This window comes from Asanoa ferruginea, from assembly GCF_003387075.1.
Lineage (GTDB): Bacteria > Actinomycetota > Actinomycetes > Mycobacteriales > Micromonosporaceae > Asanoa > Asanoa ferruginea.
The window spans coordinates 3,979,880-4,035,663 of the sequence record NZ_QUMQ01000001.1 but is presented as its reverse complement, the minus strand read 5'-3'; the positions used below and the strand labels follow the sequence as shown (position 1 = coordinate 4,035,663).

Below are 55,784 nucleotides of genomic sequence, written 5' to 3'. Positions count from 1 at the left end.
TGCAGGAACGCGGCGAGCAGCAGCAGGTCAGGCCGGTCGACCTCGCGGGTGAAGCCGGTCGCCTCGGCCGCCGCCTGCACCAGGTGACGGTCCAAAGTGAACTTGTGCACCGGGTTGTGCTGCGGCAGGCTGCGCATCCGGGCCCACTCCGGCAGCCAGCCGTCGACCAGCCCGTATCGGTCGCAGGTTTCCCAGACCGGCACCAGACCGGGTCCGGAGCCGAGCAGGGTGATCAGGGCGGCCCGCGCGGCCGGCGGCCAGGGCGCGGGCAGCGGTGGGCAGTAGGCCGCGAGCCACTCGCAGGTCGCCCGGGAGATCGGCAGCCGGGTGGTCGCGGCGGCCGCGGCGACCCGCAGTGACAGGGCCGGGTCGGGGCGGGCGCCGATCGCGGTGCGGGCCAGCACGAGCTCGCCGTCCTGCTCGACCACGTCACGGGCGACCGGGCGGCGGACCGGCTTGCCGTCGGCGCCGCGCCGGCGGATCACCCGGACCCGGTCGGCGGCCCGCCAGGCGTCGTCGAGGGCGTTGGCGACCGTACGCGCGTCGCTGGCCACCCGCCGCAACAGCGCGTCACCGTCGTCGAGGCCCAACAACCGGGCCACGGCCGCGCGCTCCTGCGCCACCAACCGGTCGACCCGCCGGCCGACCGTGACGTGCAGGGCGTCGCGGGTGTCGAGCAGCCGCAGGTGTGCGGCCCGGACGGCCGGGCGCAGCGCGTCGGTGACGCCGGAGCGCGCGATGCCGCGCAGCACGCCGACGTCGCGCAGCCCGCCGGCCGCCTCCTTGAGGTCGCCTTCCAGCAGGAACGCCAGCTCGCCGTGTGCCTCCCAGCGGGCCGTGGTGACCGCCCGCAGCGCCGGCAACTGGCGGATCGCCGTGCGCCGCCACTGGTCGGCCGCGGCATCGGCGAGTTGAGCGGCCAGGGCCGGGTCGCCGGCCACGTGCCGGGCGTCGAGCAGGCCGAGCGCGACCTTGACGTCGTCGTGCGCGACCGACAGCGCCTCGGGCAGGGTGCGCACCGAGTGGTCGAGGCCGAGCCGGGCATCCCAGATCGGATACCAGAGCGAGGCGGCCAACTCGTCCATGCCCGGCACGCCGGCGTGCAGCAGCACCAGGTCGAGATCGCCGAAGGGAGCGCACTCGCGCCGGCCGAGCCCGCCGACCGCGACCAACGCCACCCCCGAGGTGCCACTCGGGAACAGCGAGCGCAGCCACGCGTCGAGCGTGTCGGCCCGCGCCGCCCGGAAAGGCCCGCCGATGCCTTCCCGAACGGCGACCGGAACGACCAGAGGATCGGCGCCGGCGGCGTCCGCCCGCGTCGATCCCCTGGTCATCGTCTTACTCTCAGAGCGCGTCGAGGCCGCGCTCGCCGGTGCGGACCCGGACGACGTCTTCGACCGGCGTCACCCAGACCTTGCCGTCACCGATCTTGCCCGTGCGTGCCGCCGTGACCACCGCGTCGACCACCTTGTCGACGTCGATCTCGTCGGTCAGCACCTCGATCCGGATCTTCGGAAGGAACTCCACCGTGTATTCGGCACCCCGGTAGACCTCGGTGTGCCCCTTCTGCCTGCCGTAGCCCTGCACCTCGCTCACGGTCAGCCCGGCCACGCCAAGGGCGTGCAGGGCTTCCTTGACCGCATCCAGCTGGTAGGGCTTGATGACCGCGGTCACCAGCTTCATATCCAACCCCTCCATCGCTAGATAACTTAGCCAGAGACCTTTTCGCTGACAGGTTTCTCATCTGGTGCGCTGCTGTCCGACTTCGCCGAGTTGGTGATCCCGGCGAGTTGGAACGCACCGGCGCTGCCACCGGCCGTCGACAGGTCGTAGCCCGACTCGGCGTGCTCGGCAACGTCGATGCCCTCGAGCTCGGCCTCCGGCGAGGTGCGCAGACCGATCGTCTTCTTGACCACCCACGCGATGCCCATGGCGACCACCAGCGAGTAGACCGTCACGATCAGGCTACCGAGGAACTGGCGGCCGAGCTGCGTCGCACCGCCGCCGTAGAAGATGCCCTCGTTGGCGCCGAGCACGTCGCCGATCGCGGAGTTGACCTGCGTGGTGGCGAAGAAGCCGATCGACAGGGAGCCGATCCAACCACCGACGAAGTGAACGCCGACCACGTCGAGCGAGTCGTCGAAGCCCAGCTTGTATTTCAGGCTCACGGCCAGCGCGCAGACCGCACCGGCGATGGCGCCGACGATGACGGCCGGGATCGGCGCGATGAAGCCACAGGCCGGGGTGATCGCGACCAGACCGGCGATGGCACCGGAGGACGCACCGACCAGGGTCGGCTTACCGCCCCGGATCCACTCGACGATGATCCAGCCGAGCACACCGGCCGCCGTGGCGACCTGGGTGTTGAGGAACGCGACGGCGGTCGTGCCGTCGACGGTCAGCTCGGAGCCGGCGTTGAACCCGAACCAGCCGAACCACAGCAGGCCGGCGCCGAGGGCGACCAGCGGCACGTTGTGGGGCTTGGTGCTCTCCCGTGGCCACCCGATCCGCTTTCCGAGGACCAGCACCAGGCCGAGCGCGGCCGCACCGGCGTTGATGTGGACCGCGGTGCCACCGGCGAAGTCGAGCGCGTGGATCTTGGCGCCGATGAAACCGCCACCCCACACCCAGTGGGCGACGGGGATGTAGACCAGCGTGAACCAGGCGCCGGCGAACAGCAGCCAGCCGGCGAACTTCATCCGGTCGGATGCCGCGCCGCTGATCAGCGCCACGGTGATGATGGCGAACATCATCTGGAAGACGAGGAACACGTACACCGGGATCCCGGTCGTGCCCCAGATGTCACCGAGGAAGTTCGTCTCGGTGCCGAGGTACTGGGTGAAGCTGCCGAGGATGTTGTTGACCCCGGAGTTGCCGTTGGATCCGAATGACAGAGTGAAGCCGTAGATGACCCAAAGAACTGAGATGAGCCCGATGGAGCTGAAGCTCATCATCATCATGTTCAGTACGCCCTTGGACCGGTTGAGGCCGCCGTAGAACAGCGCCAAACCCGGTGTCATGAGCAGCACCAGCGCGGACGACAAAAGTAGCCAGGCGGTGTTCCCGGTGTCGATATCCACGCGCTGCCTCCTCTCGGTAGGTTCCTCCCTCCGGCAGGCAGAGCAGCGTCGCCCGATTGCCGGTTGGGCGGAAGCTTCCAAGGCGGCTGTTTCACGAAAGGTCGCGCAGCGGTTACCGGTGCGTGACGGGTTGTTTCGTACGTGTGAAGAAACCCGCACAGTCAACCCATCGGACGGGTGACGGGTACGAACGGGTCAGCGCAGCGCGTACTCCAGAGTGTGACGTTCGTAGTCGAGGAGGCGGAGGTCGCGCATCGGGCGCCGAAGGTGACCCTTGTGCACGATCCGCACGAACGCGGGGTCGCCGGCGGCCGCCATCCGGCGGATGCCCTCCACGTGGTCGACGATCCGCTTGCGGATCGTGCGCACCAGCCGGTGCCGGTCGCGCGGGATCAGCCCGTAGGCGTCGGCGAACATCCGCAGCCGCTGCGGCCGGTTGGGCCGCTTCCAGCCGAGCGTGTAGGAGTCGCGGTCGGAGAACAGCGGCACCCAGGTCCAGGCCGCATAGGCGACGTCGTAGATCCGGGCGCCCGGCGAGGCCAGGTCGAAGTCGATCAACGCCAGGGTGCCGTCGGGCCGCCAGATCACGTTGTGCGGCGCCGCGTCGTGGTGGCAGACCACCTCGGTGTCCGGCGGGGGCGGCCCGAACGAGCGCCAGACGGCGGTCGGCGGGGGCGCGAAGCCGTATTGCGCGTCGTGGAACATCCGCAACATCGTGGCGACGGTGACCAGCGCCTCGTCGGTGACCCAGTGCGGGGCCAGCGGATATTCACCGCACTCGCCTTCGAGGTAGGAGAGCACCTCACGGTTGCGCTCGTCCATCCCGAGCACCCTGGGTGAGCCGGTGAACCCGACATATTCCAGATGGCGCAACAGGGCGTGCACGGACGGCGTCCACGGCCCGGCGTTGCGCCGCACGGTGTCGCCGACACGGACGACCGTGCTGACGTTGCCTCCGCGCAGCGGAACTTCCTGTTGCGTCACGTACGGTCTCCCGAGTCCGGAGGCCTGCGGCTGGTAGGTCACCCGAGGTTACGCGTCCGTGCCAACAAGCGCGTCGACGAACGCCGCCGGTTCGAACGGCGCCAGGTCGTCGGGCCCCTCGCCGAGACCCACGAGCTTGACCGGAATACCCAGTTTCCGCTGTACGGCGATCACGATGCCGCCCTTCGCGGTCCCGTCGAGCTTGGTCAGCACCACACCCGTCACATCGACCACTTCGGTGAACACCCGCGCCTGCTCCAGGCCGTTCTGGCCGGTGGTGGCGTCGAGCACGAGCAGCGTCTCGTCGACCGGGCCGTGCTTCTCCACCACCCGCTTGACCTTGCTGAGTTCGTCCATCAGGCCGACCTTGTTCTGCAGCCGGCCGGCGGTGTCGATCAGCACGGTGTCGACGCCGGTGTCGACGCCCTTCTTGACCGCGTCGAACGCGACGCTGGCCGGGTCGGCGCCCTCGGGGCCGCGGACCACCTCGGCGCCCACCCGGCCCGCCCAGGTGCTCAACTGCTCGGCCGCGGCGGCGCGGAACGTGTCGGCGGCGCCGAGCAGCACCGTGTGCCCATCGGCGATCAGCACCCGGGCGATCTTGCCGCAGGTGGTGGTCTTGCCGGAACCGTTCACGCCGACCACCAGCAGCACCGACGGCTTGCCGGTGACCTTGAGCGAGCGGTCCATGGCCGGGTCGAGCGCCTCGACGAGCTCGGCGGTGAGCAGCCCGCGCAGCTCCGACGGGCTGCGGGTGCCGAGCACCTTGGTGCGCTCGCGGAGCCGGTCGACGATCTCCCGGGTCGCCTCGACGCCGACGTCGGCGCCGATCAGGCTGTCTTCGATCTCTTCCCAGGCATCTTCGTCGAGCCGGTCCCGGGCGAGCACCGCGAGCAGGCCCTTGCCGAACACGTTCTGCGAGCGGGACAGCCGCCCGCGCAGCCGGATCAGCCGCCCGGCGGTGGGCGCCGGCGTCTCGATGACTGGGGTGGGTGGCGCCTCTGCCGGCCGTTCCGGGGCGAGAATCCCTACCCCGGCCTCCTCGCCGGGCTCCTCGGACGGGCCGGTCGGGCGCGGCGGGGCCGGCGGCACGGCCCGGCGGCGGATCCGGGGCACGAGCAGGCCGACCCCAGCCAGCAGCAGCACGCCGGCCAGGACGATTCCGAGGATCACAAATTCCATACCGAAATCCTGACATGCCCGCCGGAGACTCACGCGGCGGCCGGTGTGAGGTGTCGCGCCGGACGACTATGGCGCCGGGCCGCCTGGGTAGAAAGGATGGTCCCGTTCGTTTGCCGTCCTGGAGGTTGAAAACGCATGTCGGGCGCACGTCTGCTGATCGGTCCGGTGCTACGCCGGGTCGTCGACACCCGGGCGACTATCTGGGTCGAGACGGCGGGGCCCGCGGTGGTCACCGTGCGTGCCGAGGGAGGCGCGGAAGGTAAGTCGCGCACCTTCTCCGCGTACGACCATCACTATGCCCTGGTCGTCGTCGAAGGGTTGCCGGCCGACGCGATCACCCCATATGAGGTGTTCGTCGATGACGAGAAGGTCTGGCCCGAGCCCGACTCGGCGTACCCCCGGAGTGTGATCCGCACCCGGCTGAGCGACGACGGCGGCCAGCCGGTCAAGCTGATCTTCGGATCGTGCCGCGAGGCGACGCCGAAGTCGATGGGGCACAAGCTGCCGCCCGACGCGCTCGACGCGTTCGCCCGCCGGCTGATGAACGACGAGGGTGCCCGGCCCGACCTGATGGTGCTGCTCGGCGACCAGGTCTACGCCGACATGACCTCGCAGGAGGTACGCCGGTTCCTGCGCAAGCACCGCAAGCGGCGCAAGGCCAAGCTGACCGACGCCCCGCCGCACCAGGTTGTCTCGTTCCACGAATACACCAAGCTCTACCTGGAGTCGTGGCGCGACCCGGAGATCCGCTGGCTGCTGTCGACCGTGCCCAGTGTGATGATCTTTGATGACCACGAGATCATCGACGACTGGAACTCGTCGGCGTCGTGGCGGGTCGCCGCCAAGGAACAGTCGTGGTGGAGCGAGCGGATCACCAGCGGGCTCGCCTCCTACTGGGTCTACCAGCACCTCGGCAATCTGCACCCCGACGAGCTCGCGGCCGACGCGCTCTACCCGAAGGTGACCGGCGTCGACGACGCGACCGAGATCCTGCGCGAGTTCGGCCAGCGGGTCGACCTCGAGGCCGACGCCGCGCACGACACCGAGCGCTGGCGGGCCACCCAATACCAGTGGTCCTACCGGCTCGACATCGGCCGGACCCGGCTGGTCGTGCTCGACAACCGGTGCAGCCGGGTGCTCGACCCGGCACACCGGGCGATGCTGCCGCCCGGCGAGTGGGCGTGGTTCCTCGACCAGGCGCACGGCGACTACGACCATCTGGTGGTCGGCTCGTCGCTGCCCTGGCTGCTGCCGCACGGCATCCACCACCTCGAGGCGTGGAACGAGCGGCTGGCGGCGTCACCGCGCGGCCCGGTATCCGCTTTCGCCGAGAAGATCCGGCGCGCCGTCGACCTGGAGCACTGGGCGGCGTTCCAGCGCTCGTTCGAAGACCTGGGCACCCTCTTCGCCCGGCTCGGTTCGGGCCCCCGCACCGCCGGCGACGAACGCGTCGGCGCCGGCCCCGCCTACCCCGCTCCGGCGTCGATCAGCGTGCTGTCGGGCGACGTACACCATTCGTATGTGGCTCGGGTGCGCTTCCGCGACCCGGCGGTGACCACACCCGTGCACCAGCTCACCTGCTCACCGATCCACAACGCGGTGCCGGCCGTGATGCGCCCGGTGATGACACTCGGCTGGTGGCGCGGCCCGTCGTCGCTGATCAGGGCGATGGCCAAAGCGGCCGGGGTACGCAAGCCCGGCATCCGCTGGCGCAAGCTGGCCGGCCCCTACTTCGGCAACGCGGTCAGCACGCTGTCGCTGTCGGGCCCGATGGCCGCCGTGGCGATCGAGGGCACCCAGCCCGACGGCACCCTGACCCGGGTCGTCTCGCTCCCGCTGACCGAGCCCGCGGCGGCGGCCCCGCCCACCCCGACCCAGCCGAATCCGGGCGGCGTGCGCGCGACCGAACCGGCATGATGCCGGCATGACCTGGGTTGCACCTGAAATCACACGGCGAAGCGAGCCGTTCGTGGCCGGCGAGCGCGAGATGTTGCAGGGCTGGCTCGACTGGCACCGCGACACCCTGCTCTGGAAGTGCCAGGGCCTGACCGGCGATCAGCTCGTCAAGACCACCGTCGAGCCGGCCACGCTGAGCCTGCTCGGCCTGGTCCGGCACATGGCCGACGTCGAGCGGAGCTGGTCACACCGGGCCGCGGGCATCGCGTTCGAGGGCATCTTCTACACAGACGACAACCGCGACGGCGACCTGCACGACGGGCGGCCCGAGACGGCCGAGGCCGACTTCGCGACGTTCAAGGCCGAGTGCGACAAGGCCGACGCGGTGCTCGCCGACCTGACACTCGACGCCACGTTCATCAGCAGCCGCGGCAACCAGATCAGCGTCCGCTGGGTCTACAACCACATGATCGAGGAATACGCCCGCCACAACGGCCACGCCGACCTGATCCGCGAACGCCTGGACGGCGTAACCGGCGACTGAGCTTTCAGGGGCGGGCGAGCAGCCGCTGGGTGAGAATCGTCAGCACCTCGCCCAGCGCCTCGTGGCTGACCGTGCCCACCTGCTTCAGAAAGAACCGGGTGTCGATGGCGCGTAGCTGCTCGGTCATCACAAAACAGGGCGCACGCAGGCCGTTGCCGGCGTCTGGACGCACGGCGACGTGGTTGGGCACCCCGCGGTCGGTGGTGGTCAACGGGCAGACCAGGGCGAGATTGGGGATGCGCACGAAGTCGTCACCGTGCACGACCAGCACAGGTCGCCGGCCCGCCTGCTCCACGCCGCGCACCGCGGGCACACCGAGATCGGCGACGTAGAGAGTGCCCGCCTTCACCGGTCGTGCACGGTCTGCGGGATGTCATCGACCATGTCCGGTGGCGTGGGGAACGGCCCCGCGGCCGGCAGGTCAGCGTATTCGGGGAACTCTTCCTCGGCCGGCGTCGCGACATGGCCGTGGGCATAGCCAACGGACACCCGCTCCCAGAACTCGTTGCGCTCGGCGATGTCGAGCAGCACGTCGATCTCCTCACCCATCGGTCGACCATGTGCGGCCGCCCATGCGGCCAGCCGGTCGCGGATCCTGGACTCGACGCTGATCGTTGTCTTGCCCATAGCGGCAAGCATAGCGAAGAGCATGCCCACGGGCATGCCCGATCGCATGAGGGTCAGAGGCCGAGCGCGGCCCGGATGTAGGGGAGGTCGTCGGGGCCGGTCCAGCGGTAGGCCGCCATACCTACCGCGCGGGCGCCGCGGACGAAGCGTTCGCTGTCGTCGACGAACAGCACCCGCTCGGGTTGGGTGTCCAGGGCCAGACAGGCCGCGCCGAAGTATTCGGGGGCCGGCTTCGGGATGTGCAGGACCGACGAGTTGATCACGGCGTCGAACTCGTCGGTCAGGCCCAGCGTGCGTAGATCGGCCGGGAGCAGGTCGGTGCCGTTGGTCGCCAGGCCGACCTTGACGCCGGCGGCGCGGGCGTCGCGGATCAGGTCGAGCAGGCCCTGCTCGACGCTGCCGCGGTAGCTCTCCCACTCTTTGACGGCGGCCCGGGCGCGTTCCTCGTCGCCGGTCTGGTCGGTCAGGTCGGCGATGATCACTTCGGCCCACTCGTCGTGGGTGAGGTCGCCGATGATCACCGGCATCAACCGGGACCAGTCGATCGCCGCGGCGTGCAGCGTGCCGGGCTGGAGGCCATGGGTGACCTCGATGCCGTGGATCACGGCCGGGTCCCAGCGGCGCAGGGTGCCGTCGAGGTCGACCAGCAGGGCGGTGGGCTTCGGGCGCATCAGTCTTCCTCGCTGCCGAGCCGCTGGCTGATCACTTCGGTGACGCCGTTGCGCATGGTCACGCCGTAGAGCGCGTCGGCGACCTCCATCGTGCGCTTCTGGTGCGTGATGATGATCAGCTGGCTCTTCTCCCGGAGCTGGGCCATCAGCGTGATGAGCCGGCCGAGGTTGACGTCGTCGAGCGCCGCCTCGACCTCGTCCATGATGTAGAACGGGCTGGGGCGGGCGCGGAAGATCGCGACCAGCATCGCCACCGCGGTCAGCGAGCGCTCGCCGCCGGAGAGCAGCGAGAGCCGCTTGATCTTCTTGCCCGGCGGGCGGGCCTCGACCTCGACGCCGGTGGTGAGCATGTCTTCCGGGTCGGTGAGCACCAGGCGACCCTCGCCGCCCGGGAACAGCACGGTGAAGACCTTCTCGAACTCGCGCGCCGTGTCGTGGTAGGCGCTCGCGAACACCTCGAGGATCCGGTCGTCGACGTCCTTGACCACGGTGAGCAGGTCACGCCGGGTGTTCTTCAGGTCTTCGAGCTGGTCGGAAAGGAACTTGAAGCGCTCTTCGAGAGCCGCGAACTCCTCCAGCGCCAACGGGTTGACCTTGCCGAGCAGGGCCAGTTCGCGCTCGGCCTTCGCCGCACGCTTCTCCTGGGTCGGCCGGTCATAGGGCAGGGGCTCGGGCTCCGGTTCACCCGCCGCGGCGGCCGCGGTCAGAGCAACCTGCGTCGGGGGTACGGGCTGCGCCGGGCCATATTCGGCCACCAGCGTCTCGACGTCGAGCGAGAAGTCTTCCGCGGCCTTGACCTCGAGCTGCTCGATCCGCATCCGCTGCTCGGCCCGGGCCACCTCGTCGCGGTGCACCGCGCTGGTCAGCCGCTCCAGGTCGGCGGACAGCCGCTTGGCCGCCGCGCGGACCTCCTGGAACTCGGCCTCGCGGGCCGACCGCGCCTTGGCGACGGCGTCGCGGGTCTCCTCAGCGGCCGCGAGCGAGACGGCGACGCGGGCGAGCGCCTCGCGGGCGCCGACCTCGACCGCGCGGGCGATCCCGGCGCCGCGGACCCGGGCGGCCCGGCGGGCGGCGGCCCGCTCGCGGGTGGCGCGCTCGGCGGCGGCCTGGCGGGCCAGCGACTCGGCCCGGCCGGCGATCGACGCGACCCGTTCCTCGGCGGTGCGGACGGCGAGCCGCACCTCCATCTCGTTTTGCCGTGCCTGCGGCACCATCGCGGCGAACTGGTCGCGCTCCTCGGTCGACGGCTCCTCGTCGATCGGGGTGGTCTCGGCCAGCGACAGCCGCTCTTCGAGCTCGGCGAGCGCGGTCAGGTCGCGGTCGCGCGCCTCCTCGGCGCGGGCCCGGGAGGCGCCCAGCCGCTCGGTCTCGGCGGTGGCGGAGCGGGCGGCGGCACCGAGTTCGGCGAGGCGGCGGGCGGCGGCGTTGCGCTGCCCCTCGGCCGCGCGCTTCTCCCGCTCGGTGACCTGCACGACCTCTTTGCGGCTGGCGACCGCGGCCCGGCCGGCGGTGAGCTGGGTGCGGAGCTGCTCGATCAGTTCCTCGGCGCGGGCCCGGTTGGCGGCGGCCTCGTCGACCGCGGCCTGCAGCTCGATGAAGCTCTGCGCCTTGGCCGACCCGCCGGCGGCGGTGTAGGCGCCGACCACGTCGCCGTCGGGCGTGACGGCGCGGAGCTGCGGGTTGGCGGTCACCGCCTGGGTCGCCGAGGCCAGGCTGTCGGTGAGGATCACGTCGCGCAGCGCGTAGTGGACGGCGGGACGGATCCGCTCGTCGCAGCGCACCACGTCGGGCGCCCAGCGGGCGCCGTCGGGCAGCGCCGGGCGCAGCGCGTCGGGCGAGCCGATCATGCCGGGGCCGGCGGGCGTGCCGACCAGCAGCGCGGCCCGGCCGGCGTCCTGGATCTTGAGGTAGCGCATCGCCTCGGCGGCCTCGTCGACGCCCGCGACCGCGACCGCGTCGGCCAGCACACCGAGGGCGGCGGCCAGCGCGGCCTCGTGGCCGGGCTCGACGGTCAGCAGGGCGGCCAGGCTGCCCAGCAGGCCGGGCACCTGATCGGCCCGGGCCAGCAGCGCGCCGGCACCGTCTTTGCGGCGCAGGCCGAGGGAAAGCGCCTCCTCGCGGGCCTTCCAGCTCGCCGCGTCTTTCTCGGCAACCCGCTCGCGGCTGGTCAGCTCGCGGACCTCGGCCGCGGCCGCCTCGTGTGCGGCGACCGCCTCGTCGTGCCGGGCGTCGAGGTCGGCGTCGGCCAGGTCGGCCTCCGACGACTCGGCGGCGACGGCGTCGACCTCGGCCTGGGCCCGCTGGGCCCGGGCCTGCGCGTCGGAGTGTGCGGCGGCCAGCCGGGCGATCTCTTCGCTGCCGCTGGTGCTGCGGGCGCGGGCGGCGTTGACCTGGCCGGTGAGCTTGGCCAGTCCTTCGCGCCGATCGGCGATCGCCTTGGCTGCGGCGCGCAGCGCCTGCTCGGCCGCGGCGAGCTGGCGCTCCAGGCCCTGCCGGGACTCGACCGCCTCGGCCAGGTGGGCCTGATCGTCTTTGAGAGCGGCGCGCAGCCGGTCTTCCTGCTCGCGGACCCGCTCCGACTCGGCGGCCAGCTCGTCAGGGTCGCGGCCGGGGCGCTCGTCGTCGGGGGTGGCGCTCAGGTGCCGCAGCCGCTCGCTGGCGAGCTGCTCGGTCGATCGAAAGCGCTCCTGGAGGGCCGAGAGTTTGTACCAGGCGTCCTGGGCGGCGGCCAGCAGCGGCGCGTCTTCGGCCAGCCCGGCCTCCAGTTGGGCCAGGCGGCGCTGCACGTGCTCGTGCTCGTCTTCGACGTATTCGCGCCGCTCGCGCAGGGCCGCCTCGTCGGCGATCTCCTTGTCGAGCGTGGTGCGCAGAGTGAAGAGGTCGTCGGCGAGCAGCCGGAGCCGGGCGTCGCGCAGGTCGGACTGGATGCCCGCGGCGCGCCGGGCCACCTCGGCCTGCTTGCCCAGCGGCTTGAGCTGGCGGCGCAGCTCGGCGGTGAGGTCGGTGAGCCGGTTGAGGTTGGTCTGCATCGCGTCGAGCTTGCGCAGCGCCTTTTCCTTGCGCTTGCGGTGCTTGAGAACGCCGGCGGCCTCTTCGATGAACGCCCGGCGATCTTCCGGTTTCGCGTGCAGAACGGCGTCGAGTTGACCTTGACCGACGATCACGTGCATTTCGCGACCGATGCCGGAATCGCTCAGCAGTTCTTGAATATCGAGCAGCCGGCAGGAGTTGCCGTTGATCTCATATTCGCTTTCGCCGGACCGGAACATCCGACGGGTGATCGACACTTCGGTGTAGTCGATCGGCAACGCGCCGTCTTGGTTGTCGATCGTGAGAGTGACTTCGGCGCGACCCAATGGCGCCCGGCCGGCGGTGCCGGCGAAGATCACGTCTTCCATCTTGCCGCCGCGCAGCGCCTTTGCGCCCTGCTCGCCGAGCACCCAGGAGATGGCGTCGACCACGTTGGACTTGCCAGAGCCGTTGGGCCCCACGACACAGGTGATGCCCGGCTCCAGCCGCAACGTTGTCGCGGATGCGAAGGACTTGAAGCCCTTCACGGTCAAGCTCTTGAGATGCACCTAATCGATCCTCGTCCGACGGCCCGCCGCCGGGGCTCACGTGGTGGTGTCCAGCCTGAAGCCTATCCCGGCAGCACACAGCCAACTGGCAGCGAGGGCTTCCCGGCAGTATGGGTGCGACCGGGTGGTGATGGGGGCGACACGCCGAAAGGGCAAAAAGCTGCGCGCCGACACCTGAGTGGCGGCGCGCTTCTGATGGTGCGTGTGGGTCAGCGAGCCGGATGTCTTCCGGCCGTCAAGATCAGGTCAGTGCGGGTTCCGGGAGCCGGAGCAAACCATCTGCCTCAGCCGCCGCCGCCGCGAGCCGGTCGTTTTCGGCACGCAACCTCGTGATCTCGAACTCAAGTGCCTGAACCCGGGCACGCAATCGGGTGACCTCGTCGAGCAGGCGCCGGTCTGGCGCCGCACCCACGTGGCCGTAGAGGGCCTTCGCCATATCGTCTCCTTGTAATGCGCAGCCGGAAATGGCCGGCCAACGCGCGCCCAATGCCTCGCGACGTCTGCCCACGGGCACAAGTGGGCACGATCGGGCGCGACTGGCGACACCTCCATGTTCCGCCTGCGACCCGCGTTCGTCAAGCGCAACAAGAAAGCCTTAGGAATTCCTTAGGCAGATTGCCCGATTCAGCAGGTCACGTATAGCGTCCCGTGCGGCTTGATGCAACAGGTTCGACCCAAAGGGGTCGCGTTAGGAGGGACCGGGTGCAGGACACCGAGCACGCCGGCACGGGAAAGCACCGCGACCCGCGGCGTACGTTCGGGCCCCTGGGCCTGGCGTTCGTGGTCATGATCATTCTAGGTGGCCTGGGCGCCGGCGCGGCATTCCTGCCCTCCAGCTTCATCGGCACCTCCAAGAGCTCCACACAGGGCGCCATCGCCGGCCCGGGCGACGGTGCTTTCGGCGCCGACACGAGCGGCGTCGAAGACGGCCCGGACAGCGACGGCTACCCCGACGAGACGCTGTCCGAGCCGTCGCCAACGCCGCCGGTCGCCGCACCGACCACCACGCCGGCGCCGAAGCCGACCGCGCGCAAGACCACCCCGGCGCCGAAGAAGACCACGTCGTCGCCGACCAAGCGGTCCAACAGCAGCAGCGGCGGCAACACGGTCTCGACCAGCGGCGCCGGTGGCAGCGAGCAGGCCAAGGTGGTCGCCGAGACCAACCGGCAGCGGGCGATGAACGGCTGCGGCCCGGTGACGGTCAACGCGAAGCTGACCAAGGCCGCCCAGCTGCACAGCGTCGACCAGGCCGAGCACAACACGATGTCGCACGACGGCAGCAACGGCAGCACGCCGTGGGACCGCTCGAAGGCCGCCGGCTACAACAACGCCATCGGCGAGAACGTCGCGATGGGCTACCGCGACGCCGCAGCCGTGATGGACGGCTGGATGAACAGCCCCGGCCACCGGGCCAACATCCTGAACTGCGATGCGAAGGCAATCGGAGTCGGGCTCGCGAAATCCTCGGACGGGAGTCCGTATTGGACCCAGATGTTCGGGTCTGTCGCGTAGTCGACATGTAGCGCGTCGGCGCGGCGCTGGGTCGTTGCCTTCTGCATGACCCAGACCGCCGCCGCCGCGGCGCACGGAGTCCCATCGTGCGCGTCGCACTGATCAACGAAGGCACCTACCCGTACGCGCCCGGAGGCGTCGGCACCTGGTGCCACCAGATTCTGAACGGGCTCGACGGCCACGCGTTCCACGTCGTCGCGCTGACCGGGCACGGAGGCTCACGGGCGCCGGTCTATCCGGTTCCGCCGTCGGTCACCGCCGTCGACACCTACCCCGTCTGGGATCGCCCGGTCAGTGTCTCCGGGCGGGTCGCGCGGCACCGGCGTCGCCGCGCCGCGTCGGCCGCGGCCGTGCTGCTCTGTCGCGGACTGCTCGGTGACGACCCGCACAGCGCCGGCATGTTCGCCGACGGGCTGCGCCGGCTCACCGAACTGTGTGGCGACGGATCACACCCCTTGTTCGGTACGGAGCTCCCCGAAGTGCTGCTCGACGCCTGGCAGGCGTCGGCGGGACCGTCGGCCGGCCGGCCACCCCTGCCCCGGCTCTCGCTGCGCGACGCCCGCGCGGCCGCGTCGCTGATCGAGCACGCGGTGCGCCCGCTCGCCTATCGCACCCCGCGGGTGGATCTGTGCCACCCGGCCGCCGCGGGCCTGCCGGTGCTCGTCGCGCTGGCCGCCAAGTGGCGCGCCGGAACACCGTTCCTGCTCACCGAACACGGCGTCTACCTGCGCGAACGCTATCTGGAATATGGCGCCGCGCTGCCCGTCGCGGTCAAGACCGTGCTGCTGCGGTTCTACCGTGCGCTGGCCCGCCTCGGGTATGCCGAGGCCGAGTTGGTGGCCGCGGTCAGCCGCTTCAACCAGCGCTGGGAGCTGCGGCACGGCGCCCACCCGGCCAAGGTCGTCGTGGTGCCCAACGGGGTCGAGCCGCTGCGCTACCCGCCGCTGGCGACCGAGCCGACGGTGCCGACGATCGCCTGGGTCGGCCGGATCGACCCGCTCAAGGACCTGCACACGCTGATCCGGGCGATGCGCACGATCCGCGACGCCGAGCCGCTGGCCCGGCTGCGGCTGGCCGGCCCGGTGCCGGAGACCGGCCGCGACTACGCGGCGAGCTGCCTCGCCCTGATCGAGCGGCTCGGCCTGCGCGCGGCGGTCGACCTGTCGGGGCCGGTGACCAGCAGCCGCCAGGCGTACGCGGACGGCCACGTGGTCGCCCTGTCGAGCATCTCCGAGGGCCTGCCCTACACGATCATCGAGGCGATGATGTGCGGCCGGCCGACGGTCAGCACCGACGTCGGCGGCGTCTCCGAGGTGGTCGGCCCGGCCGGCCTGATCGTGCCGCCGGGTGACCCGGTCGCCCTCGGCCAGGCCTGCCTGGCGCTGCTCGCCGACCCGGAACGGCGGCGCACGCTCGGCGCGCTCGGCCGGGAACGCGCGCTGGCCCACTTCACCGTCGACCGGATGCTCGCGGCCTACCGCCAGCTCTACGCCGACGTCCGATCCGCCGCCGGGACGGTCGCGGCATGAGCGAGCGCAGCGAGCGAACCAGCCAGCTCAGTGCATCGCGGTCAGGCCCCGCCCAGCGCAGCGAGGCACCCGCATGAGCGAGCGCAGCGAGCGAACCAGCCAGCTCAGTGCATCGCGGTCAGGCCCCGCCCAGCGCAGCGAGGCACCCGCATGAGCGAGCGCAGCGAGCGAACCAGCCAGCTCAGTGCATCGCGGTCAGGCCCCGCCCAGCGCAGCGAGGCACCCGCATGAGCGAGCGCAGCGAGCGAACCAGCCAGCTCAGTGCATCGCGGTCAGGCCCCGCCCAGCGCAGCGAGGCACCCGCATGAGCGAGCGCAGCGAGCGAACCAGCCAGCTCAGTGCATTGCGGTCAGGCCCCGCCGAGCGCAGCGAGGCACCCGCATGAGCGCTCCGACGGTGGGGCCGCAGCGGGTCGGGCCGTTTCCACCGGGAGGGCCGGCGCCGCGGTCCGTCGCCGATCTGGTCGAGCGGTTCGCCGCCGGGAGCGCGGTCGTGGTCGACGTCGACGAGCTGGTCGCGGCGATCGAAGCCGCCGGCATCAGCGATCGGCAGGCGCAGGTCAAGTACGGCGTGCCGACGGTGTTCGCGCTCGGCGAGGCGGTGCTGGCCCGGCTGTGGGCGCAGCGGCACCGGCCGGGTGCCGCACCGGCCCGGCCGGCCGCGCCGCCGTTCGCCCGCGCCGCGCTGGCCCGGGCGGCGCTGTTCCTCACACCGGCCCTGGCCGCGCTCGCCGCGGACGCGACGCTGGCCCGGGTCGGCTGGCCGCTGCTCGCCGCGACGCTGCTGCTCGGCTGGTCCGGCGGTCAGGCGCTGGCCTGCGCCGGGTATGCCCGGGCCGGGCACGGCGCGACCGGTGCGGCCGTGCGCCGGGTGATCGCCGGACTGCTGCTCGGCGCGGGCGGGTGCGCGGCGGCGATCGCGTTCGGCCCGGCCGACCTGGTCGGCGAGCGGACGGTGGCGTACGCCGTCTGCGGTGTAGAACTTCTCGCCTTCGCGGGCACCGCCGCCGCGCTGGTCGGCGACCGGGTGGCCGCGGTGCTGCGCTGGTCGGTGCCGGCCTGGCTGGTCAGCCTGGCGATGCTGGCGGGCCTGCTGCCGGCCCGCTACGGCTGGGTGCTCGGCGCCGCTGTCGGGCTCGCCGCCGCCCGGGCGTTCGTGCCGGCGCTGCGCCGCGACCGGTCCCGGGTACCGGCCCGCACCCCGGTCGCCGCTGTGTTCGCCTACCTGGCGATCGGTGCCGGCCAGGCGGGCGCGTTCCTGCTGGTCTGGCGGCTGGTGCCGGGCGAGGGCGGCACCCCGCCGCCGGCGACCCTCCCGCTGCTGCTGGCCGTACCCCTGATCGAGGTGTTCATCGGTTGGCACGCGGCCAGTGTCGCCGGCGGCCTGGACACCTACGACGACGTGGCCGCCTACCGCCGACACCTGCGCGGCCTGGGCACGGTGACGCTCGCGGCGCTGCTGCCGCCGCTCGCGATCGGCGCGGCGCTCGTGGTGGCCGCGTTCCGGCTGCCATACGAGCTGTCCCGCCACCCGGACGCGCGGGCGTTGGTGCTGGCGGTCGCGGCCGGCGTGCTGCTGGCCGGTGGCTGGGCGGCGACGCTGCTGCTCGCCACGCGGGGCCGGCTGTTGCTCGCCGCGTTCCTGGCGCTCGCGCCGGTCGCCTTCGCGGTGGTACCCGTCGCCGGTTGGCTGGTGGCCGTGCCGGGCGGCGGCGTCGACTCGTTGATCCAGGTGTTGTTGCCCGCGACGGTGGCCGGCCTGGCCGCGACTTCGGTGCTCGGCCTCGCCGCCACCGCACACACCGTCTTCCATCCCGGGAGCTACCGATGACCGAGCTGCCGCGCCGGATTCCCGGCGCCACCACTGCCGTGCCGGCACCGACCCGGCTCGTGCCGCTCTACGTGCACCCGGCCGAGGATCCGCACGCCTGGGACCCGGACGCGCTCGACGGCGCCACCGTGATCGTCAACGTCCACGATGGACCCGGTGCGGTCGTCGACGAGGACTACGTGCTGGCGACCTCGCGCCTGGCGGCCGCCGGCGTGCCGATGCTGGGCTACGTCGACCTGGGCTACTCGGCCCGGCCGATCGCCGACATCCTCGACGACGTCAACCGCTGGGCCGCGTACCCGATGTCGGGTGTGTTCCTGGATCAGTCACCGACCGGCGCCTATGGGCTGGGCCCGGTGGCGCTCGCGGTGCGGGTCGCCCGACGAGCGGGGCTGTTCGCGACCGTGCTCAACCCCGGCACCCCGACCGACCCGGTCTACCGCGAGTTGGGCGTGCCGATCTGCGTGTTCGAGGGCGGCTGGGACGAGTATCAGGAGTGGGACGGCGAGGGCGCGCTGCCCGGCGACGGCCACCTGATCCACAGTGTCCCGCCGTGGCAGCTCGAGCACGCCCGCCGCGTGATGGCCTGGCGTGGCGCGGGTTTCGGCGTGGTCACCGACCGTTGGATGCCGAACCCGTGGCATGGTCTGCCGTCGGATTCGCCGCGTCCGCTGGCGGTTGTGCCGGGATAACGAACCGCACGCCGGTCAGCTCTTCGGACAGCGTCCACAGGCGACGGGCGACCTCCGGATCCTGGGCCGGGCGCACCGGCCGCACCACCGTCGGGTAGCCGCGGCTCTCGGCGAACCCGTCCGGACCGATGAACTGCCCGCCCTCGGCGGCCGTCGCCGTCGCCGCGTAGAGCTGCGGGAGCACGCCCTGGTCGACGTGTTGCGCCATGACCCGGTTGCCGAGCCGCATAAAGCCGCGGGCGAGCCCGGTCGGGCCGGAGGTCTGGAGGTTGGTCGCCGAATAGCCGGGGTGCGCGAGCAGGCTGCGGACGGGATTCGCGGCGGCGCGCAGGCGGCGGTCGAGTTCGAGACCGAACAGCACGTTGGCGAACTTCGACTGCGCGTAGAACGCGGTCGGTGAGTAGCGGCGGGCGCCGGTCAGGTCGTCGAAGTGGATCGAGCCGCGCTTGTGCATCGTCGAGCTGACGGTGACCACGCGGGCGCGGATCATCGGGAAGAGCAAGCCGGTGAGCGCGAAGTGGCCGAGGTGGTTGCACGCGAACTGGCTCTCGTGGCCCTGCGGGCTGAGCCGGCGCGGCGGCATCATCACGCCGGCGTTGTTGACCAGAACGTCGAACGGGTCGAGCGACGCGGCGAAGGACCGCACCGAGTCGAGGTCGGCCAGGTCGAGCGCGCGGAGGTCGAGCGTGGCGCCGGGCACCGCCGCGGCGATCTCGGCACGGGCCCGCTCCCCCTTGGCCAGGTCGCGGACGGCCATCACCACCGAGGCACCGCGGCGGGCGAGTTCGCGGGTCATGGCCAGGCCGAGGCCGCTGTTGGCACCGGTGATCACGAAGGTGCGGCCGGTCTGGTCGGGGATGTCGGCGGCGGTCCAGCGAGAAGCGGTCATGTTCCCAGCATGCCGCGCATGACACTCAGTGTCAACCATGACGTGCGGTGGCGAGATCGGTATAGTGTGCAGCGTGGAGTCGATGGCCGAGCGGAAGCGACAGCTCGTCCGTGACGAGCTCAACGAAGCGGCGATGCGGCTGTTCGCCTTCCGCGGCTACGAAGAGACCACGATCGAGGCGATCACCGAGGCGGCCGGCGTCTCCCGGCGCACGTTCTTCCGCTACTACCGGTCGAAGGAAGACGTGATCGTCGAGTTCATCGGCGGGCTCGGCATGGCAGTGAGCGACACCCTGGCCGCCCGGCCGCCGGGCGAGCCGCCGGCGGTCGCGCTGCGGGCGGCGGTCGGCGTCTTCACCGACAAATACGACGAGGACCAGACCAAGGCATTGGCCATCGCGCGGCTGACGTTACGCACGCCGGCGCTGCTCGGCCGCTATCTCGAGCGCCGGGCGATGTGGCAGGAAGCGCTGGCCCTGGAGCTGGTCGCCCGGCACGGGTTGGCGCCGCGCGACATGCGGGCGCGGCTGGCCGCCGGGCTCGCGCTCGACGCCCTCGACACCGCGGTGTCGGCCTGGGTCGACCAGGAGGGCGCCCGGCCGCTGCCGGAGCTGACCGACGACGCCTTCGCGCTGGTCGCGCCGGCTCTCGCGACGATGATCACCGAGCCCGCGGGCGCGGCTGACACTTCGGGCAGGAGAACGACGAGCGGTTCATGAACGCCTCGCGGCGCATCGGGGTCCCGCAGCGGTTGCAGGGCAGGCCTTCCCGCCCGTACGCGTTGAGGCCCCGCTCGAAATATCCGCTCTCGCCGTTGACGTCGACATAGAGCGCGTCGAAGCTCGTGCCGCCCGCATCGATCGCCTCACCGAGCACGTCGCGCACGTGGCCGAGCAGCCGCAGCGCCGCCGGTTTGGTCAGCCGGTCGGTCTGCCGGGTGCCGTGCAGCTGGGCCCGCCAGAGCGCCTCGTCGGCGTAGATGTTGCCGACCCCGGAGATCAGGCTCTGGTCGAGCAGGGCGCGCTTGACCTCGGTGCGGCGGCGGCGCAGGTTGGCCACGAACGCGTCGTCGGAAAACTCCGGGTCGATCGGGTCGCGGGCGATGTGTGCGATCTCGGCCGGCAGGTCGGCGCCGCCCGCGGAGACCGACAGGCCGCCGAACGTGCGCTGGTCGACGAAGCGCAGCTCGGGGTCGCCGTCGTCGAACCGGAACCGGATCCGCAGGTGGGTCTCGTCGGGCGCGGCGGCCGGCTGGAGCAGCATCTGGCCCGACATGCCCAGGTGACCGATGATCGCGTCGCCGCTGTCGAGCGGCAGCCACAGGTATTTGCCGCGGCGGCGCACGTCGACGACCTGGCGGCCGGCGAGCTGGCCGGCGAAGTCGAGCGGACCGGGCAGGTGGCGGCGCACTGCGCGGGGGTGGGACACCTCCACCGAGGCGATCCGGCGGTGGGCGACATGCTTAGCCAGGCCGGCGCGAACGGTCTCGACCTCGGGTAGCTCGGGCACGGGGTAAACCTATTCGGCGGCGCTCGGCGCGGCCACCTTCTCCGTCACCCGATCGGACAGCTCCCGCCACGCGGTCTCGGCGGCCCGCTGCTCGGCCTCTTTCTTGCTCCGCCCGTCGGCACCGCCGTAGCGCTTGCCGGCCACCACGACCCACGCGGTGAACGTCTTGGCGTGGTCGGGGCCGGCCTCGTCGATGCGGTATTCCGGGACGCCCAGGCTCAGCGTCGCGGTCAGCTCCTGGAGGCTGGTCTTCCAGTCGAGCGCGGCGCCGCGGCCGGCGGACTCCTCCATCAGCGGGTCGAACAGGCGGTGGATCACCACCGCCGTGGTGTCCAGGCCGTATTGCAGGTAGAGCGCGCCGAGCAGGGCCTCGAGGGTGTCGGCCAGGATGCTGTTCTTGTCGCGGCCGCCAGTGGTCTCCTCGCCCTTGCCGAGCAGCAGGTAGGGCCCGAGGCCGCCCGGGCCGAGGCGGCGGGCGACGTCAGCCAGCGCGCGCATGTTGACCACGCTGGCGCGCAGCTTGGCGAGCTGCCCCTCGGGCAGGTCGGGGTGGTTGTTGAAGAGCGCCGTGGTGATCACCACCCCGAGCACCGAGTCGCCGAGGAACTCGAGCCGCTCGTTGGTCGGCAGGCCGCCGTTCTCGTAGGCGTAGGACCGGTGGGTCAACGCCCGCTCGAGGAGGTCGACGTCGAAGCCGATGCCGAACGCGGCCTCCAGGTGGGCGACCGGCGGTCGCCGTCGCTTGTCGTTGGTCATGTGGACACCTCGATCAGGTCGGCGAGCGCCGTCGCGATGCGGGCGATCGCGCGGTTTCGGTGCAGGTGGGTGGCGAGGGCGATGCCCGACGCGATGTCGTCGCCGGTCGCGCCGCCGTGACAGACCACGACGGTGCCGGCCACGCCGAGCAGCGCGGCGGCCCGCGGTGCGGCGCCGCCGGGCGGTGGGCCGCCCGCCATGGCGTAGGCGCCCTCGATGCCTTTGAGCAGGATGTTTCCGGTGAAGCCGTCGGTCACCACGACATCGGCCCGCTCACCGGACGACACGTCGTAGCCCTCGACGAAGCCCACGTAGTGCGCGTCGCCGCCGAGCTTCAGGTCGGCGAGCATGGGGTCGGTGGTCCGCCGGGCGCGGTCGCCCTTGCCCGGCTCGGCACCGATGGAGAGGAGCCCGACCCGGGGGCGGGCGATGTCGTGCACGACGGTGGCGTAGGCGGCGCCGAGCAGGGCGTGGCCGGCCAGCGTGATCGGCCGGGCCTCCAGCGAGCCGCCCACGTCGAGCAGCGCCACCGGGCCGGCGACGGCCGGAATGGTGGCGAGCAGGGCGGGTCGGCGGATGCCGGGCCAGCGGCCCAGGCTGAGCACGGCCGCGGTGACGGTGGCGCCGGTGGAGCCGGCCGAGACCAGCGCGTCGGCGGCGCCCTCGGCGACGGCCAGGGCGGCGCCGCGGACCGTGGTGTCGAAGCGGCCGCCGCGCTGTGGCGGGTCAGCCATGCTGACGGCGCCGAGCAGCGGCCGGACCGACGCGCGGTGGCGTTCGGTGGGTGGCAGGGCAGCGATCAGCTCGTCGGCCACTTCATTCGGGCCAACGAGCAGAAGGCGCACGTCGGGGTCAGCCTCGAACGCTCGCAGAGCGCCGTCAACCACGACGGCGGGAGCTCCGTCCCCGCCGAGGAGGTCAACGGCGATCCGCACGGCGACCGGTTCCGTGAGTGGTGCGGGAACCGGCGCGCCGGGCGTCGACACTGCCCGACCGAAGGTCGGTAGCGTCACGCCGAGGTCAGACCTCGATGACCTGACGGCCGTTGTAGGTGCCGCAGACACTGCACGCGGCGTGCGGCAGCTTCGGCGACTTGCACTGCGGGCAGGCCACGGTCGCGACGGCCGTGCTCTTCCAGTTGGCCCGACGGGACCGGGTGTTGCTCCGCGACATCTTGCGCTTGGGAACAGCCACGGTAGTCACTCTCCTTCTTTGTTAAGTTGCGACAGCGCCGCCCACCGCGGGTCGACCTCGTCATGATGGTGATCAGCGGGCAGGTCGTCGAGCAGCCCCCCGCATTCGGGGCACAGCCCGGGGCAGTCGGCACGGCACACCGGGTTGGGTGGCAACTCGAGCACCACCGCGTCCCGGACCGCCGGCTCCAGGTCGATCAGGTCGCCGTGCAGCCGACCGATCTCGTCTTCTTCGGTCGTCTCGTCCGTGGTGCTGTGCTCGTAGGCATACAGCTCCTGGATGTTGACATCGACCGAGTCGTCGATCGGGCGCAGGCAACGGCCGCACTCGCCGGAGATCGGCACGCTGACCGTCCCGGAGACGAGCACGCCCTCGGACACCGACTCGAGTCGAAGGTCAAGACGCAGGTCGGCGCCTTCCGGCACCCCGATCAGCTCGAGGCCGAGGTCGGACGGTGCCGGGACGACGCGTTCGATTGTGCGCATGGCACCAGGGCGCCGTGGCAGCTCTCGGGTATCGAGGACCAGCGGCGACCGGGCGTCGAGGAAGCTTTGCGTGTTTTTTGGCATAGTCAGACTCCGGCCTAGCGAGGCCGACACGCCAGGTTACCCGAGGCGCCCCGGCGGCGTCGAACCGGCCCGTCGCTGGTGAACCGGTCAGAACGGCAGCGGGCGTTCGTTTTCCTCACCCACGAAGGTGCCGATCTCGCGCAGGGCGTGCATCTTGTCGCGCCCCCGCTCGATCGAGGCTAGCGCCCGGGTCAGGAACTGCTCGAAGTTGGCCAGCGCGGTGTCGACGTAGTCGTCGACCTCTTCCCGGAGTCGCTGCGCCTCGGCGCGGGCCTCGGAGATGATCCGGGCGCCCTCGTGCTCGGCGCTCACGGTGATCTCGTTGACCGAGACCAGGCGGGCGTGTTCGGCCTCACCCTCGCTGATGATCCGGTCGGCCTCGCGCTTGCCCGCGTCCATGATCTTGTCGCGCTCGTCGAGCAGCGCCGCTGCCCGCCGCAGCTCGCTGGGCAGGTCGGCGCGGAGCTCGTCGAGCTTGGCGATCATCGGGCCACGATCGATCATGGCGTTGGCCCGCGACATCGGAACGGCGCGGGCGTTTTCCACCATCGCGATGATCTCGTCGATCTGCTCGAACGGATCCACCGCACTCTCCTGTCATCGTCGACCGGCAGCCGGTCTGCTGCTCCATCCATGATGCGGCCAGGAAGCGACACCCAGGCCAATCCGGGTCGGCGCGTCGCCCAGCGTATCGGCGGCCACGCACCCGGTATAGAACCATGACGATAGGTCGGGGATCGACCAACCGAAAGGTCAGATTGCCCCGTTGCCGGCCAGCCGCTGGCGCAGCGCGGCCAGCACGTGGTCGGGAACATGGGCCGACACGTCGCCGCCCCATTTCGCGACCTCTTTGACCAGGCTCGACGACAGGTATGAGTAGAGCGGGTTGGTCGGCATGAACAACGTCTCGACGCCGGCCAGCCCGATGTTCATCTGCGCCATCTTGAGCTCGTAGTCGAAGTCGCTGACCGCCCGCAGGCCCTTGACCACCACCGGCGCGTGCACGGTCTTGCAGAAATCGACCAGCAGGCCCTGGAACGACTGGATCCGCACGTTGCCGTAGCCGCTGGTCGCCTCGCCCAACATCGCGATCCGCTCGTCGATGCTGAACAGCCCGGTCTTCGACTGGTTGATCAGCACCCCGACGATCACCTCGTCGAACAGCCGGCTGGCCCGGCCGATGACGTCAAGGTGACCATTGGTGACCGGGTCGAACGACCCGGGACACACCGCACGCCTCATGATCGGCGACCGTACCAAAGCGTCGTCTCCCCGTAGCGGCGACTGCGCTCCGACGTGACCCCTTCCACCTGCGGGATCGCCCCGCCCCGGGTGGCACGCTCGACGATCACCAGGGCGTCCGTCGCGAGCCACCCGCCGCGGACGAGCGCGGCCACCGTCGCGGCGATCTCTTCGTTGTCGATGGCGTACGGGGGGTCCGCGAACACGACGTCGTAGGGCGCGCCCTCCGGCCCTCGCCCGAGGACGGCGGCGACCCGGTCGGTGACCAGCCGGGCGGCCGGGCCGGTGTCGAGGGCGTCGAGGTTGGCCCGGATGATGCGGGCGGCCCGCTGGTCGGACTCGACGAGCAGCACGTGCGCGGCGCCCCGCGACAGCGCCTCGATGCCGACCGCGCCGGAGCCGGCGTAGAGATCGGCGAAGCGCGCCCCGTCGAGGTCCAGCGTCGACTCGATGCTGCTGAACAGCGCCTCGCGTACCCGGTCGGAGGTTGGTCTGGTGCCCGCGCCGGGCGGCGCGGCGAGCCGGCGACCGCCGAGCGACCCGGCGACGATCCGGGTCATGACTGCCTACCCATGAGGGTGAACGCTACCTGCCGGGCCGATTCACCGCCGGGGAGCGCTTAGTGACGAGCCGTATATCAACGGTCTCGAATTGATATCACCATTCTTAGGTCTGGCTGATAACGGCGTGTTTCATTCAGAAACCACTAAGGTCTGCGCCTATGCCGGCTGCCGCCCAGCCGGCGCAAAACGTGGCGAAGCCCCTCTCCGAGTCGCGACCGACCTAAGTCGACAGTGACCACGGGTGCTTCGGCTGTGCCCTGAAAACGCCCCTTCCTGTCAGGAGTACGCGTGTTCCACATTCCAACCGCGCTGCGGCGACCGCTCGCCGTCGCTGGGGCCGCAGTCGTCGGCCTCGCCGCGGCGGTCGTCCTCGGCTCGCCGGCCAGCGCACACCACCCAGTGGTTTCCGGCACCGCCTCGTGTGTCGAGGGCAAGTGGCAGGTCGACTGGACGGTCGCCAACAGCGAGAAGGACCTCGCCGGCGACATCACGGGTGTGACCTTCACGCCGACCGCCACGAGCGACACCGTCAAGGTGGGCGCCGTGCTTCCGGCCTACACCGGCAACGACGCGGTCCTGAAGACCACCCAGACGCTCGACATCGCCACCACGTCGGCCACCCTGTCGGTCGACGCGCACTGGCTGCGCAACGGCAAGAACATCAACGCCACGAAGTCGGCGACCGTCACGGTTCCCCGGGGCGGCTGCAAGACCTCGAAGCCGGCGGTGACCTTCACCGACGACTGCACCGGCGACGTCACCGTGGTGGTCTCCAACGGCGCCGAGGCGACCAAGAAGCTGCGCTACGAGATCCTCGTCGAGGGCAGCGAGAAGCCGATCGCCAGTGGCGTCGTCGAGATCGGCAAGTCGTCCGAGCCGATCGTGGTGCCGGCCGGCGAGGGTGACAACCCGCCGAAGATCTCCGTGGTCAGCCGCGGCAAGGAAATCGCGTCGCACACGTGGACCGAGCCCGAGGGCGGCTGTGTCCCCGACATCGCCATCGAGCAGACCTGTGACGAGCTGAGCATCACGGTGACCAACCCGCCGAACGGCCTGGAGTTCGACCTGGTCTTCACGCCCAACACCGGTGCGGCGCAGACCATGAAGGTCGAGAAGGGCAAGACCTCGAAGGTCACCTTCGAGGCCTCCGAGGGCCTGGTCGTCACGCCGAGCGTCGGCGAGGAGAAGCTCGAGCCGATCGCCTGGACGCAGCCGGACGGCTGCGAAGACACCCCGACCCTGCCGAAGACCGGCGCCAACACCGGTGCGATCGCCGGTGGCGCGGGTGGCCTGCTGGTCATCGGCGCGGGCCTGTTCTTCATCGCCCGCCGTCGTCGACTCCGGTTCACCGCCTGATCGCCGCTAGCTGAAAAGACGCGCCACCCCGTGACCGGGGTGGCGCGTCTTTTTGTGTTGGCTGACACGTTGACCTCGGCTCACAGCTTCCCCACCAGCCACATTTCCTATGCTGGCCGCCTCGACCGGGGGGAGCGAACAGGTGTCCACAATGCCAACCAGGACCTGGGAAGGCATGACCATCCCGAGCCCTGGGGTCTATCGGCTCGACCAGGCACACAAGCGGGTCGGTTTCCTCGCCCGGCACATGATGGTCAGCCCGGTCCGCGGCGAGTTCCGCGAGGCCAGCGCGCAGATCGTCGTCGCCGACGACCCGCTCGCGTCGTCGGTCAGCGCGACCATCCACACGGCCAGCCTGACGACCCACAACCCCGACCGGGACGTCCACCTGACCAGCCCCGACTTCCTCGACGTGGTCCGCTTCCCGACGATGGAATACCGCAGCAACGGAATGACCTGGAAGGGCGCCGACGACCCGATCTTCCAGTGGGCCCGACTACGCAACAACAAGCTCAACCGCCGGGCCACGGTGCCCGAGCCGGCGCGCGGGCCGGTCCGCTTCGTCCTGCACGGCCACTTGACGGTCCGCGACGTCACCCGCCCCGTCGACCTACAGGTCGACTTCGGCGGTGCCCGCCGCGACCCCTACGGCCAGGACATCTTCGGCTTCAGCGCGAGCGCCGAGATCGAGCGCGAAGACTACGGCCTGCTCTGGAACGTCACCCTGGAAAGCGGCGGCGTTCTGGTCGGCAAGACCGTGCACATCGAGATCGCCGGCGAGGCCCTGCGCGCCTAGGCCGTGAGCACGCGCTGGTGGAGGGCGGTCACCACCGAGCGGGCCGAGACGAAGGCGCCGTGTTGCCAGGCCACCTCGTGACTCAGCCAGTCGCCGGCGAAGTAGACGCGGCCTGCCGGCTGGAGGAGGAGTTGATAGCCCGGCGAGGTGTAGCGGGGTGAGGTCCAGGCGCCCTCCAGGTATCTGGTGCGGTCCCAGGCCTGCGACCACGACGACACCAGCTCGCTTCGGTATTTCTCGCCGTGGATCTTGACGCCCTGTGCCAGCGCGCGGGCCTCCCGCTCGGCGTGCGGCAGCGCGCTGTACGTGCGGGCCGCGGCGCCGGTGTTGTAGTAGCCGACCACCAGGCCGCGCCGGCCGTGGAAGCCGTACGACGGATACCAGATGTGCTGGAGGTCGAGGTCGGTCTCGGTGATCCCGCCGTAGATCCGGTCGTCCTCCTCCCACCAGCGGCGCTGGTATTCCAGCCCGATCTTGCCGGCAGCCGTGACCCCGAACTCCGAGAGCGCCGCGGTCACCGGCGTGCCGAGGTTGTGCGGGATCCGCGCCATCAGGTGTGGCGGCAGCGTCGCCACGCAGTAGTCGGCCCGCAGCACCCGGGTGGCCTTGCCCTGCCGGTAGGTCACCGCGACACCGGAGCCGGTGTCGGTCACGTCGGTCACTTCGGCACCGACCTTGATCCGGTGGTGGCCGACGGCCTTCGCCAACGCCTTCGGGATCTGGTCCATCCCGCCGACCGGCTGGAACATCAGCATCGCCTGGTCGTAGCCGAGCTCGAAGGAGAAGTAGCGGCCGACGTTGCTGGCGAACACGTCGGACAGGGCCGGCGGCGCGCCGAGCGGCGTACCCTCGTCGGTTCCGGCTCCTGGATAGCTCGCGAAACCGCGCCGGCTGCCGCCGGTGTAACCCAGTGTCGAGCCGAGGGATCCGAAACTCCGCAGGAACGTGGTCAGCCGGTCCTTGTCGGCCGCGGTCAGCGCCGCGTCGAGGGCGCCCTGGTTGGTGGCCTTGGCCAGCAGTTCCGAGACATAGCCGAAGACGTCGGCCTTGGCCGCGCGATAGCGCACCGGCGCGGTCATTCCGGCCGACTCGTTGAAGATCAGCGCGTCGGCATTGGCGTTGGTGAACACCTCGATCGGCACGCCGAGCTCGCGGCAGTAGTCGAGGGTGACCATCCACTGGGCCAGCCGGCCGGGTCCCGCGTTGAGATAGACGCCTTCGCCGAAGCGCGATTTCTGGGTGTTGCCGTCGAGGTCGGTCTGGGTGGTGCCGCCGCGCACGGTGAAGTTGCGGCCGCCGACGATGTCGCGGGCCTCGAGCACGGTGCAGTCGTAGCCGGCCTTGCCCAGCTCGTAGGCGGTGGCCAGGCCGGCGATGCCGCCACCGAGAATCACCACGCTCGCCCGGCCCCGGCCGGTCAGGTGGAAGTCGGCCGGGGTGGGTGCCCGGTAGGCCGGCGCCGCCGCGGCGGCGGTCGGTGCGAGTCCGAGGGCACCCATGGTCGCGAACATCGCGCCGGCTCCGCCGCTGAGACCGACGGCACGAAGGAATCCACGGCGGCTGACGGCGGGCGAGATGGGCTGCTGCGTCATGCGTCCCCCTTCGGGAAGATCATCATGACGCGCAGTCTGTAAGGGTCAGATTTCCTCAGCGGCCTTGCTTTGTAACTGACGTATTTCGATCCGTCAGCGCGAGCCGGCGCAGCCGGCCGGTGGTGTGGCCATCTTCGGAACGGTTTCGATCACCGGGTTGGAGAACACGATCGCCCACTGGCCGGCCGCCTCGTAGGACTTCGGCACCGTGACCTGGATCGGCACCTCGCGGTCGACGGTGGTCAGCACCGTGCCCGCGTCGGTGTCGGCCGAGTGCCAGCAGACCTTGTCGAGCAGGTTGACCAGGTCGGTCGGCGGGAAGCTGGGCGCCGGGATGCCGCACGCCAGGGTGATCGCCGGGTCACCGTAGGCGGCGTTCTGCTCCTGGCCGGCGGTCACCGGGCGCTGCGCCCGGTCGCGGATCGTCTGCGGCAGTTGCGAGAGCAGGGCGCGGCACAGGGTCGTCGCCCGCGGCGACAGGGCCGGCGCGGCCATCGGCACCGGGGTCGTGGCCTGCACCGCCGGACTGGGGGTCGCCGGCGCGGCCTTCGGGTCGTCGGGCGAGAATCGCCAGAACGACACCAACACGATGATCAGGGCGAGGGGCAGGGCCACCGCGGTCGCGATGAGCGCGGCCTGACGGGTCGAACGGTCCACTCAGAGATGCACCACCGAACAGGTGATCGTGCGGGTAATGCCGGGCACGAGCTGCACCCGGGAAACGATCATTTTCCCGAGCTCGTCAAGGGTGTGCGCCTCGGTCAGGGCGATCACCTCGTAGGGACCGGTGACGGCGTCCACCCGGACTACGCCCGGAATATCCGAGATTGACGCGGCCACGTCACGCGCCTTTCCGACCTCGGTCTGGATGAGGATGTACGCCTGGACCACGACCCGTCTCCAATCGCCGCCAACGGCACGAGAAGTGAAACTACCGCAACGGAGCAGGTACCGAACCCGGAGGTTACTGGTGAGTGTGGCGCGCACGGGCGAGTTCGGGCTGATCGCCCGGGTCACCGCCCGGCTTCAGCCCGGGGCCAGCACCCTGCTGGGCCCCGGCGACGACGCCGCGATCGTCTCCGCGCCGGACGGTCGGGTGGTCGCTTCTACCGACGCCTTGGTCGAAGGCCGGCATTTCAGGCGTGACTGGGCCAGCGGCGTCGAGATCGGGCATCGGGCCGCGGCGGCCAACCTGGCCGACATCGCCGCGATGGGCGCGACCCCGACGGCGCTGCTGGTGGCCCTCTGCGCACCGCCGGGGCTGGACGCACGCTGGGCCGAAGACCTGGCCGACGGGATGGCCGCCGAGGCGGCCACCGTCGGCGCCGCCGTGGTCGGCGGCGACATGGCCGGCAGCCCGACCCTGACCATCGCGGTGACCGCCTTGGGCGACCTGGGCGGCCGGCGGCCGGTGACCCGCGACGGGGCCCGGGCCGGTGACATCGTCGCGCTCTGCGGCCGGGTGGGCTACGCGGCGGCCGGCTACACCGTGCTCAGCCGCGGCTTCCGGACCCCGGTGCTGCTGGTCGACGCCTACCGGCGGCCGCGGGTGCCCTACGCCGCCGGGCCGGCGGCCGCGCGGGCCGGCGCCACCGCGATGCTCGACGTCTCCGACGGGCTGTTGCAAGACCTCGGGCACGTCGCGAAGGCCAGCAAGGTGGCCATCGACATCGACCGCAGCGCGTTCGAGGTGCCGCCGCAGATGCGCGACGCGGCACAGGCGTTGGGCGTCGACCCCTATCACTGGGTGCTCGCGGGCGGCGACGACCACGCCCTGGCCGCCACCTTCCCGCGGGATCGGACACTCCCGGAGGGCTGGCGCGAAATCGGTCGGGTCAGCGAGGGTACGGGTGTGACGGTCGACGGCAAGGCACCCAAGGGACCGCTCGGCTGGGACCACTTCTCGAGCTAAGAGGGGAACCTCGATGGGGCGTCGTGGCAAGTAGGGGTATGACCACGACGACCACGGAAGCCGACACCGGCGCCGACCCGGCGGATCTGGCTGGCATGTTCACCGCCTACGGGCGGGAGCTGCTGCGCTACTGCACCCGCCGAGTCGGCGAGCAGGTCGCCGAAGACGTCGTGGCGGAGACGTTTCTCGTCGCGTACGAGCAACGTTTTCGCTATGACCCCACCCGGGGTGGGGTGTTGCCCTGGCTCTACGGCATCGCCACCAACCTGCTGCGGCGACATCGCCGTCAGGAGGTCCGCGCGCTGCGGGCACTCGCCGACACCGACCCGGGCGCCGACGCGGCCGGGGATCGGATCGACGCCCAGCGCACCGTGCGCAAGCTCGCCGCCGTGCTCGCCGGGCTACCCCGGCGGCAGCGCGACGTGCTGCTGCTCTTCGCGGTGGCGGAACTCGACTACGCCGAGATCGCCATGGCCCTCGACATTCCACCCGGGACGGTCCGGTCGGCCCTGCACCGGGCGCGCGCGAAGGTGCGTGCCGCCCTCACCCCTGAAGGAGAGACACCGTGAACCGCGCTGACCCCGACATCGTCGCCGTGCGCGACCTGCCGCCGGGCCCGATCGAGCCGACCGACGAGTCGGTTTCCCGCACCTGGCACACCTTGACCCGCCTCCAGACGCCGCGGCCCCGGTCCCGCTACCGCCGCTGGGTGCCGGCCGCCGCCGCGCTGGTGGTCGCCGGTCTGGCCGCGACCGGCGTGGTGCTGATCCCGGACGGCGGCGCCGACCCGGGGGTCGGCGTCGGCAGCGCACCCAGCGCGCCCACCTCGCCGACCAACCCTAAGGGCGGGCCTAGCGGGGGCGGGGCGCTGAATTCAGCGCCGCCGCTCGGCCCACCGCTCACGCTGGGTTCGAGCAAGTCGATCAACGCTCGGCAGTCGCTCGACCGGCTCGCCGCGAAGGCGGCCGGCTCGCCGACGGACACGGTCCAGCCGGCACAGTTCATCTACACCCGGATGTGGGGCGTGACGTCGAGCGACAACATCGGCGACGCCGCACCGGGGAAGATGGCCCGCGACGAGATCGAGTTCTGGTTCACGCCGGAGGGCATGACGGCCGCCGCGATCACCCGCAACGGCGTGCCCGACCAGGGCGCCGCCGCCCCGACCGGTCCGGTCGACCACCCCTACATCTGGCAGCCGACGCCGGAGTGGCTCGCCGGGCTGCCGACCCAGCCCGCGGCGTTGAAGGCGGCGTTGTTGGAAGGAATCGGCGACAACGACAAGTGGAGCGACGACCACCTGCTGGCCAAGGAGATCGGTGAGCTGCTGGTCAGCTCCGAGAGCCTGCTGCCCGCCGACGTCCGGGTGGCGATGCTCAAGTCGATCAAGACCTGGAAGGGGTTGTCGGCCCGCGAGACGGTCTTCGACGGCAAGCGGGTCTGGGCGATCCGGCAGACCGAGCAGGGCCGGTTCGACGAGTTGCTCTTCGACCCGACCACGGGGCGGGCCGTCGGGCGGGCCAACGGCATCGGCGACACGATCAGCTACCAGGTGCTCTGGACCCACAAGGTCGTCGGCAAGGCCGGCGAACGCTAGTCGGCAAGGCCGGCGAACGCTAGGAGTGATCGTCGCGACAGCGGCGGCGGCCGGTTCGACACCGGTCGCCGCCGTACCGTCGTGTCCGTGGAGCATCTGGAGATCCGGCAGTTGCCGTTTACCGCCCCTGAGTCGGTGTCGCTCGTCACCGACCTGCTGGCCGACCTCGGCGCCCGCTACAACAGCTCGGGCGACGACACCCCCGTCGACGCCAGCGAGTTCGACCCGCCCAACGGCGCGTTCCTGGTCGCGTTCCTCGATGGCGAGCCGGTCGGTTGCGCCGGCTGGCGCAGCCACGGCACCGACGGCGAGGAGGCCGAGCTCAAGCGGATGTATACCGCCCCGGCCGGACGGCGGAAGGGTGTGGCGCGGGCGGTGCTGCGGGCCGTCGAGGACTCGGCCCGGGAGGCCGGCCGCAAGCGGCTGATCCTGGAGTGCGGCGTGAAGCAGCCCGAGGCGATCGCCTTCTACACCGCCAACGGCTACGAGCGGATCCCGGACTTCGGCTATTACAAGGGTTACCCGGACGTGCGGTCCTTCGGCCGTACGTTGTGAACGCGAGAAGCCGCCGGGTCCACGGACCCGGCGGCTGAAGAAAAACTCGTCTCGGTCGCGCCCTTAGGCGCGGGTGACCTTGCCCGCCTTGATGCATGAGGTGCAAACCTGCATCTTGCGGGTGTTGCCACCACCGGCCGGGGTGCGCACCGTCTGGATGTTGGGGTTCCAGCGGCGGTTGGTCCGCCGGTGCGAGTGGGACACGTTGTGGCCGAAGCCCGGCCCCTTGCCACAGACGTCGCACACGCTAGCCACGGGTTACTCCTGGGATTGATTGCTTTGGGGGTTGCCGATGGGACCATGCCGACCAGGCAACCTGACTAGGTTACCCGACGACACACGCAGCCGCCGAATCGCCTCCCGCCGCAGCGCCCGGCGGGGTTCACTGGACGGTATGAGAGTACTGCTCGCGGGTGCCACGGGTGCCATCGGTACGCCGTTGATCCAGCGGCTGGTCGCCTTCAACCACGAGGTCATCGGCATCACCCGGCTGGTGGCCAACGCCCGGCGGCTGGAGGCGTTCGGCGCCGAGCCGCTGGTAGCCGACGTGCTCGACCGCGACGGACTGCTCCGGGCGGTCTCCGGCAAGAAGGCCGACGCGGTGATCCAGGAGTGCACTTCGCTCACCAGGCCGCCGTTGCGCTTCCACGACATGGACAAAACCAACGAGTTGCGCAACCTGGGCACCGCCAACCTCGTCGCGGCGGCGAAGCAGATGGGCGCGCACCGCTTCCTGACCCAGTCGATCGTGTACGGGTATGGCTTCGGCGACCACGGCACCCGGGTGCTGACCGAGAGCGACCCGTTCGGCGTCCCGGCCGACGGCCCGGTCGGGCCGATCATGGACGCGTTCCACGAGACCGAGGCCCAGGCGTGCGAGACCGACGGGCTGGAGGGCGTGGCGCTGCGCTACGGCCTGTTCTACGGCGGCGATCCAGGGACAAAACGGATGATCGACGCGGTACGCAAGCGCCGCATGCCGGTGATCAAGGGTGGCGGTGGCGAGGTGAGCCTGATCCACCTCGACGACGCCGCGGCCGCCACCGTGGCCGCGCTGGAACGCGGCACTCCTGGCAGCGCCTACAACATCGTCGACGGCGTGCCGGTTACCTGGGGTGAGCTGCTCGACGAGATGGCCACGCTGGTCGACGCCAAGCCGCCGCTGCGGCTGCCGCCCCAGGTGCTCCGCTACGCGGCGCCCTACGGCTACACGGCGATGACCACCTCGATGCGGGTCTCCAACGAGCGGGCCCAGCACGACCTGGGCTGGACGCCGGCGGTCGTCGACTACAAGCAGGGCCTGCGGATGCTGGCCACGGCCTGACTGCCTTCTTTCAGAAGTCGATCCGCGTGCGGCCGGCGCCGTGCTTGCGGATGGCCTCCAGCACGTCGGGCTCCGGCTGGTTGCCGTAGGTCAGCGAGGCGGTGAACGGGGTCGTGTAGCGGTCGATCTCGGCCTCGACGGTGCCCCGCTGTACGACGCAGACGCGGTCGTCGAACCAGAGCCGGCGCACGTAGATCTGCTCGATCGACGACCAGGGCAGGAACACGGACTTCCGGCGTACGCGGAGCCAGACGCCCTCCGGGTTGACGGCCAGCACCGGGCCACCCCACATGGTCGCCACGACGCTGGCGACGGCGCCCAGGGCGAGCAGGGCCGCGATGAGCCCGACCGGGGCGTCCGACAGCGGCGGGACGTAGCCGACCAGCACGAACAGGACCACCAAGGACGCGGCGAGCCCGACGCCCGCGGAGAGGCTGTGACCGACGAGGCTCGGCCGCAGGACGAACGACTGCGCGGCCGGGATCCGCTTGCGCACCGCGAGCGTCTGGGCGGGGGTCATTGGCACCTCCGTGGTCAGAAGTCGATTTTTGTCTTGCCGAGGCCGTGCTGGGTGATCGCCGCGGTGATCTCGTCGGCGGGCCGGTCGGCGAACGTCAGCGACGCGTTGAACGGCGTCCGATAGGCGTAATCGACGACTTCGAAGACGTCGGGGCGCGCCCCCAGCCGCGGCCGCCAACCGGTTTCCCGCACGCAGACGCGTTTGTCGACCAGGATCCGGCGCAGGTAGATCCGCTCGATCGACGACCACGGCAGGAAGGTGGCCTCGAACTGCGGACCGACCCGGATGAAGCCCCGCACCCGCCGGCTGACCCAGACGCCCGGCGGGCCGACGCCCAGGATCGGACCACGCCGGGCGTTGGTCGCCAGGTAGATGACCAGGACGATCAGGGCCAACGCGGTGCTGATGGCCGCCGGCACCCAGAAATCAGCGATCAGCAGCACCTGCGGCCCGAGGATCACGATCCACGCCACGACCCAGGCGAGGCTGAGCCGCGAAAGGTTGAGCCGGACCAGGAACGGTTGATCATCGGGGATCCGTCGCGGGGCCGGTTGCGTCGATCTGCTGCCTGGGTAGGGCTCGAAACCGGTCATGGTGTCGCCTCCGCTGGGAGATCCATCGACATGGTAGGTCTTGGCCACCATGCGTGATGTCCCCCGAACCGCCAGTGCTCGATGCCGCTGCCGGGATCGAGGGAGTTGTCGGGGGCAACCGATAGGCTCGGTACGTGTTGGAGAGCCTCGACGCCACGGCGCTGCGCCGCTGGTGCGCGGGTGCGTTGGCGGCCCTGCGCCGCCATCAGGGCGAGATCGACGCGCTCAACGTCTACCCGGTGCCCGACGGCGACACCGGCACCAACCTCGTGCTGACGCTGACCTCGGCCCACGAGGCGCTGTTCTTCGACCCGGCCGCCGAGGGCGACCCGACCCCACACGGCCAGGTGCTGCGCCTGATGGCCCGCGGCGCCCTGCTCGGCGCCCGCGGCAACTCCGGCGTGATCATCTCCCAGGTGCTGCGCGGCCTGGCCGACGCCACCTCGGCGGTGCCGGTGGTCGACGGGCCGGCACTGGCCCGCGGCCTGCGCGCCGGAGCCGACGCCGCCTACGGCGCGGTCGCGAACCCGGTCGAGGGCACGGTCCTGACAGTGGCCGCCGCGGCCGCGACCGCCGCCGAGCGCGCGGCCACCGGCCCTCCAGAGCGCGGCACGAACACCGCCACCACCGCCGAGCCCCCGGCCACTAGCGGCACGGACACCGCCACCACCGCCGAGCCCCCGGCCACCAGCGGCACGGACACCCCCACCACCGCCGAGCCCCCGGCCACAACCAGCGGCACGGACACCCCCACCACCGCCGAGCCCCCGGCCACCAGCGGCACGGACACCCCCACCACCGCCGAGCCCCCGGCCACCAGCGGCACGGACACCGCCACCACCGCCGAGCCCCCGGCCACCAGCGGGACGGACACCGCCACCACCGCCGAGCCCCCGGCCACTAGCGCTCCAGAACCCGGCGCGACGCATGCCGGTCGGGCCGGCGCCGGCTGGCCAGCCGACCTGGCCCAAGGCGCCGCCGCAGGGCGGGCCGGGGCTGGATCGCTGGCCGAGGTGGCACAGGCCGCCGCCCGTGCGGCGGCCGGGGCGCTGGCCAAGACGCCGGAGCAGCTTCCCGCGCTGGCCCGGGCGGGTGTGGTCGACGCCGGCGGGCGTGGCCTTTGCGTGCTGCTCGACGCGCTCGTCGAGGTGGTCACCGGCGAGTCACCCGTCGAGCCGCAGCCGGTGCCGCGGCCGCGTGCCAACCGGGCGCTGGTCGCCGCGCGGGAGACCGGCTCGGCCGAGTTCGGGTATGAGGTGCAGTTCCTGCTCGACGCCGCCGAGCCGGCCGTGGAAAAGTTGCGGTCCCGGCTCGCCGAGCTTGGCGACTCGCTCGTCGTGGTCGGCACCGGTGAGGGCGACGAGTCCACCTGGAACGTGCACGTCCACGTCAACGACGTCGGCGCCACCCTGGAGGCCGGTGTCGAGGCCGGCCGGCCACACCGCATCTCGGTCACCCGCTTCGCCGACCAGGTGATCCCCGACGGCCCCGACCGGGCCGTCGTGGTGGTCGCCGCAGGCGAGGGCATCGCCGCGATCTTCGCCGGCGAGGGCGCGGCCGTGGTGCCCGCCAACCCGTCGACCCGCGAGTTGCTCGCGGCGATCACCGCCACCGGCGCCGCACACGTCGTGGTGCTGCCCAACGACCCCAACACCCAGCCGGTGGCCGCCGCGGCGGCGCGGGAGGCGACCGCGGCGGTCCGGGTGGTGGCGACCCGCTCCCCCGTGCAGGCGCTGGCCGCGCTCGCGGTGCGTGATCCGGCCCGCGAGTTCGACGACGACGTGATCGAGATGGCCAAGGCCGCGGGCGCCTGCCGCTACGCCGAGGTCTGCTACGCCAGCCGCGACGCGCTGACCGTCGCGGGCCCGTGCCGGCGCGGCGACGTGCTGGCGCTCGTCGAGGGCGAGGTCCACCTGATCGGCGTCGACCTGGCCGAGACCTGCCGTGAGCTGCTCGACCGCCTGCTCGGCGGCGGTGGCGAGCTGGTCACCCTGGTCACCGGCGCCGACGCGCCGGCCGGGCTGGCCGACGGGCTGCGCGCGCACGCGGCCGCGCACTGGCCGTTCGTCGAGGTGCACACCTACTCCGGTGGGCACCCGCACTATCCGCTGCTGGTAGGCGTCGAATGACCACACTGGACGATCCGCTGAAGAAGCTGCTTGGCGACAAGACCGCCAAGGCCCTCGACAAGCACCTCGACCTGCGCACCGTGGGCGACCTGATCTACCACTTCCCGCGCCGCTACGACGAGCGGGGCGAGCACACCGACATCCGCTCGCTGTCGGTCGGCGAAGACGTGACGGTGCTCGGCCAGGTGCGCCGGGCGACCACGCGGCCGATGCGGCAGCGCAGCGGCAAGCTGCTCGAGGTGCTGGTCGAAGACGGCGCCGGGGGCGTGCTCACGCTGACCTTCTTCAACCAGGCGTGGCGCGAGCGCGACCTGCGGCCCGGCCGGTGGGGGCTGTTCGCCGGCAAGGTGACCGAGTTCCGGGGCAAACGACAGCTCAACGGCCCCGACTACATGCTGCTCGGCGACGAGGGCGAGGTGTCCGACGAGATCGAAGAGTTCGCCGGTGCACTGATCCCGGTCTACCCGGCGGCCGGCGCGGTGCCCACGTGGACGATCGCCCGCTGCGTCCGGGTGGTGCTCGACACGCTCGCACCGGTCGAGGACCCGCTGCCGGCAACGGTGCGGGCGACCCGCCACCTGTCGCCCCTCGACACCGCGCTGCGCGAGATCCACCGCCCCGGCTCCCGCGAAGACCTCCACCGCGCCCGCCACCGGCTCAAGTGGGACGAGGCGTTCGCCGTGCAGCTCACCCTGGTGCAGCGCAAGCGCCGGTCGAGCGCGCTGCCGGCCCGGCCGCGCCCGGCGACCGCCGACGGGCTGCTGTCGACGTTCGACACCCGGCTGCCCTACGAGCTAACCGAGGGACAGCGGCGGGTCGGTGTCGAGATCGCCGCCGACCTGGCCACGCCACACCCGATGCACCGGCTGTTGCAGGGCGAGGTCGGCTCCGGCAAGACCGTGTGCGCGCTGCGGGCCATGCTCCAGGTGGTCGACGCCGGCGGGCAGGCGGCGCTCCTGGCGCCGACCGAAGTGCTCGCCGCGCAACACTTCCGCGGCATCTCGGCACTGCTCGGCCCGCTGGGCCGCGCGGGCGAGCTCGACGGCGACCCGGCCGGCACCCGGGTCGCGCTGGTGACCGGTTCGCAGGGCGCGGCGGCCCGCCGGGCGGCGGCGGCCGAGGTCTCTACCGGCAGTGCCGGCCTGGTGATCGGCACCCACGCACTGCTTTACGAGGGTGTCGAGTTCAACGACCTGGGGCTGGTGGTGGTCGACGAGCAGCACCGCTTCGGCGTCGAGCAGCGCGACGCGTTGCGTGCCAAGGCCGACCAGCCACCGCACACGCTGGTGATGACCGCGACACCGATCCCGCGCACGGTGGCGATGACGGTCTACGGCGACCTCGAGGTGTCGACGCTGTCGCAGCTACCCGGCGGCCGCTCCCCGATCGCCTCCCATGTGGTGCCGGCGTCCGACAAGCCGGCGTTCCTCGACCGCGCCTGGCGGCGCCTGCGCGAAGAGGTCGAGGCCGGCCATCAGGCCTATGTGGTCTGCCCTCGGATCGGCGACGGCTCCGCCACCGACAGCGAGGAGCCGCCACCCGACGACGACGGTTCCGCCCGCCGCCCGCCGCTGGCGGTGACCGAGGTGGCACCGCTGCTGGCCGACGGGCCGCTGCACGGGCTGCGCATCGGCGTGCTGCACGGCCGCCTGCCGGCCGACGAGAAAGACGCGGTGATGCGCTCCTACGCGGCCGGCGACCTCGACGTGCTGGTGGCCACCACGGTGGTCGAGGTCGGCGTTGACGTGCCCAACGCCACCGTGATGATCGTGCTCGACGCCGACCGGTTCGGCGTCTCCCAGCTACACCAGCTCCGCGGCCGGGTCGGCCGGGGCTCGGCGGCCGGCCTCTGCCTGCTGGTGACCGAGGCACCGGAAGGCTCCCCCGCGCGCGAACGCCTCGACGCGGTGGCCTCGACGACCGACGGTTTCAAGCTCGCCGAGCTCGACCTGGAGCAACGCCACGAGGGCGACGTCCTCGGCGCGACGCAGTCCGGTCGCCGTTCCCACCTGCGCCTGCTCTCGCTCCGCAAAGACGCGCAGCTGATCGGCGAGGCCCGCCTGGAGGCGATCGCCCTGACCGACGACGACCCGGAACTGACCGCGCATCCCGCGCTGGCGCAATCGATCGCCCTGCTGGTCGACGAAGAGCGCGCTGAATATCTGGAGAAGGGCTAGCGGCGGGCCTAGGCTCCGAGGGCATGGATGAGTGCCCCATCTGCGCGAAGCATCGTGGCGAAGGGCCGCTGGTCGGTCCGGAGATCTGGCGCGACGACATCGTCGCGGTTTCCCACCTGCCGGCCCGCGAGGGCCCGGTGCTGCTCGGCTATCTGTTCATCGAGCCGTTGCGGCACGCGCCCCACCTCGACGACCTGACCGATGTGGAGGCTTCCGCGGTCGGCAGCGCCGCCCGGCGCGCGGCGATCGGGCTGCGCGCCGAAGTCGACGCCGAGCACGTCTTCTCCGCCGTGATCGGCGCCGCTGTGCCGCATTTCCACCAGCACGTGTTCCCGCGCTACCGGGGCACCCCCGCGGAAACGCCCTGGTATGCCAGCACCGGCTGGGCGGAGGCGCCGCGCGGCGGCGACCCGGAGATCGCCGCCCTCGTCGCCCGCCTCCGCACCTACTTCACCGCGGTTTAGGCCCGCCGACGGGCGCCGCCCCGGCCCGCCACATCGCGGGCCTCAGTTCGCAGCCTCCGCGCCGACTTCACCAAGGTTCAGGCCCGCCGACAGGCGGCGACCCGGCCCGCCACATCGCGGGCCTCAGTTCGCAGCCTCCGCGCCGACCTTCATGGCGGCCAAGGGCTAGTGCAGGCCGCTGCCGCGACGTAGCGCGGTGCGGATCAGGCGGTCGACCAGCTTCGGGTATTCCAGGCCGCTGGCCGCCCACATGCGCGGGAACATCGACGTCGCGGTGAAGCCGGGCATCGTGTTGATCTCGTTGAGCAGGACCTCGCCGGCGTCGGTGACGAAGAAGTCGACCCGGGCCAGGCCCGCGCAGTCGAGGGCGGCGAAGGTGCGCACCGCGTAGTCCTGGACCGTGCGGGTCACGCTCTCCGGCAGGCCGGCCGGGATGTCGTATTCGCAGTCTTCGCCGAGGTATTTGGCCTCGAAGTCGTAGAAGTCGTGCCCCGCGCCGGTCACCCGGATCTCCGCGAGCAGCGACGCCTCCGCGGTGCCGCCGGCCTCGGCCTCCAGCACGCCGCACTCGATCTCGCGGCCCACGATCGCCGCCTCGATCAGCACCTTCGGGTCGATCTGGCGGGCGGTCGCGATCGCCGCGTCGAGGTCGGCCCAGTCGGCGACCTTCGTGATGCCGTAGGACGAACCGGCGCGCGACGGCTTGACGAACACCGGCAGGCCGAGCCGCTCCTTGTCGGCCTCGCTCAGCGAGACCCCGTTGCGCAGCACGACGTAGGGGCCGGTAGGAATGCCCTCGGCCGCCGCCAGCTTCTTGGTGAACTCCTTGTCCATGGCCGCGGCGCTGGCGAACACGTTGGCGCCCACATAGGGAATGCCGGCCATCTCCAGCAACCCCTGGATGGTGCCGTCTTCGCCGTAGGCGCCGTGCAGCGCCGGGAAGACCACGTCGACGTCGCCGAGTGCGCTGAGCCCCCGGGACGGCTCGACCACCATCAGCCCATGTGAGGTCGGGTCGCCGGGCAGCACGACCGCGGTGCCGGCGCTCGCCGTGACCTCGGGGAGCCGCGCGCCTTCGATCGCGAGCGCGCTGGGATCACCGTCGGTGAGCACCCACTGACCTTCACGGGTGATCCCGACCGGGATCACCTCGTATTGGTCGGGGTCCAGGACGCGCAAAATGCTTCCGGCGCTGACGGCCGAAATCGCGTGCTCGGTGCTGCGGCCGCCAAACACGACCGCGACGCGGATCTTGTTAGGTCTCGTCACAGGTCAGGACCCTACTCTGCCCGAGCACGCGAGACTGGCTGCTCCGCCGATCACGCTGCGTGTGCACCGTTTTCCTGAGCGCACGGTGGGGAACGTTTGGCGCATGACGATGTGGGAGTACGCGCTGCTGATCCGCCGGCGTGCGGCAGCGATCGGGGCGGCCGGCTGGGAGGTCACCTTCCACTGGTATGGGCCGGACGGTTCGATGCTCGACGTCACCCCGCTGGGCGACACCGCGCTGACCCACCTCAACAACGCCGGTCGCGAGGGCTGGGACCTGGTGTCGGTGAGCGAGGACCCGAGCATGGAGGGCATCAACGAGCTGCACCGATACCACCTGAAACGCCCGATCGCGGTCCCCGCCCAACGCCAGCGCCTCGGCGGCGGGCGCGGCGTGCGCCGCCCGAGGGAATGATCAGGAAGCGTCCAACGCACCGGTGATGTCGGCGACCAGGTCCGCCGCGTCCTCGATGCCGCACGAGAGCCGCACGAAGCCCGGCGCCGTGTCGTCGCCCCACTGCTCCCGCCGGTCGGCACTGGTGTGCACGCCGCCGAACGACGTCGCCGCCGCCACCAGGCGCGACGCCGACAGGAACCGCGCCACCCGCTCGGCGGAGCCCAGGTCGAACGCGACGACGCCGGGAATCCGGCGCATCTGCGCGGACGCCACCGCGTAGGACGGATCGCCGGGGCGGCCGGGCCAGCGCAGCCCGGTGACATCAGCGCGCGAGGCAAGCGCCGTGACCACCGCGGCCGCGTTCGCCGACTGCCGGGCCAACCGCAGGTCGAGCGTCAGCAGCGAACGGTGCGCCAGCCAGGCGTCGAACGCACCCGGAATCGAGCCGGTCGTGTTGCGCCACGCCTTCAGCGACTCCAGCAGTTCCGGCGAGCGCGTCGTGACGTACCCCAGCAAGAGGTCTGAATGTCCGGTCAACGCCTTGGTTCCGGACGCCAGCGAGATGTCGGCGCCGAGGTCGAGCGGGCGCTGCCCGAGCGGCGTGGCGGTGGTGTTGTCGACCGCGACCAGCGCACCGGCCGCGTGCGCGCGATCGGCGAGCACCGCGATGTCGCACACGTCGAGCCCGGGGTTGGCCGGCGTCTCCAGCAGCACCAGCCGCACGCCGGTGTAGTCGGGGTGCGGGCCGCCGGTGGGCGCGAACGTGACCTTGACGCCGAGTTCCGACAGCAGCGACGTCGCGAAGCCGCGCACCGGGTAGTAGCCGTCGGTCGGCAGCACCACACTGTCGCCGGGCCGCAGGAGCGAAAGCAGCACCGCGGTGACGGCCGCCTGACCGCTCGCGAACGCCAGCGCCGAACCGCCCTCCAGTTCACCGATCGCCGACTCCAGCAGCCGCCGGGTCTGGTTGTCGGGCCGCCCGTAACCGTTGGCCGCGGCGGCCGGGCCGGCGGCCGGATCGAGGTGGTAGGGAGCCGCGAACACCGGGCCGGGCAGGAAGGGCTCACCCGGAACCGCGGGCGGCAGACCCGCGTGTGCCGACCGGGTGCCGTCGCCGTACTCGCTCATTCATTCAGCTTTCGTGGTGCGGGTCATCAGGATCGTCAGCGCCTCGCGCGGGTCGGCGCCCTCGTGGCAGACCCGCTCGACCTGTTCGGTGATCGGCATCTCCACGTTGTTCTTGCGGGCGAGGTCGCGGATCGCGAGGCAGCTCTTCACGCCTTCGGCGGTCTGCCCGACCGCCGCCTGCGCCTGTTCGAGCGTCTCGCCCCGGCCGAGCCGCTCGCCGAACGTGCGGTTGCGGGAGAACGGCGAGTGGCAGGTGCCGACCAGGTCGCCTAGCCCGGAGAGGCCGGCGAAGGTGAGCGGGTCGGCGCCGAGCGCGACGCCCAGCCGGGCGGTCTCGGCCAGGCCGCGGGTGATCAGGGTGGCCTTGATGTTGTCGCCGAGCCGCATCGCCTCGGCGATGCCGTAGGCCAGCGCGATCACGTTCTTCACCGCGCCGCCGAGTTCGGCGCCGACCACGTCGTCGTTGGTGTAGGGCCGCATGTAGGGCGTGGTGATCGCGTCCTGCACCAGCGTCGCGCGCCGGATGTCGGTGCCGGCCACCACCGTCGCGGCCGGCTGCCCGAGGGCGATCTCCGGTGCCAGGTTGGGCCCGGAGACCACCACCACCCGGTCGGCCGGCACCTGGGCGGCCTCCATCACCACTTCGCTCATCCGCTTGGTGGTGCCGAGTTCGATGCCCTTCATCAGCGACACCAGGGTCGCGTCGGGTTCGATGGCGGCCCGCCAGTCGGCGAGGTTGCCGCGCAACGTCTGCGACGGCACGGCGAGCACCACGATCTCGGCGCCGGCGAGTGCCTTGCCGGCGTCAGCGGTGGCGGTTACCCGCTCGGGCAGGCGCACGTCGGGGAAGTAGTCGGGGTTGCGGCCGGTCTCCCGGATGCCGGTGGCCACCGCTTCGCGGCGGGACCAGATCGTCACGTCGCGGCCAGCTTCGCCGAGCACCTTGGCGAACGCCGTGCCCCAGGAGCCCGCGCCGAGAACGGCGACGTGCGTCATGCCGGGTCACCGCTGGGCGTGACGGGCGCACCGCCGGCCTTGCGCGGCGGCGACCAGAGCGGCGGCGGGTCGGTCTCGCCACGCAGCTCGGCCAGCATGTCGCGCAGCCGCAGCATGATCTCCTCGGTCATCGCGTCGAGCGTCGGCCGGGTCGGCGCCGAGCCGGCCCACTTGGCCAGGTCGATGGGCGGGCCGGCGGTGACCCGCACCGGGATCCGCGGCCGCAGGCCGACCTTGCCGGTGCGCGGGTCGAACATCGCCTGCGGGCCGTCCATCACGATCGGGATCACCGGCGCGCCGGTGGTCAGGGCCAGCCGGGCGGCGCCGGTCTTGCCCTTCATCGGCCACAGGCCCGGTTCCTTGGTGGTGGTGCCCTCGGGGTAGATGATCACCGAGCTGCCGTCTTTGACGGCTGTGACCAGTGAGTCGAGCGACCGCGCGGCGTCGACCGTGCCGCGCTCGACCGGGATCTGCTGGCAGCGCGCGATGATGTAGCCGATCACCGGGACCCGGAACACGCTGGCCTTGGCCAGGAAGCTCGGCCACCGGCCGGCGTCGTAGACGTAGTGCCCGACGACCACGGGGTCGGCGTGGGACAGGTGGTTGGCCACGATGATCGCGCCGCCGGTCGCCGGGATGTGCTCCATCCCGGTCCAGGCGCGCTTGGTCCAGCCGGTCAGGACCGGCTTGACGAGGACGACCACGAACCGCCGCCAGAAACCCAGCCTCCGCCGTGCCACCCTGCCTCCTCCAACCACCGGCCAACCGCGCCCGCCAGCGCGGCCCGCAGCGAAATCATGCCTGCTCCGGCAGGTGGAGGGCCACCCAGGGACCGGGCCGGACCCTGGCACCATGAGCGGGTGCGTGGGAACTGGGTGGTCGTGCTGCCGGTCAAGCCGCCCGCCAACGGCAAGAGCCGGCTGCGTGGCGCGCTGCCCGGGGTGGCGCACGAGCGGCTCGCCCTCGCCCTGGCCCTCGACACCGCCACAGCGGCCCTGGCCTGCACCGACGTCGCCGAGGTGATAGCGGTCACCGACGATCCGGGTGCCGCCGCCGCGCTGGCCACGCTGGGGGCGCGGCCGGTGCCGGAGCCGGCCGGAGGGGGTCTCAACCCGGCGTTCGAGCGGGGCGCCGCGGCTGCGCGGGGCCGGGCGGTCGCCGCGTTACAAGCCGACCTGCCGGCGCTGGACAGCTCCGAACTGGCGGCCGCGCTGAAAATCGCCACGACGACGGGGGTACGCCGGTTCGCCGCCGACACGCCCGGGACCGGCACCGTGCTGTTGACCGCGCCGCCGGGCGTACCCCTGGAGCCGCGTTTTGGTGTTGGTTCGGCGGCGGCGCACGCCGCGTCGGGTGCCGTGCCGCTGGACGGGAGCTGGCCCACCCTGCGCCGCGACGTGGACACGGCGGCCGATCTCGCCGCGGCGGCCGCGCTCGGTCTGGGACCGCACACCGCGCGCCTGGTGGGCTACGGTGCTGGGATGCAGGGCACCGTGGCGACCTACGACCCGGCGAGCCGGTCGGGCACCGTGCTGCTCGACGACGGCACCGAGCTGGCCTACCCGGCGGAGGCGTTCGACGCCTCGGGGCTGCGGCTGCTCCGGCTCGGCCAGCGGGTGCGGATCGACCGCGACGCCGCCGGCACGGTGACCCGTCTCACCATCCCCACCTTCACCTGAGCCGCCGCCAGTCGACCCAAGTGCATTTCACGTTCAGCTCGGGCGGGTAATGATGATGGGGTGACCGAGACACCCGGCCGACACCTGCCCCGCCCGCGCGGAACCGATGGGCGGTTCCTCCCGTCGACGCCCGACGATCATGGCGAGCTGCTGTCCGCGGTGTCCGAAATGCCCTTGCCGGTCGGCGGATCGGCCGAGACGGTCGCTGGGCCGACCGAGACCCGCAGCCCGCAGGCACCGCGTGGCCGGCGCAACCCGCCGCCCGGGCACGGTCCCGCGCCGGAAAACCCCGCGCCGCCGACCGCCAACGACCACGCCGACACGCCGCCGCCCGACGACGTGCCGCCGCTGGGCTCGGATCCGCTGCCGGAGGACCGCTTCCTCAACCGCGAGCTGTCCTGGCTCGACTTCAACGCCCGGGTGCTCGCGCTGGCCGAAGACCCGTCGACGCCGCTGCTCGAGCGGGCCAAGTTCCTCGCGATCTTCGCCAGCAACCTCGACGAGTTCTACATGGTGCGGGTCGCCGGCCTCAAGCGCCGGTTGCAGGCCGGGCTGCCGGTCCGCGGCGGCGACCAGATGCCGCTGCGCACCCAGCTCGAGCTGGTCGCCGAGCGCACCGCCGACCTGGTCGCCCGGCAGGCCGCCTGCTTCGTCGACGAGGTGCTGCCCAAGCTGAGCGCCGAGGGCATCGAGCTGCTCGAGTGGGAAGACCTGGCCGCCGACGAGCGCGAGCAGATGCGCACCTACTTCCGCGACCACGTCTTCCCAGTGCTGACCCCGCTCGCGGTCGACCCGGCGCACCCGTTCCCCTACATCTCCAACCGCTCGCTGAGCCTGGCCGTCTCCGTCCGTGACCCCGACGGCGGCCAGGTGCTGTTCGCCCGGGTCAAGGTGCCCAACAACGTGCCGCGGTTCGTCCGGATCGGCCGCACCAACCGGTTCCTGCCGGTCGAGGAGCTCATCTCGACCCACCTCAGCCAGCTCTTCTCCGGCATGCAGGTGGTCGAGTGCCACCTGTTCCGGGTGACCCGCAACGCCGACGTCGAGGTCGACGAAGACCGCGACGAAGACCTGCTGCAAGCCCTCGAGCGGGAGCTGGCCCGGCGCCGGTTCGGCCCGCCGGTGCGGCTCGAGGTCGCCGCGTCCATCTCGGACCACGTGCTCGACCTGCTGGTCCGCGAGCTCGACATGGAGGCCAGCGACGTGCTGCGGGTGCGCGGCCTGCTCGACCTGGCCTCGCTGTGGCAGGTCTACGGCGACGTCGACCGCCCCGACCTCAAGGACAAGCCGTTCGTGCCGGCCACCCACCCGCGGCTGGTCGAGGGTGAGGTGCCGCGCAGCGTGTTCTCGGTGCTGCGCGACGGCGACGTGCTGGTGCACCACCCCTACCACTCGTTCTCGACCAGCGTGCAGCGCTTCATCGAGCAGGCCGCGGCCGATCCCAACGTGCTGGCCATCAAGCAGACGCTCTACCGCACCAGCGGCGACTCGCCGATCGTCGACGCGCTGATCGACGCCGCGAGCGCCGGCAAGCAGGTCGTGGTGCTGGTCGAGGTCAAGGCCCGGTTCGACGAGGTCGCCAACATCGGCTGGGCCCGGATGCTCGAACGCGCCGGCTGCCACGTGGTCTACGGGCTGGTCGGGCTCAAGACGCACTGCAAGACCGCGTTGGTGGTGCGCCAGGAGGGCAACCAGATCCGCCGCTACTGCCACATCGGCACCGGCAACTACCACCCGAAGACCGCCCGGTTGTACGAGGACTTCGGCATGCTGACCGCCGATCCGGAGGTCGGCGCCGACCTGACCGACCTGTTCAACGTGTTGACCGGCTACAGCCGGCAGACCGCCTACCGCCGGCTGCTGGTGGCACCGCACGGCATCCGCAGCGGGCTGATCGAGCGGATCGACCGCGAGATCGACAAGGTCCGGCTGGGTGGCCAGGGCCTGGTCCAGATGAAGGCCAACGGCCTGGTCGACGAGGAGATCATCGACGCGCTCTACCGGGCCTCGCAGGCCGGCGTCAACATCGACCTGATCATCCGCGGCATGTGCACGCTGCGGCCGGGCGTGCCCGGGCTCTCCGACAACATCCGGGTGCACTCGATCCTGGGCCGGTTCCTGGAGCACTCGCGGGTCTTCCGGTTCGGCGTCGACGGCAACGACCCCAACACCGAGTTCTGGATCGGGTCGGCCGACATGATGCACCGCAACCTCGACCGCCGGGTCGAGGCGCTGGTGCTGGTCACCGACCCGGTCGCCCGGGCCGAGCTCGACTGCGTGCTGACCGACTCGATGAGCGACGACATAGACACGTTCGTGCTACAGGGCGACGGCAGCTGGGTCCGCCGGGCATCCACTTTGGACCGGCCACTGGAGCACGTGCAGAATCGGCTGCTCCGCCGCTTCGTCGGCAGCGCCGGCTGAGCCGGCTCGGCACTAGGGTGGGCGCCATGCTTGAAGAGGAACGCAAGCTCGGGGCCGACGACGCGTTCCGGCTGCCCGACCTGACCGACCGGCTCCCGGCCGGCGGCACCGTGGTCGAGGCACCGCCGGTGACCCTCACGGCGACCTACTACGACACCCCTGACCTGCGGCTGGCCCGGTCGGGGGTGTCGCTGCGGCACCGCAAGGGCGACGCCCTGCCGTGGACGGTGAAGCTGCCCGCGGCCGTTCCCGGGCTGCGCCACGAGATCTCCCGCAAGGGCCGGCAGGGCACCCCGCCGGCCGACCTGGTCGCGCTGGTCACCGCCTGGTCGCGGGGCGCGGCGCTGGCGCCGGCGGCGCGGATCCGCAGCGTGCGGCACGCCTACGAGTTGCACGACGCCGACGGCACCGTGCTCGCCGAGGTCGCCGACGACGCCGTCACCGTGTTCGACGGCAAGGCGGTGCGGATGGCGTTCCGCGAGATCGAGGTGGAGCGCAAGGCCGGCGACCGCGCGCTGCTCGGTGCGGTGGCCGGCGCGCTGACCGAGGCGGGCGCGGTCGAGGGCGAGTTCACGCCGAAGCACGTGCGGGCCCTGGGTGCGGCGGCCGCCCAGCCGCCCGACCTGACCCCGCCGGGCAACCTGCCCGAGCAACCGTCGGCGGCCGAGGTGGTGACCGCGGCGGTGCGTGCCGGGATCGCCCGGATCTTCGCCCACGACCCGCTGGTCCGGCTCGGCCAGCCGCTCGAAGACGGCGACACCGCCGTGCACCAGATGCGGGTCGGCTGCCGCCGCCTGCGCAGCGACCTGCGCACCTTCGCCGCGCTGCTCGACAAGGACTGGATCGGCCGGCTGCGCGACGAGTTGCGCTGGATCGCCGGTGTGCTGGGCGAGGCGCGCGACGCCGAGGTGCTCCGCGAACGCCTCCAGCACACCGCCAACGCCGACCCGCTCTGCCCGGTCGACAGCGCCGCGGTGGACCGGCTCGACGCGGCGCTCGACGCCCGCCAGCAGCAGGCGCTCGCGACCGTCGACAAGGCGCTGCGCAGCCCGCGCTACCACGCACTGCTCGACCTGCTGGTCGACGCGGCCCGCGACCCGAAGGTCCTGGCGACCGCCAGACAGCCGGCCCATCGGCTGCTCCCGCGGCTGGTGGCCCGGCCCTGGCGCCGGTTGGCCTACGGCGCCAAGGGCGTCGACGGCGCCGCCGACCTCGACCCGCTGGCCGCCGACGACCGCTGGCACGCGGTGCGGATCAACGGCAAGCGGGCGCGCTACGCCGTCGACGCGGTCGCCTCCGTCACCGGCGGCCCGGCGGCCAAGCTGGCCAAGGCCCTCGCCCGGGTGCAGGACCTGCTCGGCGAGCACCAGGACGCCGCTATCGCCGCCGACACCTGGCTGGCGCTGGCGGCCGAGTCGCCCGACGACACCGCGCTCGCGGTGGTCGCCGGCCGGCTCTTCGAGCGGGAACGCAGCGCGATCCGGGCCGTCCGGGCCGCCTTCCCCGAGGCGTGGGCGGTCGCCGCCGAGCCGACAAGGACGCGATGGCTACCCTGATCCGCGCCGCCGGCGGCGTGGTGTGGCGGCCGGCCGGCGACGGCGTGGAGATCTGTCTCGTGCACCGCGAGCGTTACGACGACTGGTCGCTGCCCAAGGGCAAGCTCGAGGCCGGCGAACACCCGCTGGCCGCGGCGGTGCGCGAGGTCTCCGAGGAGACCGGCGTCACCGCCGTGCCACAGGTGCGGCTGCCCGGCGTCAGTTACACGGTGCGCGAGGGCTTCCCGAAGACGGTCGACTACTGGTCGATGCGCTACGTCAGCGACGATCCGCGCCTGGTGGCCGAGTCCGACGAGGTCAACGCGGTCCGCTGGCTTCCGGTCGACGAGGCGTCGGGCCTGCTCAGCTACTCACACGACGTCCAGGTCGTGCGCGACTTCACCGCCCTGCCGGCGGTCACCGCCGTCTGCGGGCTGGCCCGGCACGCCCACGCCGGCAAGCGGGGCAACTGGTCCGGCCCCGACACCGCCCGCCCGCTCGACAAGCCCGGCCGGGCCCGGGCCAAGGAACTCGCCCCGCTGCTCGCGCTCACCCGCCCCGCCCACCTGGTGTCGGCGACGCCGCGGCGCTGCGTGCAGACCCTCGAACCGCTGGCCGCGCTGCTCGACCTGGCGATCGTCGGCGACTCCGCGCTCGACGAGCCCAAGCCCGGCCAGGACCCGGAGGAGAACGCGCTGTCCGCGGCCGGCCGGCTGGCCGAACTGGCCGCCGCCGGCGCCGACTTCGTCGCCTGTAGCCAGGGCAAGGTGATGCCGGCCGCGTTGGCCCGGCTGCTGGGCAGCGAGACGCCCGACGACTATCGCACCGCGAAGGGCGGCGGCTGGCTGGTGGCGTTCTCCGGCGAGCGCGCCGTCGCGGCCGACCGGCTCTGAGCCCTAGCTCGACTACCCCGCCGCGGTGATCGTCGTCTCCTGATCGATCTGAGCGGCCGCGCCGGGGGTCTCACGACACCGTCAGGGTCGCCGCGACCGGCAGGTGGTCGGATGCCTCGGTGCGGGGTGCGACCACCTCGGTCACGCTGATCTCCGGCGACACCAGCAGGTGGTCGATCTGCTCGTTGGGCGCGTCGGCCGGCGACGTCGGCAGCGGCCGGTTGGCGGCGAAGCCGTCGAGCAACCCGGCATCGGTGAAGGCGGCGAACGCCGCGTCGCCCGGCTGGGTGTTGAGGTCGCCACCGACGACCAGCGGTCGCCCGGCGGCGAACCCGCGCGCGAACGTGGCGACCTCGTGCGCCTGGCTCACCGGCCCGCCGTCCGGTGGCGGCTGAAGGTGGGTGGAGACGACGGCGACCTCGGCCCCGTCGGCGTCGAGCACGACACCGAGCGCCTGTGCACCCGTCGGTGCGCCGACCGCGCGCAACCGGACCGTCGCCGTGTAGACCACCGGCAGCCGGGTCAGCACCGCGTCGCCCCAGACCGCGTCGGCCGCCGGGGCGAACCGGTAGGGCATCCCGAGCCGCTCGGCGAGCAGCGCGAGCGTGTCATGGCCGCCGTTGAGCAACCAGGCCCGGTCGACCTCGCTGAGCAACACGACGTCGGGGCGCTGCGCGGCGATCGCCGCCGTCAGCCCGGCCAGGTCGAGCCGCCCGTCGAGGCCGAAGCCCATCCGGATGTTGTAGGCCACCACCCGCACCACGCCGGGCGCCGGCGCGCGCCCACCGGCCGGCACCGACCCCGGCATCAACAACCCCGCCCCGAACGTGGCGACAACGGCCAGCGGAACAGCGGTCCAGGACCAGGAACGACCGACATCCATTCGGGGGTACGGCGGCCGCCCGGCCACAAACGCGACGACGGCCGCGACCGCGGGTGGCACCCACTCGTTGGGGTAGCCGATGTCATATGAGGCGTAGTAGAGCACCGCGGCGACCGCGAACACGGTCATCCCGCCGACCGCCGCGAAGCCGCGCCTGCGTCCGCCGGCCGCCGGATCACCCCGGTCGGTGCGGAACCCGGTCGCGCACAACACCAACCCGAGGCCCAGTGCGGTAGCCGGGATGGCCAGGATCAGGCCGGAACCCCACGACAGCGTGAACGCGACCGTGCCGGCGACCATCGTCACCAGACCCGCGACGGCCACCGCCGCGGTCGGCCGGAGCAGCAGGGCGCCGGCCGCCAACAACCCGACCGACACCGCCGTCAGCACCGCCGGCAACGCCGAACCCGGGCCGGGACCGGCGATCCCGGTCTCCTCGCCGCGCGCGTAGGAGACGGCGGTGTTGGCGAGTGCGGGCGAACCCGCGACCATCGTCCACAACAGCAACACCGGCCCGGCGACGAACCACGCCGCGGGGCCGGGCGTGGATTCGGTTGTGTGGTTGGTCACGGCGGGCAGCAGCGCGACGAATGCCAGGCACAGCACCGCTGTCACCGTCCACGCGATCGCATTGCCGCGCCAAGTCAGGTCGAATGTGCCCACCGCGGCGTGCGTTGCGGTGCCCAGCGCGAGGCCGAGAACCAGGCCGGGCACGGGTTCCACGCCGGTGACGGCGGTCGCGGCGAGCCAGATCAGCCCGGCGAGCAGACCGGCGCTGGCGAGGTAGAGCTGTGCCTGCCCGCCATCGGTGGCGAGCAGGCCGAGCCGGCAAGCGGCAAGCGCGATCCCAGCGACCAACGCCACACCGCGCGGCCCGAGCGGCCGCAGCAACGGCACGACGGCGAACGCGCCGACGAACCAGAGCAGCGCGAAACCGCCCATCAGCTCGGCCGGTGTCGACGCGGCCTGCCCGAAGATGGTGATGATCGAAGGCAACCAGACGCGGAGCACGTCGGTCAGCAGGGCGACACCGAGCGCGATCCCGGCGGCGGTCAGATAGGTGCGGCGCACCTGAGAGATTCTCGCGAGCCTGGGGCGGCCCGTCTACGTTCAGTTGGCTCGACAGCGCTGACCGTGAGGTCCACCGGCTTCCCGGCGGTCCACAGCGGACCTTGACGGCCGAAGGCGCCCACCGGAGAACCGGTGGGCGCCTTCGGCGTCTCGTCAGGTCAGCGTGCCTTCTTGGCGGGCGCCTTCCGGGCGGGAGCCTTCTTGGCCGCGGCGGTGGTGCGTGCCGTGGTGGTCTTCTTGGCAGCCGCGCTGCTGGTCTTCTTGGCAACGGCCGCCTTGCGGGCGGTGGTGGTCTTCGCCGCGGTCGACTTGGCAGCCGTCTTGGCGGGAGCGGCCTTCTTCGTCGCGGTGGCGGTCTTCTTGGCGGCCGCCGCCTTCGTGGCGGTGGTGGCCTTGGCCGCGGTGGCCTTGGCGGTGGTCGCCTTGGCGGTGGTCTTCTTAGCGGCGGCGACCTTCGGCACGCGACCGCTGGCGACCATCTCCCGGAAGCCCGCGCCAGCGCGGAACGCCGGGACGGACGTCTTCTTGACCTTCACCGCTTCGCCGGTGCGCGGGTTGCGGGCTGTTCGGGCGCCGCGCACGCGCTTTTCGAAGACACCGAAGCCGGTGATGGCTACGCGGTCGCCCTTGGTGACCGCTTGCTGGACCTCAGTGAGGACCGCGTCGAGCGCCGCCGTCGCCGTCTTCCGGTCCCCCAGGCGAGCGGCGAGCGCCTCGATGAGCTCGGCTTTGTTCACAACTTCCCTCCGATGTTTGCATGGCCTCAACGCGTGCCATTCTGCGCGCACCGTATGCCCATTGTCATCGGTACACAAACATATCGCGGAAATAAGTCGTTGTGTCGTAACGGATTCGCCCCCTCCGGTGGAACCCGGAGGGGGCGAATTGGCCGCTGGCATCGGCCGTGTGGCCGGGAAAAGGGCTAGCTGATGGCGGGCAGGAAAGCCGCCCGGTGCTGCTCATACTCCGTGATTTCCGCCTCATGCCGCAAGGTCAGGCCGATGTCGTCAAGCCCTTCGAGCAGCCGCCAACGGCTGAAGTCGTCGAGCGGGAACGCCCAGACGTGGTCACCCGCACGGAGTTGCCGTGCTTCCAGGTCGACTGTCACCCGAGTGGTGGGGTCACCCTCGACCAACGCCCACAGCTCTTCCACAGCCGGCAGTTCGAGCTCGACCGGCAGCAGGCCCTCCTTGAGAGCGTTGCCACGGAAGATGTCGCCGAACCGCGGCGAGACGACGGCGCGGAAACCGTAGTCGCGCAAGGCCCACACGGCGTGCTCGCGCGATGACCCGGTGCCGAACTCGGGACCGGCCACGAGCACCGACGCCCCGCTGAAGCTCGGGTCGTTGAGCACGAACGACGGGTCTTCGCGCCAGGCGCTGAACAGGCCGTCCTGGAAGCCGGTGCGGGTCACCCTCTTGAGGTACACCGCGGGGATGATCTGGTCGGTATCCACGTTGGACCGCCGCAGCGGGACGGCGGTGCCGGTGTGCACGGTGAACTTGTCCATCGTTCCTTCTCTCCCTGGTGTCGCCGACGTCACAGGTCTGCCGGCGACGCCAGCCGGCCGCGCACGGCGGTGGCGGCGGCGACGGGCGGCGAGACGAGGTGGGTGCGCCCGCCCCGGCCCTGGCGGCCTTCGAAGTTGCGGTTGGAGGTGGAGGCGCAGCGCTGGCCCGGCGAGAGCGTGTCGGGGTTCATGCCCAGACACATGGAGCAGCCGGCGAACCGCCACTCGGCGCCCGCGTCGGCGAAGACCTTGTCGAGACCCTCCATCTCGGCCGCCTCGCGGACGGCCGCGGAACCGGGCACGACCAGCATCCGCACGCCCTCGGCGACCCGGTGGCCGCGGATCACGTCGGCCGCCGCGCGCAGGTCTTCCAGCCGGCCGTTGGTGCACGAGCCGACGAAGACCACGTCGACCGCGATGTCGCGCAGCGGGGTGCCGGGCGTCAGCGCCATGTATTCCAGTGCCCGCGTCGCCGCGGTGCGCTCACCCTCGAGGGCGAAGTCATCCGGCGACGGCACCGTGCCGTCGAGCGCGACGCCCTGGCCCGGGTTGGTGCCCCAGGTGACGAACGGGCTGATCCGCGTCGCGTCGAGGGTCACCTCGGTGTCGAAGACCGCGCCGTCGTCGGTCGGCAGGCTGCGCCAGTAGTCCAGCGCGGCGTCCCAGGCGTCGCCCTGCGGCGCGTTGGGCCGGCCCTTCAAGTAGGCATAGGTCGTCTCGTCCGGCGCGATCATGCCGGCCTTGGCGCCCCATTCGATCGACATGTTGGCGATCGTCATCCGCCCCTCCATGGAGAGGTTGCGGATCGCCTCACCGCGGTATTCGACGATGTGGCCGCGGCCACCGCCGGTGCCCACCTGCGCTATGAGCGCCAGAACCAGGTCTTTGGCGGTGACGCCGGGAGCGAGCTCACCGACGACGTTGACGGCCATGGTCTTCGGCCGCGATTGCGGCAGCGTCTGGGTGGCCAGCACGTGCTCGACCTCGCTGGTGCCGATGCCGAAGGCCAGCGCGCCGAAAGCGCCGTGGGTGGCCGTGTGTGAGTCGCCGCACACGATCGTCAGGCCGGGCTGGGTGACACCGAGCTGCGGGCCGATGACGTGCACGATGCCCTGGTTGTCGTCGCCCAGTGGGAGCAGGCGGATGCCGAACTCGGCGCAGTTGCGGCGCAGGGTCTCGATCTGGGTGCGCGACGTCGGGTCGGCGATCGTCAGCGGATCACCGCGCCGGAGGTTGAACGCCGGGTTGCTGTAACCGGTTGGCGTGTTGTGATCCTCGGTCGCGAGCGTCAGATCGGTGCGCCGCACGGGCCGGCCGGCGACACGCAGCCCGTCGAACGCCTGCGGGCTGGTCACCTCGTGCAGCAGGTGCAGGTCGATGAAGAGCAGATCTGGCTCACCCTCGGCGGATCGCACCACGTGCGCGTCCCAGACCTTCTCGGCCAGGGTCCTCGGTGACGTTGGCTTCGGAGTGACTCCCACCATCTGGACATCCTAAATTCTGGGAGGTATGTTTCGGCTTGTGGGACACAGTATGAGCGGTGTCGGCGTCCTCGACAAGGCGGTGGTGATCCTCGCGGCCTGTGTCGACGGCGCCAGCCTGGCCGAATTGGTGGAGCGGACCCGGTTGCCGAGGGCCACCGCACACCGCCTGGCACAGGCGTTAGAGATCCATCGCATGCTGGTGCGCGACACACAGGGGCGCTGGCGCCCCGGCCCACGCCTGGGCGAGCTGGCCAATGCGGCGCCCGATGTGCTGCTCACCGCCGCCGAGCCGCTGCTGTCCGCATTGCGGGACGCGACCGGCGAGAGCGCCCAGCTCTATCTGCGCCGTGCCGACGAACGGATCTGTGTCGCCGCCGCGGAACGCGCCAGTGGCCTGCGCGACACGGTGCCGGTCGGCTCGGTGTTGCCGATGACGGCCGGCTCGGCCGCCCAGATCCTGCTCGCCTGGGAGCCGCCGGAGGCGGTCATGCCCCTGCTGCCACGCTGCAAGTTTACCGGCCGCACGCTGGCCGAGGTCCGGCGTCGTGGCTGGGCCCAGAGCGTCGCCGAGCGTGAGCCTGGTGTGGCCAGCGTGTCGGCACCGATCCGCGACCGCACCGGCCGGGTGATCGCCTCGATCAGCGTCTCGGGCCC

General features: G+C 71.8%; 55 protein-coding genes and 1 pseudogene (2 of these 56 running past the window's edge). 23 read left to right on the top strand and 33 right to left on the bottom strand.

Annotated elements, in window-relative coordinates; all coding sequences use genetic code 11:
• From DFJ67_RS18900 to ftsY, 5 genes are all read right to left on the bottom strand, one after another.
• Window positions 1-1,334: the 5' portion of a [protein-PII] uridylyltransferase gene (locus DFJ67_RS18900; RefSeq protein ID WP_116069198.1), read on the bottom strand. The gene continues 925 nt to the left of window position 1, outside the view; 1,334 of the gene's 2,259 nt are visible here — the first part of the coding sequence; the start codon lies at window positions 1,332-1,334; the stop codon falls past the left edge of the window.
• A 10-nt stretch (window positions 1,335-1,344) separates the two neighbouring features.
• Entirely contained in the window at window positions 1,345-1,683 is a 339-nt protein-coding gene (locus DFJ67_RS18895) for a P-II family nitrogen regulator (RefSeq protein WP_170216208.1), read from the bottom strand.
• A 26-nt stretch (window positions 1,684-1,709) separates the two neighbouring features.
• A complete protein-coding gene (locus tag DFJ67_RS18890) occupies window positions 1,710-3,080 on the bottom strand; it encodes an ammonium transporter (RefSeq protein ID WP_116069196.1) in 1,371 nt (456 codons plus the stop codon).
• Window positions 3,081-3,275: 195 nt separating this feature from the next.
• Window positions 3,276-4,106, bottom strand: a complete 831-nt coding sequence (locus tag DFJ67_RS18885; RefSeq protein ID WP_203784188.1) for a phosphotransferase — start codon at window positions 4,104-4,106, stop codon at window positions 3,276-3,278.
• A 6-nt stretch (window positions 4,107-4,112) separates the two neighbouring features.
• Window positions 4,113-5,246 (bottom strand): signal recognition particle-docking protein FtsY, encoded by a 1,134-nt coding sequence (ftsY, locus tag DFJ67_RS18880; protein WP_116069195.1) that lies wholly within the window; start codon window positions 5,244-5,246, stop codon window positions 4,113-4,115.
• Between the two features lie 135 nt (window positions 5,247-5,381).
• Between ftsY and DFJ67_RS18875 the strand changes: the two genes are divergently transcribed.
• Together DFJ67_RS18875 and DFJ67_RS18870 are read left to right on the top strand one after the other, a co-directional pair.
• Window positions 5,382-7,163 (top strand): alkaline phosphatase D family protein, encoded by a 1,782-nt coding sequence (locus DFJ67_RS18875; RefSeq protein ID WP_116069194.1) that lies wholly within the window; start codon window positions 5,382-5,384, stop codon window positions 7,161-7,163.
• 7 nt (window positions 7,164-7,170) lie between these two features.
• Window positions 7,171-7,686: a DinB family protein gene (locus DFJ67_RS18870; RefSeq protein ID WP_116069193.1), complete on the top strand. Its 516-nt coding sequence runs from the start codon at window positions 7,171-7,173 to the stop codon at window positions 7,684-7,686.
• Window positions 7,687-7,690: 4 nt separating this feature from the next.
• Here DFJ67_RS18870 and DFJ67_RS18865 read toward each other — a convergent pair whose 3' ends face one another.
• The 5 genes from DFJ67_RS18865 to DFJ67_RS18845 form a co-directional block, all read right to left on the bottom strand.
• Window positions 7,691-8,035, bottom strand: a complete 345-nt coding sequence (locus DFJ67_RS18865) for a type II toxin-antitoxin system PemK/MazF family toxin (protein WP_116069192.1) — start codon at window positions 8,033-8,035, stop codon at window positions 7,691-7,693.
• On the bottom strand, window positions 8,032-8,313 hold the full coding sequence (locus DFJ67_RS18860) for a hypothetical protein (protein WP_116069191.1): 282 nt from the start codon (window positions 8,311-8,313) through the stop codon (window positions 8,032-8,034). The genes DFJ67_RS18865 and DFJ67_RS18860 overlap by 4 nt, the downstream gene beginning before the upstream one ends.
• Window positions 8,314-8,366: 53 nt before the next feature.
• A complete protein-coding gene (locus tag DFJ67_RS18855; protein WP_116069190.1) occupies window positions 8,367-8,987 on the bottom strand; it encodes an HAD family hydrolase in 621 nt (206 codons plus the stop codon).
• Entirely contained in the window at window positions 8,984-12,562 is a 3,579-nt protein-coding gene (gene smc, locus DFJ67_RS18850) for a chromosome segregation protein SMC (RefSeq protein WP_116069189.1), read from the bottom strand. Before smc ends, DFJ67_RS18855 begins: the two co-directional genes overlap by 4 nt.
• 241 nt (window positions 12,563-12,803) lie before the next feature.
• A complete protein-coding gene (locus tag DFJ67_RS18845; protein WP_116069188.1) occupies window positions 12,804-12,998 on the bottom strand; it encodes a hypothetical protein in 195 nt (64 codons plus the stop codon).
• Window positions 12,999-13,264: 266 nt separating this feature from the next.
• On the opposite strand from DFJ67_RS18845, the gene DFJ67_RS18840 reads away from it, so the two are divergent.
• From DFJ67_RS18840 to DFJ67_RS18825, 4 genes are all read left to right on the top strand, one after another.
• Complete coding sequence (locus tag DFJ67_RS18840) at window positions 13,265-14,074, top strand: CAP domain-containing protein (RefSeq protein WP_116069187.1); 810 nt, start codon at window positions 13,265-13,267, stop codon at window positions 14,072-14,074.
• A gap of 86 nt (window positions 14,075-14,160) precedes the next feature.
• A complete protein-coding gene (gene pelF, locus DFJ67_RS18835; RefSeq protein ID WP_116069186.1) occupies window positions 14,161-15,603 on the top strand; it encodes a GT4 family glycosyltransferase PelF in 1,443 nt (480 codons plus the stop codon).
• Window positions 15,604-15,984: 381 nt separating this feature from the next.
• Window positions 15,985-17,433 (top strand): hypothetical protein, encoded by a 1,449-nt coding sequence (locus tag DFJ67_RS18830; protein WP_116069185.1) that lies wholly within the window; start codon window positions 15,985-15,987, stop codon window positions 17,431-17,433.
• Window positions 17,430-18,125 (top strand): spherulation-specific family 4 protein, encoded by a 696-nt coding sequence (locus DFJ67_RS18825; protein ID WP_116069184.1) that lies wholly within the window; start codon window positions 17,430-17,432, stop codon window positions 18,123-18,125. The genes DFJ67_RS18830 and DFJ67_RS18825 overlap by 4 nt, the downstream gene beginning before the upstream one ends.
• On the opposite strand, the gene DFJ67_RS18820 is transcribed toward DFJ67_RS18825, so the two are convergent.
• Entirely contained in the window at window positions 18,046-19,014 is a 969-nt protein-coding gene (locus DFJ67_RS18820) for an oxidoreductase (RefSeq protein WP_116069183.1), read from the bottom strand. The two genes, DFJ67_RS18825 and DFJ67_RS18820, sit on opposite strands and share 80 nt — an antisense overlap.
• Window positions 19,015-19,096: 82 nt before the next feature.
• Here DFJ67_RS18820 and DFJ67_RS18815 point away from each other — a divergent pair, with 82 nt between their 5' ends.
• Window positions 19,097-19,732 carry a TetR family transcriptional regulator gene (locus tag DFJ67_RS18815; RefSeq protein ID WP_116076383.1) on the top strand — a complete coding sequence of 212 codons (636 nt, stop codon included), beginning with the start codon at window positions 19,097-19,099 and terminating at the stop codon, window positions 19,730-19,732.
• Here the strand turns inward: DFJ67_RS18815 and mutM are convergent.
• The 8 genes from mutM to rsmD form a co-directional block, all read right to left on the bottom strand.
• The gene (mutM, locus tag DFJ67_RS18810) at window positions 19,674-20,522 is read right to left on the bottom strand and encodes a bifunctional DNA-formamidopyrimidine glycosylase/DNA-(apurinic or apyrimidinic site) lyase (protein ID WP_116069182.1); all 849 of its coding nucleotides are present in this window, start codon (window positions 20,520-20,522) and stop codon (window positions 19,674-19,676) included. The two genes, DFJ67_RS18815 and mutM, sit on opposite strands and share 59 nt — an antisense overlap.
• Before the next feature lie 9 nt (window positions 20,523-20,531).
• Window positions 20,532-21,278 carry a ribonuclease III gene (rnc, locus tag DFJ67_RS18805; RefSeq protein WP_116069181.1) on the bottom strand — a complete coding sequence of 249 codons (747 nt, stop codon included), beginning with the start codon at window positions 21,276-21,278 and terminating at the stop codon, window positions 20,532-20,534.
• Complete coding sequence (locus tag DFJ67_RS18800; RefSeq protein ID WP_239097507.1) at window positions 21,275-22,264, bottom strand: phosphate acyltransferase PlsX; 990 nt, start codon at window positions 22,262-22,264, stop codon at window positions 21,275-21,277. Before DFJ67_RS18800 ends, rnc begins: the two co-directional genes overlap by 4 nt.
• A gap of 34 nt (window positions 22,265-22,298) precedes the next feature.
• Window positions 22,299-22,472, bottom strand: a complete 174-nt coding sequence (rpmF, locus tag DFJ67_RS18795) for a 50S ribosomal protein L32 (RefSeq protein ID WP_116076379.1) — start codon at window positions 22,470-22,472, stop codon at window positions 22,299-22,301.
• A 5-nt stretch (window positions 22,473-22,477) separates the two neighbouring features.
• Window positions 22,478-23,041 carry a YceD family protein gene (locus DFJ67_RS18790; RefSeq protein WP_116069180.1) on the bottom strand — a complete coding sequence of 188 codons (564 nt, stop codon included), beginning with the start codon at window positions 23,039-23,041 and terminating at the stop codon, window positions 22,478-22,480.
• 87 nt (window positions 23,042-23,128) lie between these two features.
• A complete protein-coding gene (locus tag DFJ67_RS18785; RefSeq protein WP_116069179.1) occupies window positions 23,129-23,626 on the bottom strand; it encodes an SPFH domain-containing protein in 498 nt (165 codons plus the stop codon).
• A gap of 168 nt (window positions 23,627-23,794) precedes the next feature.
• The gene (gene coaD, locus DFJ67_RS18780; RefSeq protein WP_116069178.1) at window positions 23,795-24,283 is read right to left on the bottom strand and encodes a pantetheine-phosphate adenylyltransferase; all 489 of its coding nucleotides are present in this window, start codon (window positions 24,281-24,283) and stop codon (window positions 23,795-23,797) included.
• Entirely contained in the window at window positions 24,280-24,843 is a 564-nt protein-coding gene (rsmD, locus tag DFJ67_RS18775; RefSeq protein WP_116069177.1) for a 16S rRNA (guanine(966)-N(2))-methyltransferase RsmD, read from the bottom strand. The genes coaD and rsmD overlap by 4 nt, the downstream gene beginning before the upstream one ends.
• A gap of 291 nt (window positions 24,844-25,134) precedes the next feature.
• On the opposite strand from rsmD, the gene DFJ67_RS18770 reads away from it, so the two are divergent.
• Window positions 25,135-26,202 carry an LPXTG cell wall anchor domain-containing protein gene (locus DFJ67_RS18770; protein ID WP_116069176.1) on the top strand — a complete coding sequence of 356 codons (1,068 nt, stop codon included), beginning with the start codon at window positions 25,135-25,137 and terminating at the stop codon, window positions 26,200-26,202.
• A gap of 151 nt (window positions 26,203-26,353) precedes the next feature.
• A complete protein-coding gene (locus DFJ67_RS18765) occupies window positions 26,354-26,998 on the top strand; it encodes a YceI family protein (protein ID WP_239097504.1) in 645 nt (214 codons plus the stop codon).
• On the opposite strand, the gene DFJ67_RS18760 is transcribed toward DFJ67_RS18765, so the two are convergent.
• The 3 genes from DFJ67_RS18760 to DFJ67_RS18750 all read right to left on the bottom strand — a co-directional run bounded on the left by DFJ67_RS18760 (window position 26,995) and on the right by DFJ67_RS18750 (window position 29,481).
• Window positions 26,995-28,590: a flavin monoamine oxidase family protein gene (locus DFJ67_RS18760; protein WP_203784189.1), complete on the bottom strand. Its 1,596-nt coding sequence runs from the start codon at window positions 28,588-28,590 to the stop codon at window positions 26,995-26,997. The genes DFJ67_RS18765 and DFJ67_RS18760 overlap by 4 nt on opposite strands.
• Window positions 28,591-28,683: 93 nt before the next feature.
• Entirely contained in the window at window positions 28,684-29,247 is a 564-nt protein-coding gene (locus tag DFJ67_RS18755; RefSeq protein ID WP_116069174.1) for a DUF3515 family protein, read from the bottom strand.
• Complete coding sequence (locus DFJ67_RS18750; RefSeq protein WP_089254975.1) at window positions 29,248-29,481, bottom strand: Lrp/AsnC ligand binding domain-containing protein; 234 nt, start codon at window positions 29,479-29,481, stop codon at window positions 29,248-29,250.
• A gap of 79 nt (window positions 29,482-29,560) precedes the next feature.
• Here DFJ67_RS18750 and DFJ67_RS18745 point away from each other — a divergent pair, with 79 nt between their 5' ends.
• From DFJ67_RS18745 to DFJ67_RS18730, 4 genes are all read left to right on the top strand, one after another.
• The gene (locus DFJ67_RS18745) at window positions 29,561-30,502 is read left to right on the top strand and encodes a thiamine-phosphate kinase (RefSeq protein WP_239097505.1); all 942 of its coding nucleotides are present in this window, start codon (window positions 29,561-29,563) and stop codon (window positions 30,500-30,502) included.
• Window positions 30,503-30,540: 38 nt separating this feature from the next.
• Window positions 30,541-31,071 carry an RNA polymerase sigma factor gene (locus DFJ67_RS18740; RefSeq protein ID WP_116069172.1) on the top strand — a complete coding sequence of 177 codons (531 nt, stop codon included), beginning with the start codon at window positions 30,541-30,543 and terminating at the stop codon, window positions 31,069-31,071.
• On the top strand, window positions 31,068-32,099 hold the full coding sequence (locus DFJ67_RS18735; protein ID WP_116069171.1) for a hypothetical protein: 1,032 nt from the start codon (window positions 31,068-31,070) through the stop codon (window positions 32,097-32,099). The genes DFJ67_RS18740 and DFJ67_RS18735 overlap by 4 nt, the downstream gene beginning before the upstream one ends.
• Window positions 32,100-32,195: 96 nt before the next feature.
• Complete coding sequence (locus tag DFJ67_RS18730) at window positions 32,196-32,654, top strand: GNAT family N-acetyltransferase (RefSeq protein WP_409362969.1); 459 nt, start codon at window positions 32,196-32,198, stop codon at window positions 32,652-32,654.
• A 63-nt stretch (window positions 32,655-32,717) separates the two neighbouring features.
• Here DFJ67_RS18730 and rpmB read toward each other — a convergent pair whose 3' ends face one another.
• Window positions 32,718-32,909 carry a 50S ribosomal protein L28 gene (gene rpmB, locus DFJ67_RS18725; RefSeq protein ID WP_089254979.1) on the bottom strand — a complete coding sequence of 64 codons (192 nt, stop codon included), beginning with the start codon at window positions 32,907-32,909 and terminating at the stop codon, window positions 32,718-32,720.
• Window positions 32,910-33,048: 139 nt separating this feature from the next.
• On the opposite strand from rpmB, the gene DFJ67_RS18720 reads away from it, so the two are divergent.
• The gene (locus DFJ67_RS18720; protein WP_116069169.1) at window positions 33,049-33,978 is read left to right on the top strand and encodes an NAD-dependent epimerase/dehydratase family protein; all 930 of its coding nucleotides are present in this window, start codon (window positions 33,049-33,051) and stop codon (window positions 33,976-33,978) included.
• 10 nt (window positions 33,979-33,988) lie between these two features.
• On the opposite strand, the gene DFJ67_RS18715 is transcribed toward DFJ67_RS18720, so the two are convergent.
• On the bottom strand, window positions 33,989-34,498 hold the full coding sequence (locus tag DFJ67_RS18715; protein WP_116069168.1) for a hypothetical protein: 510 nt from the start codon (window positions 34,496-34,498) through the stop codon (window positions 33,989-33,991).
• Window positions 34,499-34,512: 14 nt separating this feature from the next.
• Entirely contained in the window at window positions 34,513-35,091 is a 579-nt protein-coding gene (locus DFJ67_RS18710) for a hypothetical protein (RefSeq protein WP_147315543.1), read from the bottom strand.
• A gap of 134 nt (window positions 35,092-35,225) precedes the next feature.
• On the opposite strand from DFJ67_RS18710, the gene DFJ67_RS18705 reads away from it, so the two are divergent.
• The 3 genes from DFJ67_RS18705 to DFJ67_RS18695 are packed head-to-tail and all read left to right on the top strand — an operon-like array spanning window position 35,226 to window position 39,861.
• Window positions 35,226-37,220, top strand: coding sequence for a DAK2 domain-containing protein (locus DFJ67_RS18705; RefSeq protein ID WP_116069166.1), 1,995 nt, complete (start codon window positions 35,226-35,228; stop codon window positions 37,218-37,220).
• Complete coding sequence (gene recG / locus DFJ67_RS18700) at window positions 37,217-39,397, top strand: ATP-dependent DNA helicase RecG (RefSeq protein ID WP_116069165.1); 2,181 nt, start codon at window positions 37,217-37,219, stop codon at window positions 39,395-39,397. The genes DFJ67_RS18705 and recG overlap by 4 nt, the downstream gene beginning before the upstream one ends.
• 23 nt (window positions 39,398-39,420) lie before the next feature.
• Entirely contained in the window at window positions 39,421-39,861 is a 441-nt protein-coding gene (locus tag DFJ67_RS18695; RefSeq protein WP_116069164.1) for an HIT family protein, read from the top strand.
• Between the two features lie 165 nt (window positions 39,862-40,026).
• On the opposite strand, the gene DFJ67_RS18690 is transcribed toward DFJ67_RS18695, so the two are convergent.
• The gene (locus DFJ67_RS18690; protein WP_116069163.1) at window positions 40,027-41,130 is read right to left on the bottom strand and encodes a D-alanine--D-alanine ligase family protein; all 1,104 of its coding nucleotides are present in this window, start codon (window positions 41,128-41,130) and stop codon (window positions 40,027-40,029) included.
• A gap of 103 nt (window positions 41,131-41,233) precedes the next feature.
• Between DFJ67_RS18690 and DFJ67_RS18685 the strand changes: the two genes are divergently transcribed.
• Window positions 41,234-41,545, top strand: a complete 312-nt coding sequence (locus DFJ67_RS18685; protein ID WP_116069162.1) for a hypothetical protein — start codon at window positions 41,234-41,236, stop codon at window positions 41,543-41,545.
• On the opposite strand, the gene DFJ67_RS18680 is transcribed toward DFJ67_RS18685, so the two are convergent.
• Genes DFJ67_RS18680 through DFJ67_RS18670 form a run of 3 tightly spaced genes read right to left on the bottom strand, consistent with a single transcriptional unit; the run spans window position 41,546 to window position 44,391 of the window.
• The gene (locus DFJ67_RS18680; protein ID WP_116069161.1) at window positions 41,546-42,655 is read right to left on the bottom strand and encodes a cystathionine gamma-lyase; all 1,110 of its coding nucleotides are present in this window, start codon (window positions 42,653-42,655) and stop codon (window positions 41,546-41,548) included.
• On the bottom strand, window positions 42,656-43,651 hold the full coding sequence (locus tag DFJ67_RS18675) for an NAD(P)H-dependent glycerol-3-phosphate dehydrogenase (RefSeq protein ID WP_116069160.1): 996 nt from the start codon (window positions 43,649-43,651) through the stop codon (window positions 42,656-42,658).
• On the bottom strand, window positions 43,648-44,391 hold the full coding sequence (locus DFJ67_RS18670; protein ID WP_116069159.1) for a lysophospholipid acyltransferase family protein: 744 nt from the start codon (window positions 44,389-44,391) through the stop codon (window positions 43,648-43,650). The genes DFJ67_RS18675 and DFJ67_RS18670 overlap by 4 nt, the downstream gene beginning before the upstream one ends.
• 120 nt (window positions 44,392-44,511) lie before the next feature.
• Between DFJ67_RS18670 and cofC the strand changes: the two are divergent.
• From cofC to DFJ67_RS18650, 4 genes and pseudogenes are all read left to right on the top strand, one after another.
• Window positions 44,512-45,141 (top strand): annotated as a pseudogene (cofC, locus tag DFJ67_RS18665) (2-phospho-L-lactate guanylyltransferase); the annotation flags it as partial.
• 357 nt (window positions 45,142-45,498) lie between these two features.
• Entirely contained in the window at window positions 45,499-47,754 is a 2,256-nt protein-coding gene (locus DFJ67_RS18660; RefSeq protein ID WP_275407683.1) for an RNA degradosome polyphosphate kinase, read from the top strand.
• A 26-nt stretch (window positions 47,755-47,780) separates the two neighbouring features.
• Window positions 47,781-49,310 carry a CYTH and CHAD domain-containing protein gene (locus DFJ67_RS18655; protein ID WP_116076376.1) on the top strand — a complete coding sequence of 510 codons (1,530 nt, stop codon included), beginning with the start codon at window positions 47,781-47,783 and terminating at the stop codon, window positions 49,308-49,310.
• On the top strand, window positions 49,298-50,182 hold the full coding sequence (locus DFJ67_RS18650) for a bifunctional NUDIX hydrolase/histidine phosphatase family protein (RefSeq protein WP_116076373.1): 885 nt from the start codon (window positions 49,298-49,300) through the stop codon (window positions 50,180-50,182). Before DFJ67_RS18655 ends, DFJ67_RS18650 begins: the two co-directional genes overlap by 13 nt.
• Before the next feature lie 70 nt (window positions 50,183-50,252).
• Here the strand turns inward: DFJ67_RS18650 and DFJ67_RS18645 are convergent, their stop codons facing one another.
• From DFJ67_RS18645 to leuC, 4 genes are all read right to left on the bottom strand, one after another.
• A complete protein-coding gene (locus DFJ67_RS18645; RefSeq protein WP_116069156.1) occupies window positions 50,253-52,136 on the bottom strand; it encodes an endonuclease/exonuclease/phosphatase family protein in 1,884 nt (627 codons plus the stop codon).
• Window positions 52,137-52,294: 158 nt separating this feature from the next.
• Window positions 52,295-52,873 carry an HU family DNA-binding protein gene (locus DFJ67_RS18640; protein WP_116069155.1) on the bottom strand — a complete coding sequence of 193 codons (579 nt, stop codon included), beginning with the start codon at window positions 52,871-52,873 and terminating at the stop codon, window positions 52,295-52,297.
• Window positions 52,874-53,058: 185 nt separating this feature from the next.
• Window positions 53,059-53,646 carry a 3-isopropylmalate dehydratase small subunit gene (gene leuD, locus DFJ67_RS18635; protein ID WP_116069154.1) on the bottom strand — a complete coding sequence of 196 codons (588 nt, stop codon included), beginning with the start codon at window positions 53,644-53,646 and terminating at the stop codon, window positions 53,059-53,061.
• Between the two features lie 29 nt (window positions 53,647-53,675).
• On the bottom strand, window positions 53,676-55,130 hold the full coding sequence (leuC, locus tag DFJ67_RS18630; RefSeq protein ID WP_116069153.1) for a 3-isopropylmalate dehydratase large subunit: 1,455 nt from the start codon (window positions 55,128-55,130) through the stop codon (window positions 53,676-53,678).
• A 49-nt stretch (window positions 55,131-55,179) separates the two neighbouring features.
• On the opposite strand from leuC, the gene DFJ67_RS18625 reads away from it, so the two are divergent.
• On the top strand, window positions 55,180-55,784 hold the 5' portion of the coding sequence (locus tag DFJ67_RS18625; protein WP_089254997.1) for an IclR family transcriptional regulator. 82 nt of this gene lie beyond the right edge of the window; only the first 605 of its 687 coding nucleotides appear in the window; its start codon is at window positions 55,180-55,182; the stop codon falls past the right edge of the window.

What these genes read in the sequence shown, in the direction of transcription:
- DFJ67_RS18895 (WP_170216208.1), bottom strand. Translation starts at nt 1,683, where the DNA reads ATGAAGCTGGTGACCGCGGTCATCAAGCCCTACCAGCTGGATGCGGTC.
- ftsY (WP_116069195.1), bottom strand. Translation starts at nt 5,246, where the DNA reads ATGGAATTTGTGATCCTCGGAATCGTCCTGGCCGGCGTGCTGCTGCTG.
- DFJ67_RS18875 (WP_116069194.1), top strand. Translation starts at nt 5,382, where the DNA reads ATGTCGGGCGCACGTCTGCTGATCGGTCCGGTGCTACGCCGGGTCGTC.
- DFJ67_RS18870 (WP_116069193.1), top strand. Translation starts at nt 7,171, where the DNA reads ATGACCTGGGTTGCACCTGAAATCACACGGCGAAGCGAGCCGTTCGTG.
- DFJ67_RS18860 (WP_116069191.1), bottom strand. Translation starts at nt 8,313, where the DNA reads ATGGGCAAGACAACGATCAGCGTCGAGTCCAGGATCCGCGACCGGCTG.
- DFJ67_RS18845 (WP_116069188.1), bottom strand. Translation starts at nt 12,998, where the DNA reads ATGGCGAAGGCCCTCTACGGCCACGTGGGTGCGGCGCCAGACCGGCGC.
- DFJ67_RS18830 (WP_116069185.1), top strand. Translation starts at nt 15,985, where the DNA reads ATGAGCGCTCCGACGGTGGGGCCGCAGCGGGTCGGGCCGTTTCCACCG.
- DFJ67_RS18825 (WP_116069184.1), top strand. Translation starts at nt 17,430, where the DNA reads ATGACCGAGCTGCCGCGCCGGATTCCCGGCGCCACCACTGCCGTGCCG.
- DFJ67_RS18820 (WP_116069183.1), bottom strand. Translation starts at nt 19,014, where the DNA reads ATGACCGCTTCTCGCTGGACCGCCGCCGACATCCCCGACCAGACCGGC.
- DFJ67_RS18815 (WP_116076383.1), top strand. Translation starts at nt 19,097, where the DNA reads ATGGCCGAGCGGAAGCGACAGCTCGTCCGTGACGAGCTCAACGAAGCG.
- rnc (WP_116069181.1), bottom strand. Translation starts at nt 21,278, where the DNA reads ATGACCAACGACAAGCGACGGCGACCGCCGGTCGCCCACCTGGAGGCC.
- DFJ67_RS18790 (WP_116069180.1), bottom strand. Translation starts at nt 23,041, where the DNA reads ATGCCAAAAAACACGCAAAGCTTCCTCGACGCCCGGTCGCCGCTGGTC.
- coaD (WP_116069178.1), bottom strand. Translation starts at nt 24,283, where the DNA reads ATGAGGCGTGCGGTGTGTCCCGGGTCGTTCGACCCGGTCACCAATGGT.
- rsmD (WP_116069177.1), bottom strand. Translation starts at nt 24,843, where the DNA reads ATGACCCGGATCGTCGCCGGGTCGCTCGGCGGTCGCCGGCTCGCCGCG.
- DFJ67_RS18765 (WP_239097504.1), top strand. Translation starts at nt 26,354, where the DNA reads ATGCCAACCAGGACCTGGGAAGGCATGACCATCCCGAGCCCTGGGGTC.
- DFJ67_RS18760 (WP_203784189.1), bottom strand. Translation starts at nt 28,590, where the DNA reads ATGACGCAGCAGCCCATCTCGCCCGCCGTCAGCCGCCGTGGATTCCTT.
- DFJ67_RS18740 (WP_116069172.1), top strand. Translation starts at nt 30,541, where the DNA reads ATGACCACGACGACCACGGAAGCCGACACCGGCGCCGACCCGGCGGAT.
- DFJ67_RS18720 (WP_116069169.1), top strand. Translation starts at nt 33,049, where the DNA reads ATGAGAGTACTGCTCGCGGGTGCCACGGGTGCCATCGGTACGCCGTTG.
- DFJ67_RS18715 (WP_116069168.1), bottom strand. Translation starts at nt 34,498, where the DNA reads ATGACCCCCGCCCAGACGCTCGCGGTGCGCAAGCGGATCCCGGCCGCG.
- DFJ67_RS18710 (WP_147315543.1), bottom strand. Translation starts at nt 35,091, where the DNA reads ATGACCGGTTTCGAGCCCTACCCAGGCAGCAGATCGACGCAACCGGCC.
- recG (WP_116069165.1), top strand. Translation starts at nt 37,217, where the DNA reads ATGACCACACTGGACGATCCGCTGAAGAAGCTGCTTGGCGACAAGACC.
- DFJ67_RS18695 (WP_116069164.1), top strand. Translation starts at nt 39,421, where the DNA reads ATGGATGAGTGCCCCATCTGCGCGAAGCATCGTGGCGAAGGGCCGCTG.
- DFJ67_RS18685 (WP_116069162.1), top strand. Translation starts at nt 41,234, where the DNA reads ATGACGATGTGGGAGTACGCGCTGCTGATCCGCCGGCGTGCGGCAGCG.
- DFJ67_RS18680 (WP_116069161.1), bottom strand. Translation starts at nt 42,655, where the DNA reads ATGAGCGAGTACGGCGACGGCACCCGGTCGGCACACGCGGGTCTGCCG.
- DFJ67_RS18675 (WP_116069160.1), bottom strand. Translation starts at nt 43,651, where the DNA reads ATGACGCACGTCGCCGTTCTCGGCGCGGGCTCCTGGGGCACGGCGTTC.
- DFJ67_RS18660 (WP_275407683.1), top strand. Translation starts at nt 45,499, where the DNA reads ATGCCCTTGCCGGTCGGCGGATCGGCCGAGACGGTCGCTGGGCCGACC.
- DFJ67_RS18655 (WP_116076376.1), top strand. Translation starts at nt 47,781, where the DNA reads ATGCTTGAAGAGGAACGCAAGCTCGGGGCCGACGACGCGTTCCGGCTG.
- DFJ67_RS18650 (WP_116076373.1), top strand. Translation starts at nt 49,298, where the DNA reads ATGGCTACCCTGATCCGCGCCGCCGGCGGCGTGGTGTGGCGGCCGGCC.
- leuD (WP_116069154.1), bottom strand. Translation starts at nt 53,646, where the DNA reads ATGGACAAGTTCACCGTGCACACCGGCACCGCCGTCCCGCTGCGGCGG.
- leuC (WP_116069153.1), bottom strand. Translation starts at nt 55,130, where the DNA reads ATGGTGGGAGTCACTCCGAAGCCAACGTCACCGAGGACCCTGGCCGAG.